At 72.3% G+C, this 57,026-nt stretch carries 49 protein-coding genes and 1 riboswitch (2 of these 50 cut by a window edge); of the genes, 15 read left to right on the top strand and 34 right to left on the bottom strand.

Features of this window, described 5'->3' with window-relative positions; genetic code table 11:
* The 4 genes from ACFVWW_RS23245 to ACFVWW_RS23230 form a co-directional block, all read right to left on the bottom strand.
* Positions 1-2,887, bottom strand: the 5' portion of a protein-coding gene (locus ACFVWW_RS23245) for a hypothetical protein (RefSeq protein WP_386878819.1). It extends 1,886 nt beyond the left edge of the window; the window shows 2,887 of its 4,773 coding nt (coding positions 1-2,887); it begins with the start codon at positions 2,885-2,887; the stop codon falls past the left edge of the window.
* An 89-nt stretch (positions 2,888-2,976) separates the two neighbouring features.
* The gene (locus ACFVWW_RS23240; protein WP_386878818.1) at positions 2,977-3,915 is read right to left on the bottom strand and encodes a hypothetical protein; all 939 of its coding nucleotides are present in this window, start codon (positions 3,913-3,915) and stop codon (positions 2,977-2,979) included.
* A gap of 238 nt (positions 3,916-4,153) precedes the next feature.
* On the bottom strand, positions 4,154-5,698 hold the full coding sequence (locus ACFVWW_RS23235; protein WP_386878817.1) for a hypothetical protein: 1,545 nt from the start codon (positions 5,696-5,698) through the stop codon (positions 4,154-4,156).
* Between the two features lie 55 nt (positions 5,699-5,753).
* Positions 5,754-6,458 carry a GntR family transcriptional regulator gene (locus ACFVWW_RS23230; protein ID WP_384188751.1) on the bottom strand — a complete coding sequence of 235 codons (705 nt, stop codon included), beginning with the start codon at positions 6,456-6,458 and terminating at the stop codon, positions 5,754-5,756.
* Between the two features lie 221 nt (positions 6,459-6,679).
* Here ACFVWW_RS23230 and ACFVWW_RS23225 point away from each other — a divergent pair, with 221 nt between their 5' ends.
* Genes ACFVWW_RS23225 through ACFVWW_RS23215 form a run of 3 tightly spaced genes read left to right on the top strand, consistent with a single transcriptional unit; the run spans position 6,680 to position 8,921 of the window.
* Positions 6,680-7,444 (top strand): LamB/YcsF family protein, encoded by a 765-nt coding sequence (locus ACFVWW_RS23225; protein ID WP_386878816.1) that lies wholly within the window; start codon positions 6,680-6,682, stop codon positions 7,442-7,444.
* Complete coding sequence (pxpB, locus tag ACFVWW_RS23220) at positions 7,441-8,058, top strand: 5-oxoprolinase subunit PxpB (protein WP_386878815.1); 618 nt, start codon at positions 7,441-7,443, stop codon at positions 8,056-8,058. Before ACFVWW_RS23225 ends, pxpB begins: the two co-directional genes overlap by 4 nt.
* Entirely contained in the window at positions 8,055-8,921 is an 867-nt protein-coding gene (locus ACFVWW_RS23215; RefSeq protein WP_386878814.1) for a biotin-dependent carboxyltransferase family protein, read from the top strand. Before pxpB ends, ACFVWW_RS23215 begins: the two co-directional genes overlap by 4 nt.
* Here ACFVWW_RS23215 and ACFVWW_RS23210 read toward each other — a convergent pair whose 3' ends face one another.
* The 6 genes from ACFVWW_RS23210 to ACFVWW_RS23185 all read right to left on the bottom strand — a co-directional run bounded on the left by ACFVWW_RS23210 (position 8,922) and on the right by ACFVWW_RS23185 (position 17,911).
* The gene (locus ACFVWW_RS23210) at positions 8,922-12,539 is read right to left on the bottom strand and encodes a hydantoinase B/oxoprolinase family protein (protein ID WP_386878813.1); all 3,618 of its coding nucleotides are present in this window, start codon (positions 12,537-12,539) and stop codon (positions 8,922-8,924) included. It lies immediately after the preceding gene.
* Positions 12,536-13,396 carry an SGNH/GDSL hydrolase family protein gene (locus tag ACFVWW_RS23205; protein WP_384188786.1) on the bottom strand — a complete coding sequence of 287 codons (861 nt, stop codon included), beginning with the start codon at positions 13,394-13,396 and terminating at the stop codon, positions 12,536-12,538. The genes ACFVWW_RS23210 and ACFVWW_RS23205 overlap by 4 nt, the downstream gene beginning before the upstream one ends.
* A 71-nt stretch (positions 13,397-13,467) precedes the next feature.
* Positions 13,468-14,634, bottom strand: a complete 1,167-nt coding sequence (locus ACFVWW_RS23200) for a glycosyltransferase (protein WP_384188742.1) — start codon at positions 14,632-14,634, stop codon at positions 13,468-13,470.
* Positions 14,631-15,749 carry a glycosyltransferase family 4 protein gene (locus ACFVWW_RS23195; protein ID WP_384330306.1) on the bottom strand — a complete coding sequence of 373 codons (1,119 nt, stop codon included), beginning with the start codon at positions 15,747-15,749 and terminating at the stop codon, positions 14,631-14,633. The genes ACFVWW_RS23200 and ACFVWW_RS23195 overlap by 4 nt, the downstream gene beginning before the upstream one ends.
* Positions 15,750-15,901: 152 nt before the next feature.
* Positions 15,902-17,320, bottom strand: coding sequence for a HEAT repeat domain-containing protein (locus tag ACFVWW_RS23190; RefSeq protein ID WP_386878812.1), 1,419 nt, complete (start codon positions 17,318-17,320; stop codon positions 15,902-15,904).
* A 198-nt stretch (positions 17,321-17,518) separates the two neighbouring features.
* Positions 17,519-17,911, bottom strand: coding sequence for an ankyrin repeat domain-containing protein (locus ACFVWW_RS23185; protein ID WP_386878811.1), 393 nt, complete (start codon positions 17,909-17,911; stop codon positions 17,519-17,521).
* A 292-nt stretch (positions 17,912-18,203) separates the two neighbouring features.
* Here ACFVWW_RS23185 and ACFVWW_RS23180 point away from each other — a divergent pair, with 292 nt between their 5' ends.
* Together ACFVWW_RS23180 and ACFVWW_RS23175 are read left to right on the top strand one after the other, a co-directional pair.
* Positions 18,204-18,398, top strand: a complete 195-nt coding sequence (locus ACFVWW_RS23180) for a hypothetical protein (protein ID WP_384188735.1) — start codon at positions 18,204-18,206, stop codon at positions 18,396-18,398.
* Positions 18,399-18,439: 41 nt separating this feature from the next.
* Entirely contained in the window at positions 18,440-20,101 is a 1,662-nt protein-coding gene (locus ACFVWW_RS23175) for a hypothetical protein (RefSeq protein WP_386878810.1), read from the top strand.
* 60 nt (positions 20,102-20,161) lie between these two features.
* On the opposite strand, the gene ACFVWW_RS23170 is transcribed toward ACFVWW_RS23175, so the two are convergent.
* Positions 20,162-21,661, bottom strand: a complete 1,500-nt coding sequence (locus ACFVWW_RS23170) for a PLP-dependent aminotransferase family protein (RefSeq protein WP_384188731.1) — start codon at positions 21,659-21,661, stop codon at positions 20,162-20,164.
* Between the two features lie 100 nt (positions 21,662-21,761).
* Between ACFVWW_RS23170 and ACFVWW_RS23165 the strand changes: the two genes are divergently transcribed.
* The 4 genes from ACFVWW_RS23165 to ACFVWW_RS23150 all read left to right on the top strand — a co-directional run bounded on the left by ACFVWW_RS23165 (position 21,762) and on the right by ACFVWW_RS23150 (position 25,208).
* A complete protein-coding gene (locus ACFVWW_RS23165) occupies positions 21,762-22,430 on the top strand; it encodes a YitT family protein (RefSeq protein WP_386878809.1) in 669 nt (222 codons plus the stop codon).
* Positions 22,427-23,191, top strand: coding sequence for a glycerophosphodiester phosphodiesterase (locus ACFVWW_RS23160; RefSeq protein ID WP_384188727.1), 765 nt, complete (start codon positions 22,427-22,429; stop codon positions 23,189-23,191). The genes ACFVWW_RS23165 and ACFVWW_RS23160 overlap by 4 nt, the downstream gene beginning before the upstream one ends.
* Positions 23,192-23,231: 40 nt before the next feature.
* Entirely contained in the window at positions 23,232-24,578 is a 1,347-nt protein-coding gene (locus ACFVWW_RS23155; protein WP_384188726.1) for an MFS transporter, read from the top strand.
* Positions 24,579-24,833: 255 nt separating this feature from the next.
* Entirely contained in the window at positions 24,834-25,208 is a 375-nt protein-coding gene (locus ACFVWW_RS23150; protein ID WP_003959706.1) for an RNA polymerase-binding protein RbpA, read from the top strand.
* A 154-nt stretch (positions 25,209-25,362) separates the two neighbouring features.
* Here the strand turns inward: ACFVWW_RS23150 and fxsA are convergent, their stop codons facing one another.
* From fxsA to ACFVWW_RS23130, 4 genes are all read right to left on the bottom strand, one after another.
* Positions 25,363-25,968, bottom strand: a complete 606-nt coding sequence (gene fxsA / locus ACFVWW_RS23145) for an FxsA family membrane protein (protein ID WP_386878808.1) — start codon at positions 25,966-25,968, stop codon at positions 25,363-25,365.
* Between the two features lie 74 nt (positions 25,969-26,042).
* Positions 26,043-26,810: a polyprenol monophosphomannose synthase gene (locus ACFVWW_RS23140; protein WP_384188722.1), complete on the bottom strand. Its 768-nt coding sequence runs from the start codon at positions 26,808-26,810 to the stop codon at positions 26,043-26,045.
* A gap of 559 nt (positions 26,811-27,369) precedes the next feature.
* Positions 27,370-29,034 carry an amidohydrolase gene (locus tag ACFVWW_RS23135; protein ID WP_384188720.1) on the bottom strand — a complete coding sequence of 555 codons (1,665 nt, stop codon included), beginning with the start codon at positions 29,032-29,034 and terminating at the stop codon, positions 27,370-27,372.
* A gap of 486 nt (positions 29,035-29,520) precedes the next feature.
* Positions 29,521-29,967 (bottom strand): Lrp/AsnC family transcriptional regulator, encoded by a 447-nt coding sequence (locus tag ACFVWW_RS23130; RefSeq protein ID WP_384188718.1) that lies wholly within the window; start codon positions 29,965-29,967, stop codon positions 29,521-29,523.
* A 204-nt stretch (positions 29,968-30,171) separates the two neighbouring features.
* On the opposite strand from ACFVWW_RS23130, the gene ACFVWW_RS23125 reads away from it, so the two are divergent.
* Positions 30,172-30,561: a hypothetical protein gene (locus ACFVWW_RS23125; RefSeq protein WP_384188716.1), complete on the top strand. Its 390-nt coding sequence runs from the start codon at positions 30,172-30,174 to the stop codon at positions 30,559-30,561.
* A gap of 71 nt (positions 30,562-30,632) precedes the next feature.
* Here the strand turns inward: ACFVWW_RS23125 and ACFVWW_RS23120 are convergent, their stop codons facing one another.
* Positions 30,633-31,805 (bottom strand): acyl-CoA dehydrogenase family protein, encoded by a 1,173-nt coding sequence (locus tag ACFVWW_RS23120; protein WP_386878807.1) that lies wholly within the window; start codon positions 31,803-31,805, stop codon positions 30,633-30,635.
* A 356-nt stretch (positions 31,806-32,161) separates the two neighbouring features.
* Here ACFVWW_RS23120 and ACFVWW_RS23115 point away from each other — a divergent pair, with 356 nt between their 5' ends.
* Positions 32,162-33,406 (top strand): glycoside hydrolase family 18 protein, encoded by a 1,245-nt coding sequence (locus tag ACFVWW_RS23115; RefSeq protein WP_384188712.1) that lies wholly within the window; start codon positions 32,162-32,164, stop codon positions 33,404-33,406.
* Between the two features lie 65 nt (positions 33,407-33,471).
* On the opposite strand, the gene ACFVWW_RS23110 is transcribed toward ACFVWW_RS23115, so the two are convergent.
* Both ACFVWW_RS23110 and ACFVWW_RS23105 read right to left on the bottom strand, forming a co-directional pair.
* On the bottom strand, positions 33,472-34,152 hold the full coding sequence (locus ACFVWW_RS23110) for a TetR/AcrR family transcriptional regulator (RefSeq protein ID WP_384188710.1): 681 nt from the start codon (positions 34,150-34,152) through the stop codon (positions 33,472-33,474).
* Between the two features lie 130 nt (positions 34,153-34,282).
* Positions 34,283-35,638 (bottom strand): peptidase C39 family protein, encoded by a 1,356-nt coding sequence (locus tag ACFVWW_RS23105; protein WP_386878806.1) that lies wholly within the window; start codon positions 35,636-35,638, stop codon positions 34,283-34,285.
* Positions 35,639-35,872: 234 nt separating this feature from the next.
* Here ACFVWW_RS23105 and ACFVWW_RS23100 point away from each other — a divergent pair, with 234 nt between their 5' ends.
* Complete coding sequence (locus ACFVWW_RS23100; RefSeq protein ID WP_386878837.1) at positions 35,873-36,496, top strand: uridine kinase; 624 nt, start codon at positions 35,873-35,875, stop codon at positions 36,494-36,496.
* Between the two features lie 362 nt (positions 36,497-36,858).
* Positions 36,859-38,763: an AAA family ATPase gene (locus ACFVWW_RS23095; RefSeq protein WP_386878805.1), complete on the top strand. Its 1,905-nt coding sequence runs from the start codon at positions 36,859-36,861 to the stop codon at positions 38,761-38,763.
* 39 nt (positions 38,764-38,802) lie between these two features.
* On the opposite strand, the gene ACFVWW_RS23090 is transcribed toward ACFVWW_RS23095, so the two are convergent.
* The 11 genes from ACFVWW_RS23090 to ACFVWW_RS23040 form a co-directional block, all read right to left on the bottom strand.
* Positions 38,803-39,903: a hemolysin family protein gene (locus ACFVWW_RS23090; protein ID WP_384188704.1), complete on the bottom strand. Its 1,101-nt coding sequence runs from the start codon at positions 39,901-39,903 to the stop codon at positions 38,803-38,805.
* Entirely contained in the window at positions 39,900-41,333 is a 1,434-nt protein-coding gene (locus ACFVWW_RS23085) for a hemolysin family protein (RefSeq protein WP_386878804.1), read from the bottom strand. Before ACFVWW_RS23085 ends, ACFVWW_RS23090 begins: the two co-directional genes overlap by 4 nt.
* 211 nt (positions 41,334-41,544) lie before the next feature.
* Entirely contained in the window at positions 41,545-42,009 is a 465-nt protein-coding gene (locus ACFVWW_RS23080) for a PH domain-containing protein (protein WP_384188701.1), read from the bottom strand.
* Between the two features lie 26 nt (positions 42,010-42,035).
* The gene (gene hisG, locus ACFVWW_RS23075; protein ID WP_384330273.1) at positions 42,036-42,884 is read right to left on the bottom strand and encodes an ATP phosphoribosyltransferase; all 849 of its coding nucleotides are present in this window, start codon (positions 42,882-42,884) and stop codon (positions 42,036-42,038) included.
* 65 nt (positions 42,885-42,949) lie between these two features.
* Entirely contained in the window at positions 42,950-43,222 is a 273-nt protein-coding gene (locus tag ACFVWW_RS23070; RefSeq protein WP_365649386.1) for a phosphoribosyl-ATP diphosphatase, read from the bottom strand.
* Positions 43,223-43,256: 34 nt separating this feature from the next.
* Positions 43,257-43,742 carry a 6,7-dimethyl-8-ribityllumazine synthase gene (ribH, locus tag ACFVWW_RS23065; RefSeq protein ID WP_384188697.1) on the bottom strand — a complete coding sequence of 162 codons (486 nt, stop codon included), beginning with the start codon at positions 43,740-43,742 and terminating at the stop codon, positions 43,257-43,259.
* 78 nt (positions 43,743-43,820) lie between these two features.
* Complete coding sequence (locus ACFVWW_RS23060) at positions 43,821-45,164, bottom strand: bifunctional 3,4-dihydroxy-2-butanone-4-phosphate synthase/GTP cyclohydrolase II (protein ID WP_386878803.1); 1,344 nt, start codon at positions 45,162-45,164, stop codon at positions 43,821-43,823.
* The gene (locus tag ACFVWW_RS23055) at positions 45,161-45,811 is read right to left on the bottom strand and encodes a nicotinamide riboside transporter PnuC (RefSeq protein WP_386878802.1); all 651 of its coding nucleotides are present in this window, start codon (positions 45,809-45,811) and stop codon (positions 45,161-45,163) included. The genes ACFVWW_RS23060 and ACFVWW_RS23055 overlap by 4 nt, the downstream gene beginning before the upstream one ends.
* Positions 45,808-46,416 (bottom strand): riboflavin synthase, encoded by a 609-nt coding sequence (locus tag ACFVWW_RS23050; protein ID WP_384188692.1) that lies wholly within the window; start codon positions 46,414-46,416, stop codon positions 45,808-45,810. Before ACFVWW_RS23050 ends, ACFVWW_RS23055 begins: the two co-directional genes overlap by 4 nt.
* The gene (ribD, locus tag ACFVWW_RS23045; RefSeq protein WP_386878836.1) at positions 46,417-47,541 is read right to left on the bottom strand and encodes a bifunctional diaminohydroxyphosphoribosylaminopyrimidine deaminase/5-amino-6-(5-phosphoribosylamino)uracil reductase RibD; all 1,125 of its coding nucleotides are present in this window, start codon (positions 47,539-47,541) and stop codon (positions 46,417-46,419) included. It lies immediately after the preceding gene.
* Positions 47,542-47,722: 181 nt separating this feature from the next.
* Positions 47,723-47,853: riboswitch (FMN riboswitch) on the bottom strand.
* A 127-nt stretch (positions 47,854-47,980) separates the two neighbouring features.
* Positions 47,981-49,195 (bottom strand): ROK family transcriptional regulator, encoded by a 1,215-nt coding sequence (locus tag ACFVWW_RS23040; protein WP_384188690.1) that lies wholly within the window; start codon positions 49,193-49,195, stop codon positions 47,981-47,983.
* Between the two features lie 137 nt (positions 49,196-49,332).
* Between ACFVWW_RS23040 and ACFVWW_RS23035 the strand changes: the two genes are divergently transcribed.
* Positions 49,333-50,547 (top strand): MFS transporter, encoded by a 1,215-nt coding sequence (locus ACFVWW_RS23035; RefSeq protein ID WP_386878801.1) that lies wholly within the window; start codon positions 49,333-49,335, stop codon positions 50,545-50,547.
* A 21-nt stretch (positions 50,548-50,568) separates the two neighbouring features.
* Here ACFVWW_RS23035 and ACFVWW_RS23030 read toward each other — a convergent pair whose 3' ends face one another.
* Entirely contained in the window at positions 50,569-51,867 is a 1,299-nt protein-coding gene (locus ACFVWW_RS23030) for an alginate lyase family protein (RefSeq protein WP_384188686.1), read from the bottom strand.
* A gap of 172 nt (positions 51,868-52,039) precedes the next feature.
* Here ACFVWW_RS23030 and ACFVWW_RS23025 point away from each other — a divergent pair, with 172 nt between their 5' ends.
* A complete protein-coding gene (locus ACFVWW_RS23025; protein ID WP_384188684.1) occupies positions 52,040-52,969 on the top strand; it encodes an LLM class F420-dependent oxidoreductase in 930 nt (309 codons plus the stop codon).
* 118 nt (positions 52,970-53,087) lie between these two features.
* Here the strand turns inward: ACFVWW_RS23025 and ACFVWW_RS23020 are convergent, their stop codons facing one another.
* From ACFVWW_RS23020 to ACFVWW_RS23005, 4 genes are all read right to left on the bottom strand, one after another.
* Complete coding sequence (locus tag ACFVWW_RS23020) at positions 53,088-54,794, bottom strand: flavin monoamine oxidase family protein (protein WP_384188682.1); 1,707 nt, start codon at positions 54,792-54,794, stop codon at positions 53,088-53,090.
* A 126-nt stretch (positions 54,795-54,920) separates the two neighbouring features.
* Positions 54,921-55,718: a carbon-nitrogen hydrolase family protein gene (locus ACFVWW_RS23015; RefSeq protein WP_386878800.1), complete on the bottom strand. Its 798-nt coding sequence runs from the start codon at positions 55,716-55,718 to the stop codon at positions 54,921-54,923.
* Between the two features lie 245 nt (positions 55,719-55,963).
* On the bottom strand, positions 55,964-56,572 hold the full coding sequence (locus ACFVWW_RS23010; protein WP_384330253.1) for a TetR/AcrR family transcriptional regulator: 609 nt from the start codon (positions 56,570-56,572) through the stop codon (positions 55,964-55,966).
* 117 nt (positions 56,573-56,689) lie between these two features.
* Positions 56,690-57,026, bottom strand: the 3' portion of a protein-coding gene (locus tag ACFVWW_RS23005) for an Lrp/AsnC family transcriptional regulator (protein ID WP_384188678.1). Its footprint extends 119 nt past the window's final position; 337 of the gene's 456 nt are visible here — the last part of the coding sequence; its start codon lies off the right edge, out of view; the stop codon is at positions 56,690-56,692.

Below are 57,026 nucleotides of genomic sequence, written 5' to 3'. Positions count from 1 at the left end.
TCGACTGCCAGCCGGCCCGCTCGCGCAGCCGGAACGCGAGGCCCGCCAGGGCGTCGGCGGCCCGGCGGGCGCGCTGGGCGGCTTCCTGGCGCTCGTCGCGGACGCGGGCGGTGTCGGCGGCGGCTTCGTCCGCCTCCGCCCGTACGGTACGGGCCTCGGCGAGCGTCGTCGCGGCGGTCTCCGCCGTGTCCCTGGCCGTCCTGGCCGTCCCCGCGAGCTCCGTGAGCATGCCGGGCGGGCAGTCCGTACGCCAGGAGCCGAGCCGGGCGGCGAGCGAGCGGTCACCGGCGAGCCGGGCCGCAAGCACGCGGATCTCCTCGTCGCGAGCGGCGGCGCGGGTACGCAGCGCCTGCCGCTCCTCGTCGGCGGCGTGTTCGTCGTGCATGGCGGGGTTCGGCGGTACGAGGAACACCCCGCTGTCGTCGGCGTCTTCCGAGCCGGGGCCGGGGACGGGCGCCAGCAGCGCGGCGGCGGTGCCCACGGCGACGGTGGAGCGCGGCAGCAGGGCGGCGCCGGCCAGAGCCGTACGGGCGCGGGCGTGCGAGGCGGGGTCGGTGATCACGACCCCGTCGACCAGCTCGGGCCGGGCGGCCAGGACGGCGGCGTGGTCGGCGGGGTCGACGGCCTGGGCCAGATAGCGCCAGCCGGGGAGGGCCGGGATGCCCTGCTCGCCCAGGTACTCGACGGTGGCGAGGACGTCGGGGCCCGGCGGCAGGAGCCCGCCGTCCCCGAGCGCGCCGAGGATGCGGGAGTCGTCCGCGGCGGCGGTGCGCAGATCGAAGAGCTGCCGTTCGGCGGAGGCGATGCCCTGGTCCAGCAGCTCGCGCAGCTCGTCGGCGTACCGGTCAAGATCCTCGGGGCTCAGCGGCCCGTCGGCGGAACGCCGCGGCGCGCGGGACGCCGCGCCGCCCGGCCGGCTGCGGGCCGGGTGCGGCACCGAGCCGTTCGGCGCGCTGTCGTGGCCCGCGGACGCGTCGCCCGTACGCTCCCGCGCCGCCGTGCCGCTGCGCGGCGCCGGGACTCCGGCCAGGGCGGCGGCCGTCGCGGGCAGGCTCAGCAGCTCGGCGAGCCGCTCGTCCTCGGCGATCGACTCCGCGGCGCGGCGCTCCGCGTCGTAGGCGTGTTCCGCGGCCAGCGCCGCGTCGGCGGCGCGGGCGGCGGCCAGTTCGGCGCGGGACTCGGCCGAGGCGCTCTCCCTGGCCCGCTCGGCGGCCGTACGCGCGGCCTCGCGCGCGGTGTCCCAGCCCGCGACGGCCGACTTCTCCGCGTCGCTCGCGGCGAGCGCGGCGCGGGCCGGGTCCGCGTCGGGCGCCGTGTCGTCGAGCCAGCCGGCCCGTACCGCCTCGGCCGTCTCCTGCCCGACCTCGGCAAGTCGCTGGCGCAGATGCCCGGCCTCGCTGCGGGCGCGCTGTGCCTCGGTGGCGGCGGAGGTCGCGTCGCGGTGGGCGGCCTCGCCCGTCTCCTGGAGGGCGGCGGAGCGCTCCTCCTGCTCGTTCGCCACGGTCTCGCCGTCCTCGGCGGCGGCGTGCAGCGCGCGGACGAGGTCGGCCGCCGCCGTGGCCCGCGCGGCCAGGGCGGGCGCGGCGTCGCGCTCGGCCTCCCGGATCGCGACGGCCACACGCGCCGAACGGTCGGCGGCGGCGCGATGGCGCAGTACGGCCTCGGCCGCCTGCCACGCGGAGTGCAGCGTACGGGCGTCGGTCAGCTCGCGGCGCTGGGCGGCGGCGCGCTTCTCGGCGACGGTGAGGGCCAGAGAGGCGTGCCGGTAGGACAGTTCCGCGGCGATCAGCGCACCGCGGCCGCGCGCCTGCTCGGCCCCGGTGACGGTGTGCGCGGCGGCGGTGACCTGCTGGGCGAGATCGGCGGCCCGGCCGCGCTCCTCGGTGGCGCGGGCCGTGAGGCGGCGTACGAGGGTACGGGCGCGGCGCTCGGCGCCTGCGTGGATGTCACGGGCCCGGGAGCGGACGCCCGCGGCCTCGACGATCCGGCCGAGCAGATCGGCGGAACCGGCCGTGAAGTCGCGCTCCGCGGTGAGTTCGGCGCGGCGGCCCAGTTTGTTGCCGAAGCCCCCGACGAGGTCGGCGAGTCCGTCCGTGTCCCGGGTGTCGGTGACGGCGCGCAGCAGCAGATCGGTGAAGTCGGAGTCCTTCTTGACCGCGAAGAGGCCCGCGGCCTCGCCCTCGTCTGCGTTCATCTCCCGCTGGTAGCGGAACAGTTCGGGATCGAGGCCCAGATCGCCGAGGTGTTCGTTCCAGCGGTCGTGGATCTCCTCCCAGTGGATGTCGAGATGCGGATACACCTTGCCCGCGTCGGTGATGGCGTCCCGGAACCCCTTCATGGTGCGGCGCCGGCCGCGCGCTCCGGAAACGCCCTCGACGGGCGGCCGGACGGCGGTGGCCTCGGCGACCGGCAGGGAGTCCAGGCTGAGCCCGGGGCCGGGCCGGAAGGAGTACCATGCCTCGGCGAACTTCCTGGGGTCGTTGGACACCTGGCGGCCGCGCCACTCGCTGGCCTTGCCGACCACGACGAGTTCGCCGGTGAGCGTGTGCTGCCACTCCAGGGCGACATGGCCGCAGTCGTCGGCGAGCAGGAACTTCCGCAGCACACCGGAGCTGGCGCCGCCGAGCGTGTTGCGGTGGCCCGGCAGCATCACCGAGAAGATCAGCTTGAGCAGTACGGACTTGCCGCCGCCGTTCTCCAGGAAGAGCACGCCCGCGGGGGCCGGGCGGCGCGGTGGCCCCACCGGCTCCTCCTCGAAGAACTCCGCCTGTGTGGGGGCGGGGTGGGGCACGGGCGCGCCCACTCCGCGCAGGTCGAGCACGGTGTCGGCGTAGCGCGCACCGGCAGGCCCGATGGAGTAGAGGCGGACCCGGGACAGCTCGTACATGGCGGGGGACTCTCGTCTGGTGAAAAGCGGTGGAGGCGGGGCGGGAACGGGGGCGGGAATGCTGGCGGGGGCGGCGGATGCGGGCGGGGTCAGGCGTGGAAGGGCAGGCCCGCGTCGGCGGCCAGCTCCAGGTCGTCGCCGTCGGGCGGCGGAAGCAGGGTGGCGGAGCCGTCGGTGACCGGTACGACGCCCAGCTCCAGCAGCTCGGCCATGGCCGCCTGGCCGGCCAGGTCCCGTACCTGGAGCTGAAAGCGGGCGGTGGTGCGGTAGGCGCCGCCGGCGTCGTCGCCGGTCCGCTGCAGAAAGCCGGAGTCGGTGAGGAAGGCGACGGCCTTGCCGACGATGCCGGTGGTGGAGCCGGCGAGCCTGCGGGCGTCCTTGGTGGCGCCGGTGGCGCTGCGCCGTGCGTAGATCCGCCAGGCGGCTTCGAGGCCGGGGGCGTCGGTCGACGGGTCGGTGTTCTCGCCCTGCTCCTCGGCGCGCTCTTCCAGCCTGCGGCAGGCCTGGCGTACGAACGTGTCGACGCCGTTGACCGTGATCCGGCCGATGTATCCGTCGTCGGCGAGGTCGGCGGGCCGGGGGAACGCCATGGCCGCGACGGCCAGATGGGCGAGGCCGTGCAGGAAGCGGTCGGCGGAGTCGGTGGAGGCGCGGCGGGCGTAGTCGCCCATCCGGACCGCGAAGACCGAGTCCTCACCCGCGGTCACGGCCATGCCGGCGCGCGGGGACACCTCCAGGACGACCAGACCGAATCCGGTGGCGATGGCGTCGGCGACGCGCGCGAAGGCGGGGTCATCGCGGTAGCGGCGGAGCAGTTCGGTGTACTCGGCGTCCCGGGCGGGCAGCAGCTTGGGCTGCAGGCCGAAGGAGACGAGGCGGGCGGCGTCGGCGGCGTCCGCGGGGGTGACGGCGGTGGCTCCGGCGGCGGTGGTGGCCACGCCGGGCGTGGCTTGCGTGGCGGGCTCGGCCGCCTCGCCGCGGCCGGGGTCGCTCCACGCGGCGGTGTGCTCGGCGTGGTGGTCACTCACGGGTGGTGCTCCTTGCTGGTGGGGCTGGTGGGGGGGGTCGGTGGTGCGGGGGTGGCGTCCGGCCGGGGGGTGCGGGGGCCGGGGGTTCCGGAGGTCCGTGTCCGGACTGCATGATTTACGGCGCCCTGCGGGTGCGTTGCCGGGTGCGGGTTGTAGAGCGCCACACATCACGCTTTACGTCCGGACACGCACCTCCTGCACCCCCTGCCCCCTCCCGTCGGTGGGCCGCCACCGCGTGTCACAGGCCCTCCGCGCGGTCCGCCGTCATGCCCGCCGCGTCCAGGAGCGCGGTGCCCACTATGAGGTCCGCTCCGCCGAACTCCTCGTCGTCGAGCGTGGTGCCGTCGTCGACCGCGAACAACAGGCGTCCCTCGCCCTGGCGGTAGGCCGTGCCCACCGGAGGGCTGGCCGCGTGGATGGCCAGGAGGGCGACCAGGTAGGGCAGTTCCGGATCGCGGCGGCGGGCCTCCGCGAGGAGGCCGGAGAGGCGGCGCGGGGCGTCGTGTTCCAGGTCGAGCAGTTCCTTGGCGCTCGCCAGTTGCTCCTCGCTGAAGCGGCTGTCGTCCGGTGTCGCGATCAGATCCGGCTCGGGCATCTCCGCGCCCAGGTGGTCCCGCTCCACCGGCGGCGTCAGCAGCAGGCCGATCAGGTCGCCGACCCGGACGGACGTGGGCGTACGCAGCCCGGTGCCACGGGCGAAGTACGCGTCCGTCACCCGGGTCGCCTGCTCGACGGGGAGCGGCAACAGCGGGGCGAGCAGTTGTCCGTACAGGTCGAGACCGGCGTGGGCGGTGGGTCTGGCGAAGGCCTGCCGGTCCTGCTCCGCGCGGAACAGCGGACCCGCCTCCAGCAGCCGGGACTGGAGCTGGGTGTGGCGGCGGATGCAGTCCTTGACGATGTCGACCAGTTCCGCCGCGCGCCGCTTGCGCTCGGCCGTCTTGGGGTCGGCGCCGGTCTCGGCCTCGTCGCGCGCCTTGCGGATGTTCGTCAGGATCGCGTTCTCGTGGCGGTAGCGGTCGGCGACATGGTCGAGCGCCTCGTCGATCATGTCCGGTACCGCGCTCAGCCAGTCGACCGCGCGTACGTTGCGCCGGGTCGCCTCCAGCGTCCTGCGGAGCGTTTCCGCGTACTGGACGGTGCGGTAGCGCGCCTGCTCGGCGGCGAGCTGGGCGTCGGCGAGCCTGCCCCGGTTGATCAGGACCTCCAGCTTGACCTCGGCGGCGATCTGGGCGCTGGTGACGTCCGTGTCGAGCGCGCCGACGAGCACGTTGACCGCTTCGTCGGTCGTACGGAGATAGACGCTGCCGCCGTGCCCCGGCACCTCTTCGATGAGCTTGAAGTCGTAGTCCCTGCGGGTGTACACGCCGTCGGTGCCGAACGTGCCGTAGACGGCGCGGAATCCGCGGTCCACACTGCCGACGTTGATCAGGTTCTCCAGCACCCAGCGGGCGACGCGCTCATGCTCGGCGACCGGGCGGCCCGGGGCCTGGGCGGCGACGCGGGGCAGGAGTCTGGCCACTATCTGTTCGTGGTCGGCGCCGGTGTCGAAGTCCATGTTGAGCGTGACCAGATCGATGGCGGAGAGCGCGACCTCGGCCATCGCGTAGATGGAGTACTCCCCCGCGAGATTGGCCTTACGGGTGTCCAGGTCGTGCAGCGGCGCGGTGCAGGCGAGCGCGCGCAGCCGCCGCGCCAGCCCTTCGTCGGCGGCCGGGCCCTGTGCGGGCCGCGGCCCCGCGCTGAGCTGGGGCGGAACGAATTCCGTCGAGGCAGGCGAAGTCACGCTGCACAGATTATGTCCTCACACCGACATCGGCCGAAACGGCGCAGAAGGGCCTTCAGCCGCTGTCCGCGACGAGCGCCGCGTACACCTCGACGAGTTGCTCGCGCGAGTCGTCCAGATACGCGGCGAGCATGCGTTCCGTGCCGTCCCGGTCCCCGGACTTGAGGGATTCCAGGAGCTGCCGGTTCCGTACGAGATACGGCTCGTGCAGCCGGCGCGGATCGTCCACCACATGAAAGGCGAGCCGTAGTTCGGCCAGCACCCCGCGCATCAGTTCGTCGGTGCGCGCGCTGCCGGCCAGGGCGACCAGTTCTCGGTGGAAATGGATGTTCGCCGTCGAGACACCCGTCCAGACCCGCTCCATCGCGGCCCGCTCGCCCTCAGAGACCGCCTCCTCCAGACCGCTCACCGCGAAGGGCGGCCCGTCGAGCCCCCGGACGACGGCGCATTCGATCAGCCGGCGGGTGCGGTAGATGTCCTTGACGTCCTCGACCGCGAGCACCCGTACGAAGACGCCCCGGTTGAGCTCATGGACGAGCAGCCGCTCGTGCGTGAGCAGCCGGAACGCCTCGCGCAGCGTATTGCGCGAGACACCGAGGGCCTTGCCGATGGTGTCCTCGGAGAGCCGTTCCCCCGGCTGGAAGTACCCCTCGGCGATACGGGTGCGCAGGATGTCGGCGACCCGCTCCGCCGTACTCGTACGGCCCAGCAGGGGTCGGTCGTCCGCCAGTTCGCCGAGTCCGGCCCCGCTCGTCCCCACAGCGTCTCCTCCGTCGGCCTGGGCGACCCATCGTAGAACAATACGACTCTTGTCGGATCGTTGAACGATCCTCTACGTTGTTCTCAGCTCACGGTCCCAGCCCGGCAGCTGAGGCGTGGGCGGCGCCCTGGTCTTCGCTACGGTCTCGCGGTACTCGCGCTGATCGGTCTGCCCGAGACGCGCGGCCGCGAACTGATCCGATCCGATCGGAAGGTGACTCCATGACCTGGGCGTCCATCGATCTCAACGCCGACCTCGGCGAGGGCTTCGGCCGCTGGCGGCTGACCGACGACGAGCAGCTGCTCTCCGTCGTCACCAGTGCCAATGTGGCCTGCGGCTTCCACGCCGGGGACGCGGCCACCATGCGGCGGGTCTGCGCGTGGGCCGCCGAGCGCGGGGTACGGATCGGCGCCCAGGTCTCGTACCGCGATCTGGCGGGCTTCGGCCGCCGCTCGATGGATGTGCCGCCGGACGAACTCGCCGCCGAGATCGCCTACCAGATCGGCGCGCTGGCGGTGTTCGCCAAGGCGGCCGGCGCCCGGGTCGCCTATGTCAAACCCCATGGCGCGCTCTACAACCGTGTCGTCCACGACGCGGCGCAGGCCGAGGCCGTGGCCGAGGGCGTCAAGCTCACCGGCGAACGGCTGCCGCTGCTCGGGCTGCCAGGATCCACGCTGCACAAGATGGCGGAGAAGGCCGGACTGCCGGTCGTCACGGAGGCGTTCGCCGACCGTGCGTACACCGCGGAGGGCACGCTCGTGCCGCGCGGGCAGGAAGGCGCTGTGATCACCGACGCGTCGGCCGTCGTGGAACGGTCCGTCTCCATGGCCAGGTTCGGGGTGGTGACCTCCCGGTGCGGGCAGTCCGTCGGCATCCGCGCCCGCTCGCTCTGTCTGCACGGGGACACCCCGGGCGCCGTCGATCTCGCCCGCCGCGTCCGCAGCCAGCTGGAGGCCGCCGGCGTCCGCGTGGAGGCCTTCGTATGAGGGCGCTGCCCGTCGGCGACCGGGCGCTCCTCGTGGAGCTGGCCGACGGCGAGGAGACCGCGGCGCTCCATGGAGAACTGCTGCGCCGCCGCGCCGCCGGCACCCTGCCGCCGGTGCGGGAGATCGTGCCCGCGGCCCGCACCGTACTGCTGGAGGGACTGGACGATCCGGCGGGCTTCGCCGCGCGGCTGGACGGCTGGGCGGCCCCCGCGCCGCACGCGCGCGCCACGGACACGGTCGAGCTGCCGGTCCGCTACGACGGTCCCGATCTGGCGGAGGTCGCGGCGCTGTGGGGGGTGCCGGCCGAGGAGGTGGTACGGATCCACTCGGCGGCGGAATTCCGGGTCGCCTTCTGCGGGTTCGCGCCCGGCTTCGGCTACCTCACCGGGCTCCCCCGGCGGTACGCCGTACCCCGCAGGTCCACGCCCCGTACGGCCGTACCGGCAGGATCCGTCGGTCTCGCCGGCCCGTACACCGGGGTGTACCCGCGCTCCTCACCCGGCGGCTGGCAGCTGATCGGGACGACGGACAGCGTGCTGTGGGATCCGGCCCGTGAACCCGCCGCGCTGCTGGCGCCCGGGACGCGGGTGCGGTTCGTGGCGGCGGGCCGATGACGGACCGGGCTCTCTCGGTCATCCGGGCCGGTGCGCTGACCACGGTGCAGGATCTGGGCCGGTACGGGCACGCCCACCTGGGAGTGCCGCGTTCCGGCGCGCTCGACCTGCCGGCCCTGCGGCTCGTCAACCGGCTGGTGGGCAATCCGGAGGGCGCCGCGGCCCTGGAGACGACGCTCAGCGGATGCGCGGTACGGCCGCGTTGCGCGGTCACCGTGGCGGTCGCCGGGGCGCCGTGCCCGGTCACGGTCGACGGGCGTCCGGCGGCCTGGGGCGCCCCGGTACGGGTTCCGGCGGGCGCGGTGCTCGATGTCGGGGCGGCGGTCTCCGGGGTCCGCGGCTATGTGGCGTTCGGCGGCGGGATCGCGGTGGAACCGGTGCTGGGCAGCCGGTCCACCGATCTGCTGTCCGGCCTCGGACCCGGGCCACTGCGCGACGGGGCCGTGCTGCCGCTGGGCCGTACGGTGGGCCGGGCGGCGCCGGTCGACGGGGCTCCGACGCAGGCCCCGCCCGCCGAACTGGTCCTGCGTGTACGGCTCGGGCCGCGCGACGACTGGTTCACCGCCGGGGCGCTGCGGACGCTGGTCACCCGCGCCTACCGGGTGTCGCCCGCGAGCAACCGCATCGGGCTGCGCACGGAAGGTCCGCCCCTGGAGCGCGCCGTACACACCGAACTGCCCAGCGAGGGCTTGGTGACCGGGGCCGTGCAGGTGCCGCCGGACGGCCGTCCGCTGGTGTTTCTCGCCGACCATCCGACGACCGGCGGCTATCCGGTGGTCGCGGTGGTCGCGGAGCGGGACCTCCCGGCGGCGGCGCAGGCGGCGCCGGGCACGCCGGTGCGTTTCGTGCCGGCCGGGCGCTGATCAGCGGCGGCCGTCCGGTGCCCCGTAGCCGCCCCCGCCCGGCGTCCTGATGACCAGCACATGGTCCGGTCCCACCTCCGCCGAGTCGACGCCCCGCAGCGGCGTGACCGTACCGTCCGCGCGCTCCACCTCGTTGCTGCCGAGCGCTCCGGGTCCGCCGCCCGCCATGCCGTACGGCGGGACGGTGCGGTGGCCGGTGAGCAGCGTCACCGTCATCGGCTCCAGGAAGCGCAGCCGCCGTACCACCCCCTCGCCGCCGTGCCATCGCCCGGTTCCGCCGCTGCCGTCCCTGATGGCGAAGGCGTCGACCCGTACCGGGTAACGCCACTCCAGCACTTCGGGGTCGGTGAGCCGGGAGTTGGTCATATGGGTCTGTACGGCGTCGGCGCCGTCGAAGCCGTCCCCTGCGCCCGAGCCGCTCGCGATGGTCTCGTAGTACTGCACCCGGGCGTTGCCGAAGGTCAGGTTGTTCATGGTGCCCGAGCCCTCCGCCTGGGCGCCGAGCGCCGCGTACAGCGCCCCGGTGACGGCCTGGGAGGTCTCCACATTGCCCGCGACGGTCGCCGCCGGGTAGCGGGGCGCCAGCATCGAGCCGTCCGGTACGCGCACCTCCAGCGGCTCCAGACAGCCGCTGTTGAGAGGGATGTCGTCGGCGACGAGCGTCCTGAAGACGTACAGCACGGCGGCCATCACCACGGAGGTGGGCGCGTTGAAGTTGCCGGGCAGCTGGGGTGAGCTGCCGGTGAAGTCCAGGACGGCGCCGCGCGCCGCCCGGTCGACCCGCAGCGCGACCTCGATCACGGCGCCGCCGTCGGTCTCGTAGCGGTACGAGCCGTCGTGCAGCCCTGCGACGATCCGGCGTACGGACTCCTCGGCGTTGCGCCGTACGTGCCCCATATAGGCCTGGACGACGTCGAGGCCGAACTCCTCGACCGTGCGGCGCAGTTCGGCGATGCCCTTCTCGTTGGCCGCGATCTGGGCCCGCAGGTCGGCGAGGTTGGTGTCCGGGTCGCGGGACGGATACCGCGCGGTGGTGAGCAGGTCCCGGGTCTCGGCCTCGCGGAGCCGGCCGTCCCTGACGAGCAACCAGTTGTCGAAAAGCACGCCCTCCTCGTGCACGGTCGTGCTGAAGGCGGGCATGGAGCCCGGGGTGATGCCGCCGATCTCCGCGTGGTGGCCGCGCGAGGCCACCAGGAAGCGCGGCCGCCCGCCCTGTTCGTCGTCCTCGTCGAAGACGGGCGTCACCACGGTCACGTCGGGCAGATGGGTGCCGCCGTGGTACGGGTCGTTGATGGCGTACACATCACCGGGGCGCAGTGTGCCCCGGTTGCGCCGGAGCACCTCCTTGATGGATTCACCCATCGAGCCGAGATGGACGGGGATATGGGGCGCGTTGGCGATCAGATTGCCTTCGGCGTCGAAGAGCGCGCAGGAGAAGTCGAGCCGTTCCTTGATGTTGACGGAGTGGGCGGTGTTCTCCAGCCGCACGCCCATCTGCTCGGCGATGGCCATGAAGAGGCTGTTGAAGACCTCCAGGAGCACGGGGTCGACGTCCGTGCCGACCGCGACCCGTGAGGGGCGGGGCCGTACGCGCGTGAGCAGCAGGTGGCCCAGCTCGCCGGCGGCCGCCTGCCAGCCCGGTTCGACGACGGTCGTGGCGTCGGCCTCGGCGATCACCGCGGGTCCGGTCACGGTGTCGGACGGCCGCAGGTCCTCGCGGCGGTGCAGCGAGGTGTCCCGCGTGCGGCCGTCGGTGAACATCCTGACGGTCGCGTACGGCTCCGTCCCGCCCGGCCCGCCGGAGCGCCGCGGCGTGTGCGGGCCGTGCGCGCCCGCCGTCCCGACGGCTTCGACGGAGACCGCCTCGACGACCAGGGGCTTGTCCATGGTGAAGGCGTAGCGGGCTCGGTGTTCGCCGGCGAAGGCCCCGGTCATGGCGGAGCGGGTGTCCAGGGCGACCGGCAGGCTCGCGTCCGTACCGGCGTAGCGCAGGAGCACGCGCGCGTGCGTGGTGATGGCGCTGTCCGGGACGGAGTCGGCGCGCAGTTCGGCGCGGGTGCGCTCCGCGAGGGAGTCGCACAGCTCGCGCACCCGGCGCACGGTGTCGTCGGTCAGCTCGGCCTCGACGGACTGTTCCCGCATGGCGGTGGCGTCGGCGAGTCCGATGCCGTACGCGGAGAGAACCCCGGCGAGCGGCGGGACGATCACGGTGTCGACCCCGAGGGAGTCGGCGACCGCGCAGGCGTGCTGGCCGCCCGCGCCGCCGAAGCTGGTGAGCGCGTAGCGGGTGATGTCGTGTCCGCGCTGTACGGAGATCTTCTTGACGGCGTTGGCCATGTTGAGGACGGCGATCTCCAGATAACCGGCCGCGACCTCCTCCGGGGTGCGCCGTACGCCGGTTGCCCACCGTACCTCCTCGGCGAGTTCGGTGAACCGTTCCCGCACCACCTCGGCGTCCAGGGGCTGGTCGCCGCCGGGCCCGAACAGCGCGGGGAAGTGGGCGGGCTGGACGCGGCCGAGCATCACATTGGCGTCGGTCACGGTGAGCGGGCCGCCGCGCCGGTAGCAGGCGGGGCCCGGCTCGGCGCCCGCCGAGTCGGGGCCGACGCGGTAGCGCTGTCCGTCGAAGTGCAGGACGGAGCCGCCGCCCGCCGCGACGGTGTGGATGTTCATCATGGGGGCGCGCATCCGGACCCCGGCGACCTGGGTGCCGAGCTCGCGCTCGAACGCGCCCGCGTAGTGCGAGACATCGGTGGAGGTGCCGCCCATGTCGAAGCCGATGACGCGGGTGAAGCCCGCCTGCTGCGACGTACGGGCCATCCCGACGACACCGCCGGCCGGTCCCGACAGCACGGCGTCCTTGCCGCGGAAGTGAGCGGCTTCCCGCAGCCCGCCGTTGGACTGCATGAACATCAGCCGGATGCCCTGGAGCTCCCCGGCGACCTCGTCGACATAGCGCCGCAGGATCGGTGACAGATAGGCGTCCACGACGGTGGTGTCGCCGCGCGGCACCAGTTTGATCAGGGGGCTGACCTCGTGGGAGCAGCTGACCTGGGTAAAGCCGGCGGCGCGGGCCGCCTCGGCGACGGCGCTCTCGTGCGCGGGGTGACGGTAGCCGTGCATCAGTACGACGGCGGCGCTGCGGAAGCCGTCACCGTGGGCCGCGCGCAGCTGCTCGGTGACGGTGTCCGGTTCGAGCGGCCGTACGGTGACGCCGTGCGCGTCGACGCGCTCCGGAACCTCGATGACACGCTCGTACACCGCCTCGGGCAGCACGATATGGCGGTCGAACAGCCGGGGCCGGTTCTGGTAGGCGATGCGCAGGGCGTCCCGGAAGCCCTCGGTGATGAGCAGGACGGTCGGCTCGCCGCGCCGCTCCAGGAGGGCGTTGGTGGCAACCGTCGTCCCCATCTTGACGACATCGATCCGGTCGGCCGGGATCGGGTCGTGCGGCCCGATCCCGAGCAGCAGCCGGATGCCGGCCACCGCCGCGTCCTTGTACCGCTCCGGATGGTGCGAGAGCAGTTTCCGGGTGACGAGCTCCCCGTCGGGGCGCCTGCCCACCACATCGGTGAAGGTGCCGCCCCGGTCGATCCAGAATTCCCAGCGCCCGGTCATTCCCCCATTCTCGCAACGGGAGCGCCCGGGGAGAGGGCGGCGAGCGCGCAGGAGAGCGTGTGATCGGCGTGGAGATCGAGCCGGGCGCTGCTGCCGCGCGCCCGGTGCCGTACCTCGTCGCCCGCCAGCCGCAGCAGTTCCGGGAGGAGATCCTTGCAGCGGCGTGCGACCCATCCGGTGCCCGAGGTGGCGAGCCAGCGCAGTGCGGCCGTACGGGTGGGCGGGGGCTGGTCGGCTTCGAGGGCGGGCGGCGGGCCGAGGGTGAGTCCCCGTGCGGTGAGCAGCTCGTGGAAGCGCGCGGCGATCATCCGGTGGCCGCGCTCCCCGGGGTGCAGCCGGTCGGCGCTCCACAGGGACCGCTCCGCCACCCAGGAGGCGTCCGCCATATGGAGGTGGATGGCGTCGTACCGCGCCGACAGGGCGTGGACGACGGCGTTGACGGCGCGCTGGCGGCGGGCGAGCGGCCGGGCAAGGGGCGCGGGCAGGCCGAGCATGCTGCCGGGGTCCGGCAGACAGGCGGTGAGCAGGACGGTGCCGCGCGCGGCGAGGGCGCCGCAGGCCCGGTCGAGCCGTGGGGCGAGGTCCTGGATGTCGAAGGCGCGGCGCAGGGTGTCGTTGACGCCGACGAGGACGGAGGCGATAGAGGGTTCGAAATCGAGGGCGGCCGGGACCTGCCGCTCCTCGACATCCCGGGTCAGCGCGCCGCTGATGGCGAAGTTGTGGAACAGGACGCCCGCCTGGGGCTCGGCGGAGCCCCCGCCGAGCAGCGCGGCCCATCCGCGCCATCCGCCGGGCACGGGATCGCCGACCCCGGCGGTGAGGGAGTCACCGAGCGCGGCGAACCGCAGGACCCGCAGCGGGGCGGCGGCCTCCGTCTGGGTCTGCTCCGTCTCCGTCTGGGCCTGTGTCTCCGTCTCCGTACGGATCGTCATCTCGGCGCTCCGTCCGGGCGTCGTGGGGCCGGGATCTTCGCCAACGGGGCGTCGTGGGCCGACAGGAACGCGGCCACCGAGTTCTCCCAGCTGAAGAGTTCCGCGCGGGCGCGGGCCGCGGCGCGGCGGTCCTGTTCCGGGCGGGCCAGCAGGGTCTGGACCGCGTCGGCGAAGGACGTCGCGTGGTCCGCGGCGGCCGCGCCCGCGTCACCGATCACCTCGGGCAGCGCCGAGGACGCGCTCGCGACGACCGGGGTGCCGCAGGCGAGCGCCTCCAGGGCCGAGAGTCCGAAGGTCTCGGCGGGGCCGGGCGCCAGACAGATGTCCGCGGCGGCCTGCAGATCGGCCATCGCCTCCCGGTCGGCGACGTGTCCGAGGAACAGCGCGGGCAGCCGCTGCGCGCGGGCCCTGCGGACCAGGCTACTCCGCAGCGGTCCCTCGCCGGCGACGACCAGCACCGCCCGTACGCCCCGGTTCCGCAGCTCGGCGAGCGCGTCGAGCGCCGTACCGGGCCGCTTCTCCACCGACAGCCGCGAGCCGAGCACCAGCAGCACGTCCGCCCCGCGCGTGTACCGCTCGCGCAGGGCCGTGTCACGCCGTCCCGGCCTGCACCGGCTCAGATCGACCCCGAGCGGTGCGCGCACCACGTTGCGCGCACCCACACGCAGGAATTCACGCTCCGCCCACTCGGTGGTGCACACGATCCGCGAATACGCCCACGCGCTGCGCAGGTTGATCCGGTCGGCCGCCCGCCCCGCGGCGACCGCGGGCACGCCCCAGGTACGCAGGACCCCGTCCGCCGTCTCGTGGGAGACCATCACGGAGGGGATCCGGTGGCGCCGTGCCCACTCCCCCGTCCAGCGCAGGGTGGTCCGGTCGGACACTTCGAGCCGGTCGGTCCCGATCCCTTCGAGGACCTCCCTGAGCCGGCGCCGGGCGGTCAGCACCCGGTAGCCGCCGGTGCCGGGCAGCACGGGCCCCGGAAGGGTGATCACCCGGCCCTGCGCGGTCTCCTCGTCGGTCTCCCGCTCCCCGGGCACGATCAGCACGGGGTGATGCCCCGCGGCCAGATAGCCGCTGCCCAGCTCCCGCAGCGCGGTACGCAGGCCGCCGGAGGACGGGGTGACGAAGTTCGCCAGCCGTACGATCCGCAGGGCGCTCACGCGACCACCGCCGTACGCGCGCCGAGCACCTCGTCGTAGTGGCCGAGCAGCTGGTCCCCCACCACGGCCCAGGTCCTGTCCTCCACCATGGCCCGTCCCGCGCGCCCGTAGGCGGCGCGGAGCGCGGGGGCGCAGATGAGGTCCGTCACCGCCGCGGTGACGGCGCCGGCGTCGTGCGGCGTCACCAGCAGTCCGGTACGCCCGTGGTCGACGAGGTCGAGCGGGCCGCCGGCGGCGGGCGCGATCACCGGCACCCCGCTCGCCATGGCCTCCTGCACGGTCTGGCAGAAGGTCTCGTACGGGCCGGTGTGCGCGAACACGTCGAACGAGGCGAAGGTCCGTGCCAGTTCGTCCCCGGTCGTACGGCCGAGGAAGACCGCGCCGGGGAGCGCCCCGCGCAGCGACGTCTCGCTGGGGCCGTCTCCGACGATCACCACCCGGACGCCCGGCAGCGCGCAGACACCGGCGAGGAGCTCGACATGCTTCTCGGGCGCCAGCCGGCCGACGTATCCGACGATCAGCTCCCCGTTGGGCGCGAGGCGCCGACGCAGCGCCTCGTCCCGCAGTGCGGGCCGGAACCGTACGGTGTCCACGCCCCGCGGCCAGAGCCGTACCCGCGGTACGCCGTGCTCGGCGAGATCCCGGACGGCGGCGCTGGACGGTGCGAGGGTGCGGTCGGCGGCGGTGTGCACGGCGCGGATCCGCCGCCAGGCCGCGGCCTCGCCCGCGCCGACGTAGGTACGGGCGTAGCCGGCCAGGTCGGTCTGGTAGACGGCGACGGCGGGCACCCGGAGCCGCGCGGCGGCGGTCATGCCGCGCACGCCGAGCACGAAGGGCCCGGCGAGATGGACGAGCTCGGCCCGGTGCGCGGCGATCGTCGCCGCCACCCGCCGGCTGGGGAGCGCCACCCGCACCTGCGGATAGCCGGGAAGGGGAAGCGAGGGCACACGTACCACGGGGCACGGTGCGTCGGTCTCGGAATCGCCGGCGACCGCCGGGGCGATGACGAGCGGATCATGACCACGGGCGGCGAGATGCCGCGCGGTCTGCAAGGCGCAATGAGCTACGCCGTTGACGTCGGGCGGGAAGGATTCGGTGACGATGACGACACGCATACCCGTGTTGTCGTCGCACCGAGCGTGTCCCCGCCAACGTGGATCTTTCCGCGCGGGGAACGTCCCGTGAGCATTGGACGCGGGGACGTTCCCCGGGGACGGCAGGGTGCACAGGCCGTGCGCGCGCTCTTACGGAGCGAGAGATTCCGGCCTCAGAGCGCGGCGGCGTCCGGGCCCATCCGGCTGCGTACGGCGGTCTGCACCTCGGCTTCCTCGGCCGGATCCGCGGCCAGTCGCCGCAGCCGGTCCACCACCCGTACGTCACCGGTCTCCGCGTGCAGCGCGGCGACCTCTCTGGTGGTCTCCTCGCAGTCCCACAGGCATTCGACGGCGAACCCGGTGGCGTAGGAGGGATCGGTGGCCGCGAGCGCGCGGGCCGCGCGGCCGCGCAGCTGCGAGGAGGCGGTCTCGCGGTAGACATGGCGCAGTACGGGAGCGGCGCAGACGATGCCGAGGCGTCCCGCGCCGTCGACGAGGGTCCACAGCGGCGGGGCGTCGGGTCCTTCGGCCCGTACGGTCTCGCGCAGGGCGCCGAGCACCAGCTGGGTGTCCTGGGTGCCACCCCGGCAGGCGAGCACGCCCGCGGCGGACGCCCCGAGGGCGTCGGGCCGGTGCACCCAGCCACGGGCCCGGTCGACGGCTTCCTCGCCGCACATCCGCTCGAACGCGGAGACCGCGGCGTCGGCGACGGTGCGGTCGGCGCTGAGCGCCGCCGCCTCGATCAGATCGAGCACGACGGGGTCGCGGACCTCGGCGAGATAGTGGAGCGCCGCGCAGCGCGCCCCGTCGGGACCGTTGCGGGCGGCCTCGACGATCAGCGGGCGGTCGTCGGGCCCCGCGACGGCGGAGAGGCAGCGGGCCGCGGGCACGTGCAGCACGCTACCGCGTTCGAGGGCCTGCTGCGCCCAGTCGAAGACGGCCTGCACGCTCCAGCCGGGGCGGGGGCCGCTCGGCCGCATCTGTCGCTGCCAGCGGTCGAACGAGCCCTGTTCACCGGCCGCCCTGATCCGCGCGCCGACCGCTTGCCGCGGGTCCTCGGCCCAGAGCCGCCAGGGCCGGGGCTCGAAGGCGTCCCGTACGGCGGCCGCCAGCTCGGCGTCGCCCTCCGGGGTGGCGGGGAATCTGGCGAGGACCGGCACGGCCAGCGAGCGCAGGCCCGCGTCGTCGTCGCGCAGCGCGAGCTCGTCCAGCGCCCAGGCCCAGTTGGTGCCCGCCGCGGCGTAGCGCCGGAGCAGGTCGAGGGCGTCGCGCCTGCCGTACGAGGCGAGATGGCCGAGCACGGCGAGCGAGAGCCCGGTCCTCGACTCCTCGGTGTCGAAGTGGTCCTCGGACCGGAAGAGATGGTGGTCGATGGCGTCGAGACCGCCGTGCAGATCCAGATACAGGCGTGCGTAGTACAGCGAGCGGTTCTCGACCTGCCAGTCGTGGCGTGGGTCGTTCATGACGCAGTGGTTGAGGGCGGCGAGCGCCTCCGCCCTGGGCGCGGCGAGCGCGTGCAGCGTGCCGTCGCCACGGCCCCTCTGCAACAGGCCGAGCAGAGTGCCGCTCGGCGCTATGACTGGATCAAACATCGGAAAAGCCTCACATCAAGCTGTCGACGCAACCGGGGGGTGTGGATGCCTAGGCCGCGCGGCAACATGGTTGGCCGATCGTCGTCGTGCGCTTGGTGCAGACCATCTTCCCTGCCTCTCGTCGGTGGCCCCTTGCGGGCCCGACGTCATGATGACCCAGCCATTTCGCCACCGCGACCACATTTACGACGTCTCTGTTCACTGGGCTCCGAAGAGCTCCAGGAGATCCGTCTTCCCAAACATCCGCGCGGTATCCACGGCGGAGGGGGTGCCTCCGGTCGGATCGGCCCCGCCGGCGAGCAGCGCCCGGATCACCGCGTCCTCCCCCTTGAAGACCGCGCCGGCGAGCGGGGTCTGACCGCGGTCGTTGGCCCGGTCCGCGTCGGCGCCGCGCACGAGCAGCGCCTCCACCGCCGGGGCGTGGCCGTGATAGGCGGCGAGCATCACCAGGGAGTCACCCCTGTCGTTGGTGAGGTTCGCGGGCACACCGGCGTCGACATACGCGGCGAGCGCCTCGGCCTCTCCGCGCCGGGCCAGATCGAAGATCTTCGTCGCCAGCCCGACCACTTCGGGATCCGGTGCTTCGCTCATCGGTGGACCGCCTTTCACGCCGTTGACCTGGTACGTACGGCAGCGGCGCCGTACGAGTGAACCGACAGGGTACTGCCCGTACGCCGCCCCGCCCCGCGCCCCCGCGGCAAGGATGATCGCGAGCGACATTCACCGGGTGAGGCGGGGCGGTCCGCCTCCCGGCGGTGCTCCGACCTGAGCCAATGCAGTGAAATGCACAACATTTCACTCATATGCACCTTTTATCGCATAGATACTTTAGGTGATCCTGGAAGAACTCATGGTGACTGTCCCCTCGACCAGGAGAAATCTCATGATTCTGTCCATGTCAGGCGTCGTGCTGCTCGGAATCATCGTCTTCCTCTTCTTCAGGAAGGACGGACTCAAGGCGTCGCACGCGATGGTGTGCGCCCTCTTCGGCTTCTATCTCGCGGGCACCGCCATCGCCCCGAGCATCACGGCCGGGAGCGCCAGCCTCGCCGGCCTCCTGGGCGGGATCAAGTTCTGACGCCCGACCGTCCCTTCCGCACGCACCGTCAGGAGACCGACGTGGCCCGGCGACCACTCCCCCGCATTCTGCGCAGCGGCACCGGCAGCAGCGGCAGCGACCGGATCGCACGCAGTCGCGATCTGGCCCGCACGGCCGCCGGCAGCGCCACCGACGTCCTCCAGCCGCTGATCACCGTCGGCCGTGGTCTGCGGCTGCTGAGCGCCGCGGGGCGCCAGCGGTGGGCGGCCACGCCCAGGGACCGGCGCGGCCCCGCGCTGTTCCTGGTCGCGGTCTGCGTGATGGTGGCCGCGCTCTTGCCGTACGGGCCGCTGCTGGCCCTGATCTCGGTGATGGCCGCGGCCGCCTGGAAGGGGCGTGCCCCCACGACCGCGCGGACCGGGCCCGCCGACGCGCAGGCGCGGCGGCTCCAGTCCCTCTACGAGGCGCTGGTGCCGTACTTCTCCGTGCCGGAGGACCCACGTCCGCTCTTCGCCCACGGCGGCTCGTGGGACGCGGCGTTCAGCGAGCAGGAATTCGACGGTGAAGGGCGGCTCACCCGGCTGCGGCTGGCCTACCCCCCGTACTTCCCGGACGGTGAGCCCGGCGCGCGCGGCCGGATCGAGCATCTGCTGCACGCCAAGTCCGGCCGCGGCCGCGAATATCTCTTCGACTGGGACGAGGAGATCAACCAGCTCGTGCTGAGCGTGCTGCCGGCGCTGGCCACCTCGATCGCCGCCCAGCGCTTCGTCACCGTCCCGGGCGAGACCGTCCTCGGCTTCACCGACGACGGCGCGGTGCAGCGCACCGTGCCGGTCAGGGCGGGCGACGAGAGCCGCGACGCGCCCCCGGTGGTCTGGCGGACAGGCCCCCGCTCCACCGAGCCGCATCTGCTGGTCGTCGGCCTGCCGGGAAGCGGCTCGACGAGCCTGCTGCGCTCCCTCGCCCTCCAGGCCCTCCAGCACGGCGAGGTACTGATCGTGGAGGGCAGCGGGACCGGCGAATTCACCTGTATGACCGGGCGCACGGGCGTGCTCGCCGTGGAAAGCGCACTGGACGGCGCGCTGGCCGGCCTCGAATGGGCCGCGCAGGAGACGGAACGGCGGCTGATCGCCGCCAACGGCGCCCGGCAGTCGGGCCGTCCCGCGCCCGAGGACACCCGGCGGCCGCTCTGGATCCTGGTGGACCGGCCGAGCGTCTTCGCGCATCTGGCGGCGGCCGACGGGCGGCCCGATCCGCAGGAGCTGCTGCGGGTGCCGCTGCGCCACGGCAGGGCCGCCCATGTGACGGTCGTCGTGGCCGACCAGCTCGACAGCCTGGAGGCGCTCGGCGAGACCGTACGGACCCACACCCGCGCCCGGGTCGTCCTGGGGTCCGCCACGCCCTCGCAGGTGGAGTCGGTGCTCGGGGCGCCACCGCGCACCACGCCCGCCAGGGACGTCCCGCCCGGCCGGGGCTACGCGCGGCTCGGCACGGGCCCGGTGCTCCGCCTGCAGGTTCCGGCGACGCCCGATCCGTACGACGACATGGCGAGTGAGGCGCACCGCCGGGCCGTCCTGGAGCTCCTTCCGGCGCGTCATCCCTCGTTCGACGAGGTGGCGGCGCCCGCTCCCGGTCCTGCGTCGGCTCAGGACCGGGTACCGGGACAGGAATCGGACCGTGCCATCGGGCAGGCAGCCGCCCCGGCGCCGATCGCGGCTGGTCCGGTCCCGGCCGAGGGCTGACCACCGGCGGGCGCGCGGCCGCCCGCCGGCTTCCCGGCGCCCCGCCCGACGCCCCGCCCCTCAGGCGACGAAGGTGCGCGGCGCGTCCGTGCCGGTGCTCGCCCCGGTCTCCACGAGGCGCGCGGCCGCCGCCAGCCGGGCCGCCGCCTCGACGGCGACCGGGCCGCCGACGGTGAACGGCAGCCGTACGTACCCCTCGAACGCCCCGTCGACCCCGAAGCGGGGCCCCGAGGGCACCCGTACACCGACCCGTTCGCCGACCTCGGCGAGGCGTGAACCGGACAGTCCGCCGGTCCGCACCCAGAGCGTCAGCCCGCCGCGCGGTACCTCGAACTCCCAGCTGGGCAGCTGCTCGCGCACCGCCGCCACCAGCGCGTCCCGGTTCTCACGCGCCTGGGCGCGCCGCAGGGCCACCGCCTCCTCCCAGCCGCCGGTCCGCATCAGCCAGTTGACGGCGAGCTGTTCCAGCACCGGGGTGCCGAGATCGGCGTACGCGCGAGCGGCGACCAGCGACCTGATCACGTCCGGCGCCGCGCGCACCCATCCGATCCGCATCCCCGCCCAGAAGGCCTTGCTGGCCGAGCCGACCGTGAGCACCGTGCTGCCCGCCGGGTCGAAGGCGCAGACCCGCCGCGGCATGTCGATGTCCGCTTCCAGATGCAGTTCGGACATGGTCTCGTCGACGACGAGCACCGTCCCCGCCGAGCGGGCGGCGTCGACCAGCTGCCGCCGCTGGTCCTCGTCGGCCAGCGCGCCCGTCGGGTTGTGGAAGTCGGCGACGACATAGGCGAGCCGGGGGGCGGCGTCCCTGAGCACCTGGCGCCAGCGCCCCAGATCCCAGCCGGTCAGTCCCTCCGCCATGGCGACCGGCACCAGCCGGGCGCCCGCTTCCCGCATCAGCTGGAGGATGTTCGCGTACGAGGGCGACTCCACCGCGATCCGCTCGCCCCGGCCCGCGAAGAGATGGCAGATCGCGTCCATCGCGCCCATCGCGCCGGTGGTGACCATGATCTGTTCCGGCATGGTCGGAATGCCGCGCTCGGTGTAGCGGTCGGCGAGCATCTGCCGCAGCGCGGGAACTCCGGCCGGGTAGTCGCCGTGGGTGTGCGCGTACGGCGTCAGCTCCTCCAGCGCCCCTCGCACCCCCCGGGTCAGCCAGGGCTCGGGGGCGGGCAGGGCGGCGGTGCCGAGGTCGATCATCGAGCCGAGCGACTCCGGCGGCAGCGGCTCCAGACCGCGCGCCGGCAGCGGATTCCCCGCCGGTACGGCGGTCCAGCTGCCCGCTCCCCGGCGCGACTCGAGGAACCCCTCGGCGCGCAGCGCCTCGTACGCGGCCGCCACGGTCGTCCGGCTCACGGACAGCGAGAGCGCCAGTTCGCGTTCTGCGGGGAGCCGGGCGGCAACGGGGACGCGGCCCTCCAGGACGAGCAGCCGGATGCCGTCGGCGAGCGCCCGGTAGGCCGGCGGCCTGCGGGTGCCGGGCCCGGCGGGCCGGGGCTGCTGGGCGTTGAGCTGCCGGGCGAGCTGAGCCGCCCCGACCGCCGAGGTCCACTGCGCCACTGAAATCAGTCCACCTTCCCCGAATTGGCCATGGTTGGCATCTTCCGGCCCGCCACAGAGTGTCGTGTATCAGTCCACCATCGCACCAGGGGGCAGCATCGTGTCCATCACCTCAGGCCGCCGGGGAAAGCGGCTCACCCGCCGGCTGTCGCAGCTCTATCTCGGGCTGGCGCTGTACGGGGCGAGTTCGGCGCTGCTGGTCCGCGGCGGCCTGGGGCTGGAGCCGTGGGGCGTCCTGCACCAGGGGATGGCCGAGCTGACCGGGCTGACCATGGGGGTCGTCTCCATCATCGTGGGCGCCGTCGTACTGCTGCTCTGGATACCGCTCGGGCAGCGGCCGGGGCTGGGCACCGTCTCCAATGTGTTCGTGGTCGGCATCGCCATGGACGCCACGCTCGCCCTCGTCCCCGACGGCCATGGGTGGGCTGTCCGGATCACGCTGCTGACCTGCGGCATCGTCCTCAACGGCATGGCCACAGGGCTGTACATAGCCGCCCGCTTCGGCCCGGGGCCACGGGACGGTCTGATGACAGGACTGCACCGGCGGACCGGCCGCTCGGTCCGGCTGGTCCGTACGGCGATCGAGGTCGCCGTCGTCGCCACCGGCTTCGCACTCGGCGGCTCGGTGGGGATCGGCACGGTGGCCTACGCCCTCGCCATCGGACCGCTCGCCCAGCTCTTCCTGCGCGTCTTCGACATCCCGCCGGCGACCACCGGCAGCACGGCCGTCGCCGCCGGGTCACCGGAGCACGCCATACTGCGGCGGTGACTCGCGTACCCCACCCCTACCTGGACCGGCCGGCCCCGATCCCGTTCGCCCATCGCGGCGGCGCGGCGGACGGCCTCGAGAACACCGCGGCGGCGTTCCGCCGCGCGGCCGGACTCGGATACCGCTACTTCGAGACCGATGTGCACACCACCGCGGACGGCCGGCTCGTCGCCTTCCACGACGCGACCCTGGACCGGGTGACCGACGCACGGGGCCGGATCCACGACCTCCCGTGGGACGAGGTGCGCCGGGCCAGGGTGGCGGGGAGCGAGCCGCTGCCGCTCTTCGAGGACCTGCTCGAAGAGTTCCCCGAGGCCCGCTGGAACGTGGACGTGAAGGCCGCGCCCGCCGTGGTCCCGTTGATCGATCTGATCCGCAGGACCGACAGCTGGGACCGGGTGTGTGTCGGCTCCTTCTCCGAGGCCAGGCTGACGCGCGCGGTACGTCTCGCGGGCCCCCGGCTCGCCACCTCGTACGGGGTGCGGGGAGTGCTGGGCCTGCGGCTGCGCTCGTACGGCATACCGGCCCCGGTCCGGCCGGGCGCCGTGTGCGCGCAGGTGCCCGAGACGCGGAGCGGCATCCGGGTGGTGGACGAGCGCTTCGTACGGATGGCGCACGCGCGCGGCCTTCAGGTCCATGTCTGGACGGTCAATGAGGCGGACCGGATGGAGGCGCTGCTCGATCTGGGCGTGGATGGCATCATGACCGATCAACTGGAGACGCTGCGCACGGTGTTCACCGCGCGGGGAGTCTGGCGATGACCGGGCAGGGTGCCCGCACAGGAGAGCGAGGGAGCGCGAGGTGACCGCCGGGACGGTGGACCGGGCCGATGAGGCGACGGACCGCAGACGCGAGCAGCGTGGCTGGTACTTCTACGATTTCGCGTGCTCCGTCTATTCGACGAGTGTGCTCACGGTCTTCCTCGGCCCGTATCTGACCTCGGTGGCGAAGGCGGCCGCCGACGCCGAGGGCTTCGTCCATCCGCTGGGCATCCCCGTGCGCGCGGGCTCGGTCTTCGCGTACGCGGTGTCCGTGTCGGTCGTGGTGGCGGTGCTGGTGATGCCGCTGGCGGGCGCGGCGGCGGACCGTACGGGACGCAAGAAGCCGCTGCTGGCCGCCGCCGCGTATCTGGGGGCGGCCGCCACGACGGCCATGTTCTTCCTGGACGGCGACCGCTATCTGCTGGGCGCGCTGCTGCTGATCGTGGCGAACGCCTCACTGTCCGTCTCGATGGTGCTCTACAACGCGTATCTGCCGCAGATCGCCGGGCCCGAGGAGCGGGACGCCGTCTCCTCCCGGGGCTGGGCCTTCGGCTACACCTCGGGCGCCTTCGTGCTGGTCCTCAATCTCGTGCTCTACACCGGCCATGAGTCGTTCGGTGTCTCCGAGTCGACGGCGGTACGGATCTGTCTGGCGTCGGCCGGCGTCTGGTGGGGGGCCTTCACGCTCGTCCCGCTGCGGCGGCTGCGCGACCGGAAGGTCCCGCGGAACGGCGAGGGGGCGGTGGGCACCGGATGGCGGCAGCTGATGAACACCCTGCGGGACATGCGGCGCCATCCGCTGACGCTGTCCTTCCTGCTCGCCTACCTCGTGTACAACGACGGGGTACAGACGGTGATCTCGCAGGCCTCGATCTACGGCTCCGAGGAACTGGACCTGGACCAGACGACGCTGATCACCGCCGTCCTGCTGGTGCAGATCCTGGCGGTCGCGGGCGCGCTGGGCATGGGCAGGATGGCCAGGTCGTACGGCGCCAAGCGCACCATTCTGGGCTCGTTGGCCGTCTGGACGCTGATCCTCGCGGCGGGCTATTTCCTGCCGTCCGGCGCACCGGGCGCGTTCTTCGCGCTGGCCGCGGCGATCGGTCTGGTGCTGGGCGGCAGCCAGGCGCTGTCCCGCTCGCTCTTCTCGCATCTGGTGCCGAGCGGGAAGGAGGCCGAGTACTTCTCGGCGTACGAGATGAGCGACCGGGGGCTCAGCTGGCTGGGGCCACTGGTGTTCGGGCTCGCTTATCAGGTCACGGGGAGCTACCGGGATGCGATCATCTCGCTGGTGGTCTTCTTCGCGCTCGGGTTCGGCCTGCTGGCACGGGTGCCGATCAGACAGGCCATCGCGGCCGCGGGCAACCCCGTTCCCGAGCGGATTTAGACGTGGCAGTCAAAGGGCGGTAGTGTACGCGTTTGGCCTGCCAGGCGGACCGTTACTGCGAACCGCGGAAATGGAATCGCCGGGTGACATCTCCTGATAGATGTGACAAACCGGGCGCCGGTGGGTACAACAAGGGGCGGCACGACGGGCGACGCACGACCCGGAACGGGAATCTTTACCGCCGACCGGACGTTGACCGGATGACGACGACAGCGACACCTGTCCTGTGGGCGACAAGCCCGGGAGGCACGATTCATGAGTGAGCGAGCTCTCCGCGGCACGCGACTCGTGGTTACCAGCTACGAGACGGACCGCGGCATCGATCTGGCCCCGCGCCAGGCGGTGGAGTACGCATGCCAGAACGGACATCGATTTGAGATGCCGTTCTCGGTAGAGGCGGAAATTCCGCCGGAGTGGGAGTGCAAGGCGTGTGGCGCCCAGGCACTCCTGGTGGACGGGGATGGCCCCGAAGAGAAGAAGGGCAAGCCTGCGCGTACGCACTGGGACATGCTCATGGAGCGGCGCACACGCGAGGAGCTGGAGGAGGTGCTGGCCGAGAGGCTGGCCGTCCTGCGCTCCGGCGCCATGAACATCGCCGTGCATCCGCGGGACAGCCGGAAGTCCGCCTGACCGCGTAACCACCGCACACAACAAGCGATAACCGAACAAAGCCGCGGGCTGTGGCACACCGAGTGTGTGCCACAGCCCGCGGCTTTCTGTGCTCTCCGGCTTTCTGTGCTCTCCGGCTTTCTGTGCCCTGCGGCTTTCTGTGCTGGGCGCCCCGTCAGGGGGTCAGCGGCGGGCGCGGGCCCTTGTCCTCGGGATGGTTCGGGCGCCCGGGGCCGTCCTCCTTGATGACCTCGCCCTGGACCACCTTGCCGTCCGGCTGACGCATCCGGGCCTGCTGGAAGGCGTCACCCAGGCTGCCGGGAGGGGCCGCCGCACTCATCCGCCGCTCCAGGGACCGTTCCGTGTACCGGCCGAGCGCCATCCGGAGGGGCGGTACGAGCAGCAGCAGGCCCAGCACATCGGTGATCAGTCCCGGCAGCATGATCAGCAGGCCGCCCAGCATGAGGAAGCCGTTGCCGGTGCTCCCGGTGCCGGCCTCCGGCGCGACGGCCTCCCCGGGGTGCTGCTCTTGCTGCCGCTGCTGGCGTTGCAGAGTCTCGGTCAGATTGCGGAAGGCCCGGCGGCCGGCCCTCTTGATGACCACCGCTCCGAGCACGGCCGCGCCGACCAGCAGCAACAGGATGGTGAACCCGCCCGCCACATCGGCCACCAGGACCAGCAGCCAGATCTCCAGCACCAGCCAGACGGCGATGCCCAGGGGAATGAAGCTGCGGGCGCGTGAGCGCTTGGGAACGGGCCGGGGCGATTGCGCGGTCGTCATACCCCCAGTGTGCCTGGGCACGGGCCAGGACGGCGTCCGGGGGGCGATCAAGGCGAGCGGGGCGACCCGTCCGGTCAGGGGGACTTCCGGCCGAGCAGCCGGTTCGCCCGGGACTCGACGCCCCAGGCGGTGACCCTCCAGAGCGCCTCGACGACGATGTCCCGGCTCATCTTCGAGTCGCCGCGCTCGCGCTCGACGAAGGTGATGGGCACCTCGACCACATGAAAGCCCCCCTCGACCGCGCGCCGGGCGAGGTCGACCTGGAAGCAGTAGCCCTGGGAGGCGACGGCGTCCAGGCCGAGCCCCTCCAGGGTCTCCGCGCGAAAGGCCCGGAAGCCGCCGGTGATGTCGCGGAGCGGGACGCCGAGCAGGACCCGTGAGTAGGTGCTGCCGCCGCGTGAGAGCAGCTTGCGGGTCGTGGGCCAGTTGACGACCCGTCCGCCCGGCATCCAGCGCGAGCCGAGGACGAGATCGGCGCCCTTGAGCGCGGTCAGCAGGCGGGGCAGCTCCTCGGGCTGATGGGAGCCGTCGGCGTCCATCTCGACGAGGACGCCGTAGCCGTGCTCGATGCCCCAGCGGAAGCCGGCCAGGTAGGCGGCGCCGAGCCCTTCCTTGCCCTTCCGGTGCAACACCTTGACCTGGCTGTCCTGGACGGCCAGTTCGTCGGCGATCTTGCCGGTGCCGTCGGGGCTGTTGTCGTCGGCGATGAGGATGTCGGCCGCCGGCACCGCGGCGCGCACCCGGGAGACGATCGGCTTGATGTTCTCGGCCTCGTTGAAGGTCGGGATGATCACCAACGTTGTGCCCAGCGGGCCGTACCGCCTCTGACCGCCGTCGTTCACTGCTGCCCCTTAGTCGCCGTACGCGGATGCCCACCTTAGCGAGCACGCGACACCCCACGACCACGGTGGTCGTGGGGTGTCGGTGGGAGACGAGAGGCGATGTCCGGAGATGGCGGACAGAACCGGAGATGTTGCACCCCGTACGCACTCATGAACTGCGGATCGGGGCCCGGCGTCCTTCGGGCCGACCTGGAACCCGCTGGCTGCGGGTCGACCGAAAGCCGTTGTCTACTGAACGCCGGGCCCCACCCGGGTCGCACCTGCCGGCCGGCTCGATCCTTCCCTCGCCCCCGAGACGTGGGTGCTGGACCTGGCTCCCAGTGGTGGTGCGCCGGTGCGGCACACCGCCCCATGGCCCAGCGGGCGTTCGACGACTGCGTGGAGGTTGCCGGACGGACGTCCTGTGGTGGACTCGGCCGAACCTACCCGGCGGTGGCTGCTTACTGTCAATAGCCGTTTGACCTGCGGCGTTTGCCTAAATCAGCAGGTCAGTGGGGAAGATCCGCAGGTCGCGGCAGAGGGTGGCGGGCATCGGTCGGCGGTACGAAATGTCCGCACGTCACTCGTTCGGGCGCACGAATACCGTTTGTCCCGCGACGACGGTCCGCAGGCACTCGGGCAGCGGCCGGCCCGGCGTGAGATCCGGCAGTCCGGGCGTCCCGGAGCGCGGATCGGTGGACCAGCGCGACACCCGGTCGTCGGGGGCCTGGACGACCAGTTCGCCGGTGCGCCAGACGGCGTAGTCGGCGGGGGCGCCCGGCACGAGCGTACCGGCGTCGTCGCGGCCGACGGCCCGCCGGCCGCCGCGGGTATGGGCGGTGAACGCGGCCCTGACCGAGATCCTGTGTTCGGGGGTGCGGTGGAAGGCGGCGGCCCTGACGGTGCCCCACGGGTCCAGCGGGGTGACGGGGCTGTCGGACCCGAAGGCCAGCGGGACGCCGGCGCGCAGCAGCGCCGCGTACGGATTGAGCGTGCGGGCGCGCTCGGCGCCGAGCCGGCGCGCGTACATCCCGTCCTCGCCGCCCCAGAACGCGTCGAAGGCGGGCTGGACGGAGGCGGTGAGTCCCAGCTCCGCGAAGGCGGCGATCGTCTCGGGGGTGAGCATCTCGGCATGCTCGACGCGGTGCCTGGCGGCCCGGATACGCGCCAGGCCGAGGCGCTCGGCCGCGGCCCGTACCCCCGCGACGACCGTGCTGATAGCGGCGTCACCGATGGCGTGGAAGCCGGCCTGGAGCCCGGCCTCGGTGCAGGTGACGACATGGACCGCGACGGCCGCGGCGTCGAGATGGGCGGTGCCGGTGTGCGGGGCATCGGCGTACGGGGCGTGCAGGGCGGCGGTGTGGGAACCGAGGGATCCGTCGACGAAGAGATCGCCGGCGGCGCCGACGGCGCCCAGCTCGCGGACGCGGCGGGCGCCCTTCTCGTCGGTGATGTGTTCGGCCCAGTAGCCGTGGACCCGCGGTCCCGGCTCCTCGTCTGCGAGCGCCAGCAGGGAGGTGAAGTCCTCCTCGTCGGAGATCTCCGGCCCCGCGCACTCGTGGAGCGCGCCGATACCGAGCGAGGCGGCCCGGTGGCGGGCGGCCCGCTGCGCCTCGGTGCGCTGGCGCGGGGTGATGGCCGCGTGGGCCGCGGCGCGCACGGCGTGGTGGGCGGCGCCGGTCAGCGGGGCGTCCGGGTGGTAGCCGGTGAGCGAGGTGACGCCGGGGACGAGGTCGAGCAGCGCGGTGGTGACCACGGCCGAGTGAACGTCGACGCGCGGCAGATAGAGCGGCCGGGCGCCGGCGGCGTCGTCCAGTTCGGCGCGGGAGGGTGGGCGCTGTTCTGGCCAGCGGGTGGAGTCCCAGCCGTGGCCCAGGAGCACGTCTGGGTCTGCGGCGCGGTGGCCGTGGTCGGCGTTGTGGTCGGCGCGGTGGGCGCGGATCAGGGCTAGCGCCTCCGTCAGGCTCCGGGCGCCGGACAGGTCGAGTCCGGTGAGGGCGAGGCCGGTCGCTGTGGTGTGGACGTGGGCGTCGGTGAACGCCGGGGTGACGAGCGCGCCTTCGAGGTCGATGACCTCGTCCACGCCGGAGGCGAAGGCGTCGGCCGCGCCTTCGGAGCCGACCCAGGCGACATGGCCGCGTTCGACGACCATGGCGGTGGCGAAGGGGTCAGCGGGGCTGTGGACTTCTCCACCGCGCAGGAGGACGGTGCGGTGGTGGTTCTGGGGGGCGGTGCGGTCGGTCATGGTGACCAGTCTGGCGGGTGTGTTCCGGCGTGCGGGGGTGGGGGCCGGTCCGGTGGGGGTGCGGTGCGCCTCCGGCGGGGGTGGGGGCCGGTCCGGCTGGGGTGCGGGGGTCGCGGGCTCCGGAGGTGCGTGTCCGGACTGCATGATTTACGGCGCCGTGCGGCTCGTTTGTCGGGTGCGGCTTGTGTGCGCCGACAAATCACGCTTTACGTCCGGACACACATCTCCTGCGCCCCCACCCCCCTCCCGCCGGTGGGCCACCAATCCGCTCGGCCCCGCTGGGGAAGGTGGGGACACGCGCGCCCGTGGCACGAGGGCCGCTGCCTCCGTGTAACGACCGCCCGTCTCCACGACCGCCGGCGAGTGAGCCGAAGGGGCGCGCCGCTGTCGAAAGGGAGAGCGCGCGGAGGTTCGCGAGGAACGAGCGAATCGAGCACGGTCGACTGTCGACAGGGGCATAGAGCGCCCCGGAGGCGAACCGAGCCCTTAAAAGAGGAGGGCTGGCGCTCGGGATTCATAGGGGGTGGAGAGGACCACCGTGGTTCGGGTGGAGACGCCGGCCAGGGAGCGGATGCGGGTGAGCAGGTGTTCCAGTTCCAGTGGGGTGGAGACCCGTACCTTCAGGATGTAGTTCTCGTCGCCCGCCACGCTGTGACACGCCTCGATCTCGGCGATTTCCGCGAGGCGTTCCGCGATGTCGTCGGGGGCGCTGGGGTCGAACGGTTTCACCGAGATGAACGCGGTGAGTGGCAGGCCGACGGCCTCCGGGTCGACGACCGCGGCGTAGCCGCGGATGACGCCGCGCTGTTCCAGGCGGCGTACCCGCTGATGCACCGCCGAGGTGGACAGGCCGGTGGCCTTGCCCAGGTCGGTGTAGCTCATCCGGCCGTCCTTGACGAGCAACTCCACGATCTGACGATCCAGCTCCTCCATACGGATCAACCTATTGCCCCGGGTCGCTTCCGGCACAGTCGGAGGCGGCTCCGGGAGGTACCTGCGGGGGGCATGTGACGAAGACCACAGATTTGTGGGACGGTCGTTCGAGACGTCACGGTTACGCGGCTCGCGCGAAGGGAATTGCTTGGTGTGGTCGAGACCACAAGTGCCTGGTCGGCCCACCCGAGGGGGAATGTCTCCATGCAGAACCTGAAGCGCACCGGACGCACAGAACCGGAGCCCGTTGATCTTGTCGAGGCCGACGAGTTCGACTTCTACGACACCTTCGAGATGTACCGGGTCGTCTGCCCGGACTGTGTGCAGCCGATCGCGCTGCTGGCGGACGAGGACGTCCTGCCGGAGCACGCGCTGTGCCCCACGCCGTGGAACCCGTTCGTGCTCTCGGTGTGTGCCGGTACGGGCCGTTCGGCGGCGGACGCGCGGCCCGCTGACGCGTCGCCCGAGGCTCAGGAGCAGGTCACCGCACTGCTGCTGACGCTGCCTCAGGGCCTTGACTGGAGGACGCAGCCCTTCTCGCACATGGGCGGTCCGGGCTCGCGTCCGTTCAAGCAGATGCGCGACGCCGCGTAGGACCCGCAAGACCCCGGCGCGACCGCTGACCGCAGGTCAGAAAGCGTGCCGGGGAACCTGCCGACTGTCCGTCAGCGCGTCTCGGGGCCCGCGAGATGCCGCGCGATCACCAAGCGCTGGATCTGGTTGGTGCCTTCCACGATCTGCAGGACCTTCGCCTCGCGCAGGTAGCGCTCCGCCGGGAAGTCCGTGGTGTAGCCGTAGCCGCCCAGCACCTGAACGGCGTCGACGGTGACCGCCATCGCCGCGTCCGTGCAGAACAGCTTGGCCATGGCGGCCTGTTGGGAGAACGGGCGGCCCGCGTCCCGCAGCCGCGCGGCGGCGAGATAGAGCGACCGTCCGGCCTCGATCCGGGTTGCCATGTCGGCGAGCAGGAAGCGCAGCCCCTGGAAGTCCGCGATGGGCCTGCCGAACTGCCGTCGTCCCGTGGCGTATCCGACGGCCTCGTCCAGGGCCGCCTGGGCCAGACCGATGGCGCAGGCGGCGATGCCGAGCCGGCCCGAGTCGAGCGCCGACAGCGCGATGGCGAAGCCCTGTCCCTCGTCGCCGAGCCGGCGGTCACCGGCCACCCGTACGCCGTCGAAGTGGAGTTGGGCGGTGGGCGAGCCCTTCATGCCCATCTTCTTCTCGGGGGCGGCCGCGTGCAGGCCGGGCGCGTCGCCGGGCACCAGGAACGCCGTGATGCCCCGTGCGCCCTCGCCGCCCGTGCGGGCCAGCACGGTGTAGAAGTCCGCGATACCGCCATGGGTGATCCAGGCCTTGGTGCCGGTGATGACCCAGTCGTCGCCGTCCCGTACGGCCTTCGTACGCAGCGAGGCGGCGTCCGAGCCCGAGGCGGGCTCGGAGAGGCAGTAGGCGCCGAGGAGGCCGCCGCTCAGCATGGCGGGGAGATGCTCCGCCTGCTGCTCCTTGCTGCCGTAGCCGGCGAGGGCGTGGCAGGCGAGGGTGTGCACGCTGGCGCCGAGACCGACGGTGAGCCGGGCGGCGGCCAGCTCTTCGAGTACCTGGAGATAGACCTCGTACGGCTGGTCCCCGCCGCCGAGGGCGGCGTCGTAGGGAAGGCCGAGCAGGCCCGAGGCGGAGAGAAGTCTGAAGAGTTCGCGCGGGAAGTGGCTCGCCTCTTCCTCCTCGGCCGCCCTGGGGGCGATCTCCCGCTGGATGATGTCGCGTACGAGGGCGACGAGGTGCGTGGACTCCTCGGTGGGCAGTTGACGTTCCACCGGCTGCGGGGCGCGGTCGGGCATGGCGGCGCTCTCCTCCCTGTCGGGGCGCTACGGCGGTCGCGCGCGCAGGGTGTGGCGGCGCCGCCGGCTGGGGTCCGGGGGTATCCCCGGACGGCAATTCTGCCCAGCCGATGCTGCCCTCCCGGATCACGGAAGCGGCTGACCAGCGGCTGTGGCGCGTTGAGTATGCCCGATCGGCGGGCTTCCGTCACGGGTGCAAAGTGTCCCTCCGGCGCGGCGGAACTTGGTCCGAACCATTGACCCCAGTGGTCTAGTCCTTCTAACGTCCCCCTGAACGTATTTCGCGTTCATGCCAAGTCGACGTCATCGCCGACCGATTTCCCCCACTCACTCTTCCTCCCCCACGAGGAGACACCATGCTCGGACTTCACCGCCCCCGCTTGCGGGCGCTGGTCGCCGCCGCCTGTACCGCCGCTCTCGGTGTGACCCTGCTCGCCGGAGCGGGCAGCGCCTCGGCCGGGGGGACCACCGCCCCCGCCGCCGCTGCCGCGCCTGCCGCCGCGGGCGACAAGGTGGTCGGATACTTCACCAACTGGGGTGTGTACGACCGGAATTACCACGTCAAGAACATCGAGACCTCGGGCTCCGCCGACAAGCTCACGCACATCAACTACGCCTTCGGCAATGTCACCGGCGGAAAGTGCGTGATCGGCGACTCGTACGCGGACTACGAGAAGGCATACACCGCCGACCAGAGCGTGGACGGCGCCGCCGACACCTGGGACCAGCCGCTGCGCGGCAACTTCAACCAGCTGCGCAAGCTCAAGGCACTCCACCCCGGTCTCAAGGTCATCTGGTCGTTCGGCGGCTGGTCCTGGTCCGGCGGCTTCACCGAGGCGGCGAAGAACCCGGCCGCCTTCGCGGAGTCCTGCCGCGCCCTGGTCGAGGACCCGCGCTGGGCCGATGTCTTCGACGGCATCGACATCGACTGGGAGTACCCCAACGCCTGCGGTCTGACCTGCGACACCAGCGGGCCCGACGCGTTCAGGAACGTCGCGTCCGCGCTGCGCGGCCAGTTCGGTTCCGACCTGGTGACGGCGGCCATCACGGCCGACGGCTCGGACGGCGGGAAGATCGACGCCACCGACTACGCCGGCGCGGCGCAGTACCTCGACTGGTACAACCCGATGACGTACGACTTCTTCGGTGCCTTCGCGGCGCAGGGCCCCACCGCCCCGCACTCGCCGCTCACCTCCTACGAGGGCATTCCGACGGAGGGCTTCAACTCCGACGCGGCCATCAGCAAGCTCAAGGGCCTCGGCATCCCGTCCGAGAAGCTGCTGCTCGGCATCGGCTTCTACGGACGCGGCTGGACCGGCGTCACCCAGGCGGAGCCGGGCGGCACCGCGACGGGCGCCGCTCCGGGTACGTACGAGGCGGGCATCGAGGACTACAAGGTCCTCAAGAACAGCTGCCCGGCCAACGGGACGGTCGCGGGCACCGCGTACGCCTTCTGCGGCAACCAGTGGTGGAGCTACGACACCCCCGCCACCATCGCCGGGAAGATGGCGTACAAGAACCAGCAGGGCCTGGGCGGCACGTTCTTCTGGGAGCTGAGCGGGGACACCGCCAACGGTGAACTGATCAAGTCCATCAGCTAGTCGCGCTATTGCCGCGTGCGAGACTCGTCGGGGGCGGGGTGCCTGTTCGGCCCCCGCCCCCGGCGTCATGTCTCCGGCGAGTCCTGGGGCGGGGCGATGCCCGTGAACGGGCGCCAGTCGGGATCACGCGGCGGCGCCGGGCACTCCGGGGCGAACTCCTCGATGGTGTCCAGCGTATGACGCAGCATCCGTACCAGCAGATCGCGCGGGATCTCCAGCGTCAGTTCCTGGTGGCCCAGCCATTCCAGCGTGAGCCACTCGACGCTGCTGAGCCAGCCGAGCAGCGCGAGCCGGGCGATCGGCGGGATGTCCTGGCGGCCGTAGGCGCCTTCGGCGATCGTGGCGACCAGCCCGGTGCGTACGGCGTCGCGGATCGCCTGCACCTCTGTGTCGAAGCCGACGCCGCCCGTGACGATGGTGCGGTACGCCGCCTCGTTGTGCTGGGCGAACGAGAGATAGGCCTCGACCGTGCGCTGCACGCGTTGGGTGCGCGGCAGATCGGCGCCGGTGGCGGCGAGCGTGACCAGCTCCGCGACCGAGTCCTCGACGATGGCGAGGTAGTAGCCGCGCTTGTTGTTGAAGTAGTAGTAGATCAGCCCCTTCGCCACCCCCGCGTGCTGCGCGATGTCATCCATCGACAGTGCGTCGTACGAGGTGTTGGCGAACAACTTCCGCCCGGTGGTGATGAGTTCGGAGCGCCGTATCTCCGACCGTTCGGTCGCGCCACGCTGCTGCCTACGGTTCACGTTCGGGTCCTGCTCTCCGGCCGGCACAGATTCCGCAGTATGGCAGAGCCGTGTGTGACGCCCGCAGGGCGGTGAGCCGCGGCCGGCCCGGGAGATGATCTCTCAACTCCCGGGGCCTGCCGCGGGCCCGTCAGAGCAGGCCCACCGACGTGAGGGCGCGGCGCTGGGCCGAGGTCGGCTGCGCCGGCCAGTAGACGTAACAGACACCGCCGGTGCCGGAGACCACCGTGCCGGCCGCGTTGTGCCGCTTGGTCCGCAGCCAGATCGTCTCCCACTCGGAGCGACGGTAGACCCGGCGCACCGCTGGGTTGTCGGGCGAGGCCGGGTCGTTGGCGATCACGTCGCCGCCGGCGGTGAAGCCGATCACGGTCATCAGATGGCCGGAGGTCCCGTAGCCGGCCCCCGTCAGCTCCTCCTTGAGGAAGGACTGCGAGGTGATGACGGGGATGCCCGCGCGGATGAGGGTCTCCACGTCGGTGAGCGAGCCGAGCCGGGTGACGGCGGCGCTCATGTCCCGGTAGGTGGCGGCGTACGCGGCGTTGAAGGGCCAGTTGCCGCAGCCGTCGTACTGGTAGTCGAAGGTGAACCGGGCGGCGTGGCAGACCTGGGGGTCGGCGAAGGCCGGATTCACCCAGGCGAGATCCGCGGCGGTGGGCTTGCGCCCCCAGTATTCGATGATCATCTGCGAGGAGGTGGGGCTGCACCAGGCCTCGCCGCCGTTGTCGTACTCCGGGTACTGCCCGGCGTGGACGTTCTGCGAGTAGCGCGGCACGGTCAGCTCGCGGGCGAGCCCCGGCGTGGAGGCCGGGACGGTGAACCGGTCGGGGATGTCCGAGGCCATCGCGCCGGCCCGGTGGACCACCGGTGTGAGCCGGGTGCCCGGCTTGCGGTAGAGGGTCAGCCGCAGCTGGTACGAGGCGAGGCGGAGCCCGCTGGCCGCGTCGTCCACCGAGAAGGTGTCGGTCCAGATGCTGCTGCGCCCGTCGGTCTGGTCGTCGACGGAGGTGCGCCTGATGTCACCGTCGCCGTCCCCCGAGGTCCAGCGGCCCATGACGTACCACGGCGTGGCGGTGTTGTCCGAGTAGCGGCCGCTCAGTTCGATCTGGAGCCAGGTGCCGGCCGGGGTCTCGGCGTTCCAGGAGGCGATCACCTCGGTGGCGGGGACGGCCGAGCGGTGGAGCGGCGAGGTCCAGGTCGCGTACTCCCAGGTGGCGCTCTTGCCGGTGTGCGGATCTGCGTAGTCGGTACGGCCCGCCGGGGTGCCGATGACCAGCGCGGGCCGGGCGCCGGACACGGCCAGGGTGCCCCGGGCCGTACCGGAGCGCCAGTCGGCGTACGAGGCCCAGAAGGCGTTGTCCACGAGAGGCGTGGCGCGGGCGGGCGCCGACGGGGCGGCGGCTGCCGGAGCGGCGGACACCGCGCCGGCTCCCGCCGCGGCCGCGAGAGCGGCGGCGAGCACGGTTCTGCGCGAAGTGGGACTGGTCATGGGGACCTCCGGTCGAAGGCGGAGAGACGACAGCTGCTCGGCAGTCGCCCACTATTGCGGTTCGTGGCGGGCTTCTGCCAGCGATTCGCGTCGCGTCGGCCGAACAATATTGGTCTCTACCAGTGGCGTGACCTGCGGTGGTACGGCGGACCGCGGCCGACACGCGCGCGGGCGACTCGTAGGGTGGGCCGGGTGGAAGAGCCGACCGAAGCCGTGGGGCCCCCTGACCGCGCCATCGATGACGCCGTGGTGGCGCGGCTGCGCGCCCTGCCGCCCTCCTGCGGCCCCGTCCGGCTGATCGCCGTCGACGGCCACGCGGGCTCCGGCAAGAGCACCTTCGCGGCGCGGCTCGCGGCGGCGCTGGACGGCGCGCCCGTGCTGCGTCTCGACGACATGGCGACGCACGAGGAGCTCTTCGCGTGGACGGAGCGGCTGGCCGCGCAGGTGCTCGAACCGCTCTCGCGGGGCCGTACCGCGCACTACGCGCCGTACGACTGGACACTGCGGCGCTTCACCGCGCCGCGCTCCCTGGACCCGGCGCCCGCCGTGATCATCGAAGGCGTGGGGGCCGGGCGGCGGGCGCTGCGGCCGTCTCTCGCCCGGCTGCTCTGGATGGACCGGGGCGCGGCGGAGTCCTGGGAGCGGGGACGCCGGCGGGACGGCCCCGCGCAGTCCGCTTTCTGGGACGGCTGGACACCGGCGGAGATCCGCCATTTCGCGGCGGACCCGTCCCGCCCCTTCGCCGATGCTCTGGTACGTGAGGGACGGGAGGGGTACGTGGTGCGCCCGGGGCCCCGTGCGACAGCACGGCCGAACCGCACCCTCACCCACGGTGATCGAATTCCGCCACCATACTGAACAGTCGGAAATCGGCACCGTGAGTGCTCCGGCTCGGCTTGACCGGGGAGCGGGACAGGTCTTACGTTCTCATTGTGCGGCTTTTCGGAGCCGCCGCGGACGCGAAGCCCCCGGTTGTTCCCCCGTGATCGGGGGCTTCGTTCTGCCCTCTTCGCCCCCTCCCGCGCCCCCGCGACCCCCTCCTCCGCTCACCGTGGGTCACCGCCGCGGCCGCTGTGCGGTGCCCTTAGTCGCGCACTCTCCGCGCAGGTACGATGCCCCTCGGTGCGGTCAATTCCCGTCCGCGACAAGGTGGTTCAGCACACTGCCGACGGGCGCCCGCCCGGCGGGACATCACGGGGGCACGGTTTGTGGGGGACCTCATGGACACCGGCACGCAGGGCACACAAGCCCCGGCCGATCTCGCCTGGGTGCGCGGCGTGGACGCCTACACGATGGGCGCCTATCCCCAGGCGGAGGAGGAGTTCAAGGCTGCCGTACGGCTCGATCCCGGGATGGCCGACGGCTGGCTCGGGCTGCACGCGCTGCGCGTCGACACCACCACCGCCCTGCTGCACATGTACCGCCACCGCGACCGGTTCGGCGAACAGCGCTCCCGCCACCGCCGCACGCTGAACTCCTGGTACTGGCTCGGCTGGTGGGTCCAGCCGGTGCTGGAGAGCGGGCGGGACCTGCTGCTCGCCCACGCCTCGCACTGGCTCGACGGCCGGCATGTGCCCGAGCTGGACCGGGCGCTCGCGGGCCTGCCGCCCGTGGACGCCGATCCGCAGGTGCGCTTCCTGCACGCCTGCCGCGCCTATCTGGTCAAGGACTGGGACCAGTTGGTCCGGCACACCGAGCCGCTCGTGGACGATCCGCTGCTGGGCATCGAGGCGGGACTCTTCGGCGGCATGGGCCGCGTCAGGCTGGAGATGTACGGACAGGCGGAGCCGCTGCTGTCCACCGCTCTGATGCGCTGCCGCAGCGAGCAGCCGCAGCGCAAGGAGCTGCGGTACTGGCTGGCGCGCGCCCATGAGGGCAAGGGCCGCAGCGCGGCCGCCTTACCGCTCTACCGGGCCGTGCACCGGCTCGATCCGGCGTTCATGGACACCGCGGCCCGGCTCGCCGCGATCACCGACTCCGACGGGTACGAGGGACCGGACGATCCGGTGGGCCTCGCCTCGGTCGCGCTGGCCGGCTTCGGCCAGGACGCGGTGGACACCGTGGAGACACGGGGTGAGGTGGAGGGCCCGCCCGCGTCCGACCGACTGCTCGGCGGTGAGACGGGGCCCCAGCCGGCCGGCGGTGTCCCGGCCGCCGCGCGCGACGACGTGCGCGAGAAGGTCCCGGCTCCCGCCCAGCCCGCACCGCCGCGCTTCCCCGAGGGCCCGACCGATCCCGCCCTGCTCGCGCAGGCCCTGGCCGAGCTGGAGCGGATGGTCGGCCTGGAGCCGGTGAAACGGCAGGTCAGGGCGGTCTCCGCGCAGCTGAACATGGCCCGGCTGCGGGCCGGCGAGGGCCTGCCCGTCCAGCCGCCGAAACGTCACTTTGTCTTCTCGGGCCCCTCCGGCACCGGCAAGACGACCGTCGCCCGTATTCTCGGCCGGATCTTCTACGCCCTCGGACTGCTCGGCGGCGACCATCTGGTGGAGGCCCAGCGGGCCGATCTGGTGGGCGAGTTCCTCGGCCAGACCGCCGTCAAGGCGAATGAGCTGATCGACTCGGCGATCGGCGGGGTGCTCTTCGTCGACGAGGCGTACAGCCTCTCCAACTCCGGATACAGCAAGGGCGACGCCTACGGCGACGAGGCCCTTCAGGTGCTGCTCAAGCGCGCCGAGGACAACCGCGACCATCTCGTGGTCATCCTGGCCGGCTACCCGGAAGGCATGGACCGGCTGCTCGCCACCAATCCCGGCCTCTCCTCCCGCTTCACCAGCCGCGTCGACTTCCCCAGCTACCGGCCGCTCGAACTGACCGCCATCGGCGGCGTACTCGCCGCGGAGAACGGCGATGTCTGGGACGAGGAAGCGGTGGACGAGCTGCGCTCGATCAGCGGGCATGTCGTCGATCAGGGGTGGCTCGACGAGCTGGGCAACGGACGCTTCGTCCGCACGCTGTACGAGAAGAGCTGCGCGTACCGCGATCTGCGGCTCTCCGGGTACATCGGTACGCCCACCCGCGACGATCTGGCCACGCTGCGGCTGCCCGACCTGATGCAGGCGTACGGCGAGGTGCTCTCGGGACGCGGTCCGGTGAACCGCGGCCCCCAGGACCCGACGGGGCAGTGAACCCCGCCGGGTCCTGGGTGCTTCACCGCACGGCAGGACTCAGCGCGCCAGGACCTGACCGGCCTGGTCGGCGCGCTGCTCACCGACGAGGGCCGCCTTCGGCGCACTGGTCCTGTGGGACGGATCCCGTACCTCACCGACCAGCATTTCCAGTACGTCCTCCAGCGCCACCAGGCCGAGCACCCGCCCGGACGCGTCCGCGACCTGGGCGAGATGCGTGGCGGCGCGGCGCATCACGGTGAGCGCGTCGTCGAGCGGCAGTTCCGCCCGCAGGGTCGCCATCGGCCGCCAGACGTGCTGCGGGACGGCCCGCTCCCCGGCCTCCAGATCGAGGACGTCCTTGACATGGAGAAAGCCCATGAAGGCGCCGCCGCCCTCCGCGCACACCGGGAAGCGGGAGTAGCCGGTGCGTACCGTCAGCTCCTCGATCTCGCGCGGGGTGACGGCCGGGGTCACCGTGATGAGGGAGGCGCGGGTGAGCAGCACGTCGGTGACCGGGCGGCTGCCCAGTTCCAACGCGTCCTCCAGCCGTTCCTGCGCTTCCGGTTCGAGCAGTCCGGCCTGGCCCGAGTCCTCGACGAGCCGGTTGAGCTGCTCGCTGGTGAAGACCGCCTCCACCTCGTCCTTGGGCTCGACGCGGAAGGCCCGCAGCACCAGCCGGGCGCAGGCGCCGAGCGCGGCGGTCACCGGACGGCACAGCCGGGCGAAGCCGACCAGGCCGGGGCTGAGCCAGAGCGCGGTCTTCTCCGGGGCGGCCATGGCGAGGTTCTTGGGGACCATCTCGCCGATGACCAGATGCAGGAAGACGACCAGTGCCAGGGCGATGACATAGCCCAGCGGATGGATCAGGCCCTCGGGCATATGGGCCGCGTGGAAGACGGGCTCCAGCAGATGCGCCACCGTCGGCTCGGCGACCGCGCCGAGCGTCAGGGAGCAGATGGTGATGCCGAACTGCGCCGCCGCCATCATCTGCGGCAGATTCTCCAGCCCGTGCAGCGCCTGCCGGGCCCGCGCCGAGCCGCGTGCGGCGTGCGGCTCGATCTGGCTGCGGCGTACGGAGACGAGGGCGAACTCGGCCCCGACGAAGAAGCCGTTGGCCAGGACCAGGAGGAGAGCGAAGACGAGTTGCAGGGCGCTCATCGGGTGCCCTCCGCCATCGCCGGGGCGCCGGCCGGAGCGCCTGCCAGGGCATCGGCCGGGGCGCCTGCCAGGGCGTCGGCCGGTACGCAGGCCGGTATGTCGGCGTGCTGACCCGCGACCTCGGCGATACGCACCAGCCGGACCCGTTCGGCCCGGTAGCGGTCCACCTGGCGCACGGAGAGCCGCCAGCCGGGCAGCTCGGCCTTGTCGCCGGGGGCCGGGATACGTCCCAGCAGATCGGCGACCAGGCCCGCCAGGGTCTCGTAAGGCCCGTCGGGCACTTCGAGGCCGATCCGCCGCAGGGTGAGGACCCGGCAGCTGCCCTCGGCCTCCCAGGCCGGCCTGCCGTCCTCGGGTGCGACGGGGGCCAGCTCCGGCCGCGCGTCGCCCTCGGCGTCGTGCTCGTCGAGGACCTCGCCGACCAGCTCCTCGATGATGTCCTCCAGGGTGACGACCCCGGCCGTACCGCCGTACTCGTCGACCACGACGGCTATGGGCTGCTCACTGCGGAGCCGCTCCAGCAGCTGCTGCACGGGCAGGGTCTCGGGCACCAGCAGCGCCGGGACGGCGATCCGTCCGGCCGGGGTGCGCAGCCGTTCCCGTACGGGCACCGCGAGCGCGTCCTTGAGGTGCACCATGCCCACGACCTCGTCGATGCGCTCCCGGTAGACCGGGAAGCGGGACAGTCCGGTGGCCCGGGTGAGGTTGAGGACGTCCGCCGCGGTCGCGTCGGACTGCAGGGCGCTCACCTTCACGCGGGGGGTCATGACGTGCTGCGCGGTGAGCCGGCCGAGGGAGAGGGTCCGGACGAACAGATCGGCGGTGTCCTGTTCGAGGGTGCCCGCCTGGGCCGAGTGACGGGCCAGGGAGACGAGTTCGCCGGGGGTGCGGGCCGAGGCGAGTTCGTCCGTCGGCTCCACGCCCAGCATCCGGACGAGACGGTTGGCGACGGTGTTGAGCAGGGAGATCACCGGCCGGAACACGGTGGAGAAGAGATGCTGCGGGCCCGCGACGAACCGTGCCACCTGGAGCGGCCGCGAGACCGCCCAGTTCTTGGGGACGAGTTCGCCGATCACCATCTGGACGGCGGCGGCGAGCAGCATTCCGATCACCACCGCGACCCCGGACACGGCCCCTTCGGGCAGCCCGGTCGCGGAGATCGGCCCGTCCAGCAGCTGGGCGAGCGCGGGCTCGGCGAGCATGCCCACGACGAGCGAGGTGATGGTGATGCCCAGCTGGGTGCCGGAGAGCTGGAAGGAGAGTTCCCGCAGTGACCTGACGACGGTGCGGGCGCGGCGGTCACCCGCGGCGGCGGCGCGCTCGGCGTCAGGACGGTCCACGGTGACAAGGCCGAACTCGGCCGCCACGAAGAAGCCGTTGGCGAGGATCAGAAGGAACGCTGCGGCGAGCAGCAGAAGGGGGATGGTCATGCCGCCGCCTCTTCGAAGGGGGCGGCGCAGGTACTACCGGACGATCCGTCCATTGCTGGAGGGAGTCACTCCTCGGGTCGCAGGTGCCCCACGGGCCGGTCGCGGCCGTCGGATGCGGGGCGGGGGCGCACTCGGCGCCTCCGCCACCAGAGTAATCAAGACGGGGCGCGAGAGGGCAGTGGCGTACGGGCCGAGGCTGAGAGCCCGGCTCTCAGCCGTTGTCCGCGCCGGTGCCCCGGGCCTCGGTCAGCGCGCGCAGCGCGCGGGCGTCCCGGATGGCGTGTTCCTTGGCGATACCGGGCTGAATGCCCAGCACGGGCAGGCTGCTTCCGTCGCTGAGGTCGAGGAAGACCCAGGGGTCGCCGGGACGCAGATTGACCCGCAGGATCTCGGCCCATTCCAGTCGGCGCGTACGGGTGAGGTTGATGATTGTCACACCGGCATCGTCGGCGACGACCTTGGGCCGGCTGAGCAGGGCCAGGACGCCGAAGAACAGCAGGGCCGTGACGATGAAGCTCATCCGCTCCCCCGCGCTCAGCTGTTCCAGCAGCAGGCCGATGGCCGTGATGACGGCGAACATGACCGTGCCGACGCTCAGCAGGACGGCCCGGGTACGGGTCGGCCGGAAGGTGACAGGAAGCACGGGCGGTCCGGGCGGGGGCGGGGGGACGGACATGAGTTCTCGGTCTTCCAGGGGTCGTGTCAGAGCCGGCAGGCGTGAATGGCCGTGGTGAGGATGGCGCGGGCGCCCAGCTCGTAGAGATCGTCCATGATCCGCTGCGCTTCCCTGGCCGGGACCATCGCGCGGACGGCGACCCAGCCCTCGTTGTGCAGCGGGGAGATGGTCGGCGACTCCAGGCCGGGGGTGAGGCCGACGGCCCGCTCCAGGTGCTCGGCGCGGCAGTCGTAGTCCATCATCACGTACGCACGGGCGACAAGGACGCCCTGGAGCCGGCGCAGGAACTGCTGCACCTTCGGCTCGTCGGCCGCGGCGCCCGTGCGGCGGATGACGACCGCCTCGGAGGTCATGATCGGCTCGCCGATCACTTCGAGGCCCGCGTTGCGCAGCGAGGTCCCGGTCTCCACCACATCGGCGATGACCTGGGCGACGCCCAGTTCGATGGCGGTCTCGACCGCGCCGTCCAGGTGGACCACGGAGGCGTCGACCCCGTGGTCCGCGAGGTGCTTGGCGACGATGCCCTCGTACGAGGTGGCGACGGTCATGCCGGTGAAGTCCGCGACACCGCCGGCGGTGCCCGGCTTGGTGGCGTAGCGGAAGGTGGAGCGGGCGAAGCCGAGCGGCAGGATCTCCTCCGCGCTGGCGCCGGAGTCCTGGAGCAGATCGCGACCGGTGATGCCGATGTCGAGCCGGCCCGAGCTCACATAGATCGCGATGTCGCGGGGGCGGAGGTAGAAGAACTCGACCTCGTTGTCCGGGTCGACCAGGACGAGTTCCTTGGACTCCTTGCGCTGCTGGTAGCCGGCCTCATGGAGCATCGCCGACGCAGGTCCTGAGAGTGAACCCTTGTTGGGGACGGCGATGCGCAGCATGAGGTCGGATTCCTTTGTGCGTAGGGGTGGTGGTGCGTGCCGATGGCGGTGCGGAGCGGTGGGGCTCAGAGATGGGCGTACACGTCGTCGAGGGAGATTCCGCGCGCGACCATCATCACCTGGACGTGGTAGAGGAGCTGGGAGATCTCCTCGGCGGCGGCTTCCTTGCCTTCGTACTCGGCGGCCATCCACACCTCGGCCGCCTCTTCGACGACCTTCTTGCCGATGGCATGGACGCCCTTGTCCACCAGCTCGGCGGTGCGGGAGGTGGCGGGGTCGCCGTGGGCGGCCTTCTGCTGGAGCTCGGCGAAGAGCTCCTCGAACGTCTTCTTGGACATGGTGAGGCTCACTTTACGCGGCGGGGCGGGGCGGTCAGCGCCAGGGTTCGGCGATGGTGCGCAGGGTGGCCGCGGTGGCGACGGCGGCGGTGACCGCCTCGTGGCCCTTGTCCTCGTACGAGCCTTCCAGACCGGCCCGGTCCAGGGCCTGCTGCTCGGTGTCGCAGGTCAGCACGCCGAAGCCGATCGGCACTCCGGTGTCGACCGAGACCTTGGTGAGGCCCTGGGTGACGCCCTGGCACACGTACTCGAAGTGCGGGGTACCGCCCCGGATGACGACGCCGAGGGCGACGACCGCGTCATAGCCGCGGCCTGCCAGCACCTTGGCGACCACCGGGAGCTCGAAGCTGCCGGGGACGCGCAGCAGGGTCGGCTCGTCGATGCCGAGGTCGTGCAGGGCGCGCAGGGCGCCGTCGACGAGGCCGTCCATGATTTTCTCGTGCCACTGCGCCGCGATCACGGCGACCCGGAGGTCTCCGCAGTTCTTCACACTCAGTTCGGGTGCGCCCTTGCCGCTCACGTCTCTCCTCGAAGCTGGTTCTTGTCGGCCGTACGGATGATGCTTACGGATGGTGCTGACGGCTCTTACTGGTTGCTCTTACTGGTTGCCGCAGGCGGACGGGGCGACGGCGGGGTCGAGCCAGGGCAGGTCGTGTCCCATCCGGTCCCGCTTGGTGCGCAGATAGCCGAGGTTGTGCTCGCCCGCCTCGACCGGCATCGGCTCGCGTTCGGTGACCCGTAGCCCGTGCCGGACGAGCGCGGTGACCTTGTCGGGGTTGTTGGTCATCAGCCGCAGACCGTGTACGCCGAGGTCGTGCAGGATCTGCGCGCCCGCCGCGTAGTCGCGGGCGTCGGCGGGCAGGCCGAGTTCCAGATTGGCGTCGAGGGTGTCGCGGCCGCGCTCCTGGAGCTCGTACGCCCGCAGCTTGGACAGCAGTCCGATGCCGCGGCCCTCGTGGCCGCGCAGATAGACGACGATGCCGCGGCCCTCCTCGATGATGCGCTCCAGGGATGCCTGGAGCTGGGGGCCGCAGTCGCAGCGCAGCGAGTTGAAGATGTCGCCGGTGAGGCATTCGGAGTGGATCCGGACCAGCAGGTCCTCGCCGTCACCGATGTCGCCGTGGACGAAGGCGACATGTTCGACGCCGTCGACCGTGGAGCGGTAGCCGTACGCCGTGAACTCGCCGAAGGTGGTGGGGAGCCGTACCTCCGCCTCGCGGCGGACCGTCGGCTCCGAGCGGCGGCGGTAGGCGATCAGATCCTCGATGGAGATGATCGTCAGGCCGTGCTTGCGGGCGAACGGGATCAGCTCGGGCAGCCGCAGCATCACGCCGTCCTCGCCGGCGATCTCCACGATCGCGCCGGCCGGGCGCAGTCCGGCCAGCCGCGCCAGGTCGACGGCGGCCTCGGTGTGCCCGTTGCGTACGAGCACCCCGCCGGGCTGGGCGCGCAGCGGGAAGACATGGCCCGGCCTGACGAAGTCGCCGGGCTGCGCGACGCCGCCGGCGAGCAGCTGGAGCGTGGTGGCCCGGTCCGCGGCGGAGATACCGGTGGTGACGCCATGGGCGGGGGACGCGTCGACGGAGACCGTGAAGGCGGTGCGCATCGACTCGGTGTTGTGGTCGACCATCTGCGGGAGTTCGAGCCGCTCCAGCTCCGCGCTCTCCATCGGGGCGCAGATCAGCCCGCGGCATTCGCTCATCATGAAGGCGACGATCTCGGGGGTGGCCTTCTCGGCCGCGACGACGAGATCGCCCTCGTTCTCACGGTCCTCGTCGTCGACGACCACGACCGGCCGGCCGGCGGCGATGTCACGGATGGCCTGCTCGACGGGGTCGAGGCCGAGTCCCTCGACCCGGTCGGCGGAGTACCAGGTGAAGGTCGAGGGGTCGGCGCGGAGCGCCTCGTTCAGGGCGGTGGTGGGCGCGGGGCGGGAGGTCATGCTGCTGCTCCTTCCAAAGGCATGGCGGCGGCGCGGGTACGCAGCCACCAGTCGCGCAGCCCCCACAGAACGAGGACGAGGTAGATCACGTACACGAAGCCGGAGAAGGCGAGCCCACTGCTGAACGCGAGCGGTACGCCGACGATGTCGACGAGCAGCCAGGCGAACCAGAACTCGACGAGACCGCGGGCCTGGGCGACCATCGCGGCGAGCGTGCCGACGAAGATGTACGCGTCGGGCCAGGGGTTCCAGGACAGTTCGGGGACGGCGACGAACAGAGAGCCGACGGCGAGGGTGCCCAGGGCGGTACCGCCGAGGAGCACTCCGCGCTCGCGCCAGGTGGCGAAGCGTACGGCGATCGAGCCGTCCTGGGCCCGCTGCCTGCCGCGCTGCCACTGGCGCCAGCCCCACAGCGCCACTCCTATGACCAGCAGCTGCTTGCCGACTCCGCCGCTGAGCTGGGCGGAGGCGTAGGCACCGACCAGGATGACCCCGGACAGGAACTGGGCGGGCCAGGTCAGGATCGAGCGCCGCCAGCCGAGCGCGAGGGCGACCAGACCGATGGTGTTGCCGATCATGTCGGACCACAGGATGTGCTGACCGAAGGCCGTGAAGGCCTCGCCGTTCAGCCAGGACAGGGCGCTCACCGGGCGGGCTCCTCGGATCGGGCGCCGAGCAGCCGCTCGACGTACTTGGCGATGACGTCGACTTCCAGGTTGACCGGGTCGCCGGGGCCCTTGATGCCGAGGGTGGTCAGCGCGAGGGTGGTGGGGATGAGGCTGATGGTGAAGTAGTCGGGCCCCGCGTCGACGACCGTGAGGCTGACGCCGTCCACGGTGATCGAACCCTTCTCGACGACATAGCGGGTCAGCGCGGCGGGCAGGGAGATCTTGACGATCTCCCAGTGCTCGGAGGGCGTGCGCTCGACGATGGCGCCGGTGCCGTCCACATGTCCCTGGACGATGTGTCCGCCGAGGCGGCCGCCGACGGCCATGGGCCGCTCCAGGTTGACCCGGGAGCCGGTCTCCAGCGCGCCGAGGCTGGAGCGGTTGAGCGTTTCCGCCATCACATCGGCGGTGAACTCGCCGTCCCCGAAGTCCACGACCGTGAGACAGACCCCGTTGACGGCGATCGAGTCGCCGTGCTTGGCGTTCTCGGTGACGACGGGTCCGCGCAGACGGAAGCGGGAGGAGTCGCCGAGGTTTTCGACGGCGGTGACCTCACCCAGTTCTTCGACGATTCCGGTGAACACTCAGTGCTCCTTTGTGGCGGTGACGGGACGGACGGTGCCGTGGTCGGCGGTGGCGGGGTCGGCGGCGGGATCGGCGGCGGCGGGGAGGGGGACGGCGGTGATCCGCAGATCGGTGCCGATCCGGACGCTCTCCGTCATCCGCAGGCGCAACGCCTCGGCGATGGTGGTGATTCCGGCGTCGGCGAGGGCCGTGGGTCCTGCGCCGAGCAGGACCGGCGCGAGATAGCCGACGACCAGGTCGACGGCGCCCGCGGCGACGAAGGAGCCGGCCAGCGCCGGACCGCCTTCCAGCAGGACGGAGCGGACACCGCGCTCGTGCAGGGCGGCCAGTAGGGCGGGGATGTCCAGCCCGTGAGCGGCGCGGGGCAGCCGTACGACCTCGGGCAGATGACTCGCGTCGGCGTCCTCGGCGACCGCGATCAGAGTGGGCGCGGCGTCGTCCAGGATCCGGGCGCCGGGCCGTACGGCGGTGGCCTCGGTGTCCACGACGACGCGCAGCGGCTGGACGGCGCCCTTGATGCCGCGCACCGCGAGATGCGGATCGTCGCTGCGGGCGGTCCCCGAGCCGACCACGACCGCGTCGGCCTCGGCGCGCAGCCGGTGGACATCGGCGCGGGCCTCGGGCGAGGTGATCCAGCGGCTGGTGGAGTCGGCGGCGGCGATCCGGCCGTCGAGGGTGGCCGCGTACTTCCACACGACATGGGGGCGGCCGCGCCGTACGGAGGTGAGCCAGGCGATATTGCCCGCCTCGGCCTCCTCCGCGAGAAGTCCCTGCTCGACCGTGACGCCGGCCGCGCGCAGGGTGCCGGCGCCGCCGGTGGCCTGCGGGGTCGGGTCGGCGACGGCGTAACTGACCCGCGCGACACCGGCGTCGACGAGCGCCTGGGAGCAGGGGCCTGTGCGGCCGGTGTGATCGCAGGGTTCGAGGGTGACGTACGCCGTGCCGCCGCGGGCCCGCGCGCCGGCGGCGCGCAGGGCGTGGATCTCGGCGTGCGGGCCGCCGGCCCGCTGGTGGAATCCCTCACCGGCGAGCTGTCCCGAGGCGTCGAGGATCACGCATCCGACGACCGGATTGGGGCGGGTGGAGCCGAGCCCGCGAGCGGCGAGCACAACGGCCCGGCGCATGGCGTCGGTGTCAGCCACGGCTTCGGCTTCGGTGGCCACCGGGTCCTCCTGCCTCTTCGGGCACGGACTCCGGGGCCTGTCGATGACGACAGAGAAGCGGAACGCACATCAGGACGCCGAGGCCGAGGAACTGGCTCGTCCGAAAACGACCCATCGACGGCGGCGTACCCATGACGGCCCGCCGCGCACTGCCTCCCATCCGGACTTTCACCGTCGGTCCAGGAATTTCACCTGGTCAACCGGCCGCTGGCTGCGGACGGGTCGCGGACTGTAACCGCCGGTTCGGAATTACACCGACCCCGGAGTGCGCTGCTACTGGTACTCGACCAGTGTGCCACGCCTGATCGTCGGCCATATGGGTGGCTACTGTGGCCTGGCTCACAGGCGGCGTCGCGGGGGCGGCCGGCACTTCACGCGGTACGGCGCGTGCCCCGGCCGGTCATATTCCGGGGGCGAACAGCTCGTCCTGGGCGGCGTCGCGCGCGGTCAGCAGGGCGCCCCGCAGGACGCCCGCGCCGCCGAGGGCTCCGGCTCTGACCTCCGTACGCAGCGGAGACATCGCGGCCAGCCGCTCCTCGACGCGGGCGGCCAGCGTCTCGCCGCCCGCGTGGCCCACCTCGCCGGCCAGCACGACCCGGCCGGGGTCGAGAACCGCGCTGACCGCCGCCGCGGCGATGGTGAGCCGGTCGGCGAGGGCGTCGAGAAAGGCATCGCTGTCCTTGTCGTCGTCGCCTTTCGCACCCGCCTCGCCCTTCGTCACCGCTTCGACGGCGGCGCGCACGAGCGCGGCGGACGGCGGTTCCTGCGGCGCCGCGACGGCCGAGACGCCGTACTGCTCGGCGAGTTCGCAGATGGCGGCCGAGCCCGCGAGGCTGTGGAAGCCCCCGTCGCAGGCGAGCGCCGAGGGCAGCCGCGAGGTGCCCGGCACGGGCAGGAAACCGATCTCGCCCGCGCCGCCGGAGGCGCCCCGGCGGAGCTTGCCGTCGAGCACGACGGCCGCGCCCACGCCGTGGCCGAGCCAGAGCAGGACGAAGGTGTCCTGGCCGCGGGCCGCGCCGAGGCGCTGTTCCGCGAGGGCCGCGAGGTTGGTCTCGTTCTCCACCAGGACGGTGGCGGGCAGCCGTTCCTGGAGCGCGGCGACGAGCCGCCGGTGCCAGGCGGGCAGTCCGCTGGTGTCGCGGAGTTCGCCGGTGACCGGGTCCACCAGGCCGGGGGCGCCGATGCCCACGCTGTGCAGCCGCACCGCGCCGGCCTCACGGGCCGTCCGTTCCAGCAGGGCCGCCGCGCGTTCCACGGCGGCTTCCGTGGCGGTGTCGCTGCCGATGGGCAGGACGGCCTCGGCGAGCGTGGCGCCCAGCAGATCCGCGACGACGACGGAGACGCTGTGGGTCCGTACGTCGAGGGCCGCCAGATGGGCCCGGTCCGCGATGATCCCGTACAGCCGGGCGTTGGGGCCGCGTCGCCGGTCGCCGGTCTCTCCGACGACCTGCACCAGCCCTGAGTCCTGCAGCCGTTCCACCAGATCGGCGACGGTGGGGCGGGAGAGTCCGGTCAGCGTCTTCAGCTGTCCTGCCGTCAACGGGCCTTCCTGCTGGAGCAGTCGCAGGGCGAGCCGGTCGTTGATGGCCCGGGCGGTGCTCGGGGATGCGGCCATGCCGGGATCCTTCCAGATCGCGTCGGGAAACTCTCTATTTATCAGGCAGGGTTCCTGATAATTTACTCCAGCGCCGTGGACCGGCGTGTCCACGGTGTGCCGGGGTACGGCCACCTCTCAGGGGAGGAAGAGGCGGGATGTCGGCTGAAGCGGTCTTCGACAAACAGAGGTTGCGGCGTGCGAGGTTCGCCGTGGCCACCGTCTTCTGTGTGCACGGCGCGGTCACCGGCAGCTTCGCCACCCGTATCCCCTGGATCCAGGACCACACCGGGATCAGCGCGGGACAGCTCGGGCTGGCGCTCGCCTTCCCCGCGATCGGCGCCTCGGTCGCGATGCCGCTGGCCGGCGCGGTCAGTCATCGCTTCGGCGCCCGCAACGCGCTGCGCGGACTGCTCGCCCTGTGGACCCTCTCGCTGACCCTGCCGGCCCTGGCGCCGAATCTCGTCACCCTGTGCGTCACCCTGTTCGTGTACGGCGCGACCTCGGGCATGTCGGATGTGGCGATGAACGCCCTCGGGGTCGAGGTCGAGAACCGTCTCAACAAGTCGATCATGTCCAGCCTGCACGGCATGTGGAGCACGGGCGCGCTGATCGGATCCGCCGCCGGCACTCTAGCCGCGCATCTGGGCACTGACGCGCGGCTGCACCATCTGCTGGCGGCCGCCGTCCTCACCGTGCTGGGCCTGCTCGCCTGCCAGGGCGTACTGGACCTGCGCAGCGCCCCCGACGAGGACCCGCCGCCGCGGTTCGCGCTGCCGCCGAAGTCCGCGCTGCTCATCGGGGCCGTCGGGTTCTGCGCGGTCTTCGCGGAGGGCGCCAGCCTCGACTGGTCCGCGGTCTACCTCAGGGACATCCTGGACACCTCGCCCGGTGTCGCCGCGGCGTCGACCACGGCCTTCGCGCTCACCATGGCCGTCGCCCGGCTCGCGGGCGACAAGGTGGTCGACCGGTTCGGCGCCGTACGGACCGTACGGACGGGCGGTGTGCTGGCGGCGGCGGGCGGCGTGCTCGTGGTGACGGCGCCTCACCCGGTGATCGCCATGGGCGGGTTCGCGCTGCTCGGGCTCGGCGTGGCCGTGGTCGTACCGCTCGCCTTCGCGGCGGCGGGCCGCAGCGGGCCGAACCCCAGCCAGGCCATCGCGGGCGTGGCGACCATCACCTACACCTCGGGCCTGATCGCCCCCTCGGCGATCGGCGCGGTCGCCGACGCGACCTCACTGGTGGTGTCCTTCGGCCTGGTGACACTGCTCGCCTGCGGTCTGGTGGTGGGGGCCGGGGTGCTGCGCACCGGCGACCGGCGGCCGGCCGAGGCCGTCGTCCCGGACGCGACAGCCCCCGGTCCACGGATCTGAACCGGCCGGCCCCCGGCGGCCTCAGCCCGCTATCGAGTCGAGCTGTTCGGCGGCGGGCCGCAGGGCCCAGAGGTCACCGCCGGGCGGTGCCTGGAGGCGCGGGACGGCCGCGCGGGCGTTCGGATCACCGGCGTCGGCCGCCGCGTGCACGATGTCGCTCGCGGCGTAGCGGTAGAACTCCAGCTCCGGATGCGGCCAGGGGGCAGCCCCGGTCGCGGCGGGCAGCAGATAGCCGACCGCCTTGAACAGGCTCTGGCCCTGCGGCCCTCGATGCGCCCAGAGGTCCACGCCGACCTGCTCGCCGATCGCGGCGAGGCGGGTGTAGGCGACCAGGTCGAAGGTCGAGTAGTGCCAGCTGCGGGTGCGGGCCAGCTCCTGCGGCTGGGTGCCGTCGGCCGCGATCTGGGCGTCGATCCGCTTCGTACGCGCGGCGCGGACCACCGTGCGCGCGAGGTCCTTGTCCCCGGTGGCCAGCGCGAGTCCCGCGACCTGCATGTCCATGAAGGTGCCGTGGTTGTTCTGAGCCGCCGACTCCTCCTTGCCGAAGGGGGAAGTGACCAGCCAGTCCAGGAAGTCCTCGTTCCACGCCCGCATTCCGGCACGGTCGCTCGCGGTCCAGCCCGGCGCTCCGGTGTCCAGGACCGCGAGGGCGTCGAGGACGCTGGTGTACTGCTGCGAGAAGTCGATGATGCCGATGGCCCGGCCGTCGTACTTGCAGGGAATGAACTGCCCGTGGTTCAGGTTCGGGTTCATCCGGGTCGCGGGGTCGACGAACCAGGTGCGCAGAATCTCCGCGGCGTGTTCGGCGTACTCCTTCTTGCCCGTGTAGTACCAGGCCAGGCTGAGGGTGGTGGTGGAGTTGAAGACCTTGCCGATGTCGGGGCGGTCGGTGCCGGTGTCGACCTCGGGATTGCGCTCCCCGTCGCGCTGGACGTACGGACAGCCCCACGGGTTCTCGGTGGTCTTCGGCTGGGAGGGCCACCAGTACGGAGCCTGGCTCAGATAGTCGTGCGGATCCCCGCTGGGTGCCGGCCGGGGCTTGTCGGTGACGGTCCAGGGGCCCTGGCCGAGCCAGGAGTCCGCCTTCGCGGTCAGGGAATCGACCGCCGCGCGGAGGGCGGGGTCGCCCTCGTCGAGGGCGGTACGGGCCTCCCGCATCCGGTCGCCGTCGATCACCGGGGTCGCGGGAGCCACGGGCGCTCCATGAGGGTGGCCGCGGTGCGGCCCCGCGGCGGAGGACACGGTCGGGACGAGGACGGCGGCGACGGTGACAGCGGCGGCGATCAGGGCGCCCAGACGCCGTCGGGGGCTTCCGTTCATCAAGCACTCCCATCATGTATATGAACGAAGTTCATGAACGAGACCGTGCGAGCGTAGGGGCGGCGGATAACACTGACAATGGGTCAGGCGCGGCCGGGATGTCAGTTCGAGGAATCAATAACCTTCTGCCATACGGTGATTACCTTCAGCGTCCGCACGAAGGAGTACACGTATGCCGGTCAAGCTCGGTCTCGGTCTTCCGCAGACGAAGCAGTACGACATCGGCCGCGATGTGGCGACCGTGGCGCGGGCCGCGGAGGAGGCCGGCTACGAGAGTCTGTGGGTTTTCGAGCGCGTTCTCTTCCCCGAGCCCGCCACCCAGGGGCTGTACAACATCCCGGGGCTGCCCTGGCCCGACCACTACCGCTCGGTCGCCGAACCGCTGGTGACGCTCGCGCTGGCGGCCGCGGCCACCGAGCGGCCACGGCTCGGCACGAGCGTCCTGGTCGCACCGCTGCATATGCCGTTCCAGCTGGCCCGTTCGCTCGCCTCGCTGGATGTCGCGAGCGGCGGCCGGGTGGTCGCGGGGATCGGTACGGGGTGGTCGCTGGACGAGTTCGCAGCCGCCTCCGTCGCGCCGTTCGAGAAGCGCGGCGCGGTCCTGGACGAGCTGCTGGACGTGTGCGCGGCCGTCTGGGGCCCCGACCCCGTCTCGTACGAGGGTGAACTGACCACCATCGCGCCGTCCGAGGTCGGGCCGAAGCCGGTCCGGCCCATCCCGGTCTATCTGCCCGCGAACAGCCCGCGCGCCACCCGCCGGCTGGTGGACCGTGCGGACGGCTGGATGCCCGTGGCCATGGGCGTCGCGCAGCTGGCAGAACAGTGGCAGCGGGTACGGGACGTGGCCGCCGAGCGCGGCCGGGAGCGGCCGATCGACGCCTGCGCCCGCGCCAACGCGCAGTACAGCGCGAAGCCGTTCGAGGGCAAGGACCGCCACCCCTTCCAGGGCAGCGTGGCGCAGATCGTGGAGGATCTGGCGGCGCACGCCGAGGTGGGCGTACCGGAAATCCTGCTGGACCTCCAGAACTCGACGCGGGACGCCGCGGAGCTGAGCGATGTGGCGGCGGAGGTGTACGCGGCGGCGCGCGCGGCCGGCGTCTGACCGGGGATCCGGCCGGCGTCTGACCGGGGTCCGGCCGCCCGCCGGCCACTGACCGTACGGTGATCGCGCCGGAGCTCGCCGCCCGACGGCGGCCGGCCCGGCCGATCCCGGATCCCCGTCAGTCCTCGGGCAGTTCGACGGGCGCGATGTCGTCGTACAGGTCACCCGGCCCGGGGTTCGTGGCGTCCGTGGCGCCGCCGAAGTGGTGCATCACACCCCACACCGCGTTGAGCGCGGTCTGAACGGCGCCCTCGGCCCAGCCCGCCGTCCAGGAGATGTCGTCCCCCGCCAGGAAGATCCCCCGCTTGTCCGCGGGCAGCCGGTCCTGCATGAAGTGCGTGAACAGCCGCCGCTGGTAGCGGTAGTGACCCGGCAGATTGGCCTTGAACGCGCCCATGAAGTACGGCTCGTTCTCCCAGGAGACGGTCACGGGGCTGCCGATGATGTGACGGCGGATGTCGACCTTGGGATAGATCTCGCGCAGCGAGTTGAGCATGACCTCCATCCTCTCCTCGGCGGACAGCGGCAGCCATTTGAGGCTGTCGTCGCACCAGGTGTACGAGAGGCAGATGACGGCCGGCTTGTCGGGGCCGTTGTCCAGCAGATACGTGCCGCGCGTCATCCGGTCGGTGAGCGTCATCGACATCACGTCACGCCCGGTGGGGCGCCCGGTGTCGTCGACGGCCTCGTCCAGCCAGAACGGCCGGTCGACCGGGACGAACAGCTTGGAGGACTCCATGTAGTGGGTGCGCTCCATCGCAGTCCAGTGGTCGATCGGAAAGAGCGAGTCGTCGCAGGCGATCTTGGCGAGCAGCAGCCAGGACTGGGCGGTGAAGATCGCCGCGCGGTAGGTACGGATATGGCCCGAGGAGTCCGTGACGGTGATCCGGTTGCCCGCCGTGCGGTGCAGTCTGGTCACCGCGGGCCGCGGCTCGCCGCCGTGCAGCGAGGACAGCGAGGTCCCGGCGGGCCAGTGTGTGATCTTCCGCGGCTCGCGCTGCCACAGCCGCAGCGGCAGTTGCTGGCTGCCCCCGTCGATGGAGCGGTGGTGGTCGTCGGCCTCGGTGTAGACGACCCGCAGGATCTCCAGGATGGAGTTGGGGAAGTCGGTGTCCCAGCCACCGGTGCCGAAGCCGACCTGGCCGAAGATCTCCCGGTGCCGGAAGGACTTGAAGGCCGGGGAGTCGCAGAGGAAACCGTAGAAGGTCTGGTTGTCGAGCTTCTCGACCAGCCGCGCCCAGATCTCCCGGATCCGCGGGACATCGCGCTCGCGCAGGGCCTGGTTCATGTCGGAGAAGTCCGCGCCCTCCTCCAGACAGGTGTTCCAGGCGTCCATCACGTCGCGGTAGACCTGCGGCAGATCGCCGATGGTCTCGGCGTAGTGGGACCGGCCCTTGAGGTCGACCACGGTCGACGGGGTTCCGGCGGCCAGCGGATTGGGGAACGGGCGGGTCCGCAGGCCCACCAGATCGATGTAGTGCTGGAGCGCGGTCGACGAGGGCGGGAAGCGCATCGCGCCCATCTCGGCGGTCAGCTCGGGGTCGCAGCCCTGGAACCCGACGGTGCGGAGCCGTCCGCCGATCTTGTCGGCCTCGTACACGACAGGCTTCAGGCCCATCTTCATCAGCTCGTACGCCGCGATGATGCCGGAGAGCCCGCCACCGATGACGGCGACCTCGGCGCCGTGCTCGGTCGCGGGGATCTGGCCGAGCCCGGCGGGGTGCGCGAGGAAGTCGTCGTACGCGTAGGGGAAGTCCGGCCCGAACATGGTGATCGGCGGCTGCGCGTCGGTGTGCTGGACGGCGGTGGGCAGCGTGGACGTCATGGGGTACGGGACTCCTTGCACGGAGGCGGAGAAGGACACGGGCAGGCGCTGGGACGGCTGGGCGGGCTCGGGCGGCTCGGCTCGGGCGGTGCGGGCGGTACGGGCAGTGCGGGCGGTGCGGGCGGCTCAGACGAGGGAGGTGTACAGGCCGGGGCGGCGGTCCCGCAGATACGGATTGGCCGCCCGGGAAGCGTTCAGGAGTTCGCGGTCGACCTCGCCGAGGAGCAGTTCCTCACCGCGTCCGGCCCGTGCCCGGGTGGCGCCGTCGGGGCCGGCGAGACAGCTCAGCCCGACGAACTCGAAGTCGCCCTCCTGGCCGGTCCTGTTCACGTACGCGACGTACATCTGGCTCTCGAAGGCCCGCACCGGCACCAGCGACTCGGCGACGAACTGGAACGGATGCATCTGGGCGGTGGGCACCAGCAGCAGATCGGTGCCGGCCAGGGCATGGCCCCGGACGTTCTCCGGGAATTCGACGTCGTAACAGATCATGATGCCCAGCCGCAGCCCGGCCAGTTCGGCCTGGACGACGGGCTGCTCCCCCGACGTGAACCACTCACGCTCGAAGCCGCCGAAGAGATGGGTCTTGCGGTAGTTCGCCAGCCGCGCGCCCCCGGGACCGATGAGCTGTGCGGCGTTGAAGATCCGCTCGCCGTCGCGCTCGGGGTAGCCGTACAGCACCGCGAGTCCATGGCGTACGGCGATCTCGGCGACGGCCCCGGCCGAGGGGCCGTCGGCGGGCTCGGCCAGCCGGGGCATGTCGTCGCCGATGGCGTACCCGGTCAGGAACATCTCGGGGCAGACCAGCAGCCCGGCGCCGGCGGCCGCCGCGTCGCCCGCCGCCTCGTCGAGCACCTTGAGATTCCCGGCGACCGAACCGGGTCGGCCGGAGCTCTGGAGCAGGGCGGTGCGCAACGGCGGCATGGCTGACCTCGGACGGTGCGAAGGGGGTTCCGGGGGGACGCAATGACGGTACGGTCCGGCCGTCGGCCCGGGCAAGACGCGACCGTTGCGTTCCGACCATCGATCCGTTGCGCGATCGGCCGCGCGACCGGCGATTTATTGCGCGGGGGCGTCTCCCCTGGTCAGGAGGGTGTTTTCGACCCCCTGGCGGAGGGCTGGTACGGCCCGGCGGGGCCGATACCGGTGGCGGCGGCCGGCGGCGCTTCTCACCCGGCCGCTGACTCCGCGGCCTCCTCGAGCCGCGCGATCCCCCAGTCGAGAGCGGCTTCCAGATGTGTGGTGCTCCCCGTCGAGAGCAGGATCGCCACCCCGCCCTGCACACCGGCCAGCAACGCGGCGGCCGTCCTGTCCACATCGAACGAATGAGGCAGCCGCCCATTGCTCTGCAGAGCCCGGATTCCGCCGGCGAGATGGTCCTGCCACTCCCGCATCAGCGCGCTGACGATGGCCCGGGTTCCCGGGGAGGTACGGCCGACCTGCTGGAGCAGCGACCCGAGCGGACAGGTGTCTCCCTGTTCCGTGTACCGCCGGACAACCACGTCCCGCCATCGGTGCCACGCCTCCCACGTGTCCAGACACCCCAGATACGGCTGCTGATCGTCCAGGACCCGGTCCGCCTCGTACTGGGCGACCGCCAGCAACAGCTGATCCTTGCCCTCCGGGAAGTAGTGGAACAGCTGGCTCTTGCTCGTACCCGTCCGCTCCCGGATGTCGTCCAGCGTGGCGGTGAGCCCCGCCTCCCGCAGGACCTGGGCGGCCCCGACGACGATCCGCTCCCGCGTGGCCTGCCCCTTGGGCGTCAGAGCACGTGACACGACCCGCTCCCCTCACTGGACTGTTCGGTCCACTCTAGGTCCCGTGCGGGCGCCGGGGCGGCGGGGCATCCCGTACCCAGGACGCGCCCCCCGGGCTGGTCCTAGGTCGGACAGGGCCTAGCCGGGCGAGCCCGAGGAGTAGCGCCTGAACAGGGGCGACAGCACGAGCACCGACTTCGTGCGCTCCACGTAGGGCTCGCCCGCGATCCGTTCCAGTACCTGCTCGAAGTGGCGCATGTCCGCGGCGAAGACCTGGACGAGCGCGTCCGCGTCTCCGGTGACGGTGGACGCGGACACGACCTCCGGATAGCGCTCCAGACCGCGCTGAATGGCCTCGGGCGAGGTTCTGCGGCTGCAGTAGATCTCGATGAATCCCTCGGTCTCCCAGCCGAGCGCCGCCGGGTCCACCCGTACCGTGAAGCCGGTGATCGCTCCCTCGGCGCGCAGCCGGTCG

It is taken from the genome of Streptomyces sp. NPDC058198, assembly GCF_042882605.1.
Lineage (GTDB): Bacteria > Actinomycetota > Actinomycetes > Streptomycetales > Streptomycetaceae > Streptomyces.
This window is presented reverse-complemented; position numbering and strand designations above follow the sequence as displayed.

Excerpts from the sequence above, each read along its gene's own strand:
- ACFVWW_RS23210 (WP_386878813.1), bottom strand. The coding sequence starts at position 12,539 with ATGACCGGGCGCTGGGAATTCTGGATCGACCGGGGCGGCACCTTCACC.
- ACFVWW_RS23025 (WP_384188684.1), top strand. The coding sequence starts at position 52,040 with ATGCCGGTCAAGCTCGGTCTCGGTCTTCCGCAGACGAAGCAGTACGAC.
- ACFVWW_RS23035 (WP_386878801.1), top strand. The coding sequence starts at position 49,333 with ATGTCGGCTGAAGCGGTCTTCGACAAACAGAGGTTGCGGCGTGCGAGG.
- ACFVWW_RS23020 (WP_384188682.1), bottom strand. The coding sequence starts at position 54,794 with ATGACGTCCACGCTGCCCACCGCCGTCCAGCACACCGACGCGCAGCCG.
- ACFVWW_RS23195 (WP_384330306.1), bottom strand. The coding sequence starts at position 15,749 with ATGCGTGTCGTCATCGTCACCGAATCCTTCCCGCCCGACGTCAACGGC.
- hisG (WP_384330273.1), bottom strand. The coding sequence starts at position 42,884 with ATGCTGCGCATCGCCGTCCCCAACAAGGGTTCACTCTCAGGACCTGCG.
- ACFVWW_RS23105 (WP_386878806.1), bottom strand. The coding sequence starts at position 35,638 with ATGACCAGTCCCACTTCGCGCAGAACCGTGCTCGCCGCCGCTCTCGCG.
- ACFVWW_RS23225 (WP_386878816.1), top strand. The coding sequence starts at position 6,680 with ATGACCTGGGCGTCCATCGATCTCAACGCCGACCTCGGCGAGGGCTTC.
- ACFVWW_RS23095 (WP_386878805.1), top strand. The coding sequence starts at position 36,859 with ATGGACACCGGCACGCAGGGCACACAAGCCCCGGCCGATCTCGCCTGG.
- pxpB (WP_386878815.1), top strand. The coding sequence starts at position 7,441 with ATGAGGGCGCTGCCCGTCGGCGACCGGGCGCTCCTCGTGGAGCTGGCC.
- ACFVWW_RS23030 (WP_384188686.1), bottom strand. The coding sequence starts at position 51,867 with ATGAACGGAAGCCCCCGACGGCGTCTGGGCGCCCTGATCGCCGCCGCT.
- ACFVWW_RS23185 (WP_386878811.1), bottom strand. The coding sequence starts at position 17,911 with ATGAGCGAAGCACCGGATCCCGAAGTGGTCGGGCTGGCGACGAAGATC.
- ACFVWW_RS23125 (WP_384188716.1), top strand. The coding sequence starts at position 30,172 with ATGCAGAACCTGAAGCGCACCGGACGCACAGAACCGGAGCCCGTTGAT.
- ACFVWW_RS23080 (WP_384188701.1), bottom strand. The coding sequence starts at position 42,009 with ATGTCCGTCCCCCCGCCCCCGCCCGGACCGCCCGTGCTTCCTGTCACC.
- fxsA (WP_386878808.1), bottom strand. The coding sequence starts at position 25,968 with ATGACGACCGCGCAATCGCCCCGGCCCGTTCCCAAGCGCTCACGCGCC.
- ACFVWW_RS23085 (WP_386878804.1), bottom strand. The coding sequence starts at position 41,333 with ATGACCATCCCCCTTCTGCTGCTCGCCGCAGCGTTCCTTCTGATCCTC.
- ACFVWW_RS23135 (WP_384188720.1), bottom strand. The coding sequence starts at position 29,034 with ATGACCGACCGCACCGCCCCCCAGAACCACCACCGCACCGTCCTCCTG.
- ACFVWW_RS23090 (WP_384188704.1), bottom strand. The coding sequence starts at position 39,903 with ATGAGCGCCCTGCAACTCGTCTTCGCTCTCCTCCTGGTCCTGGCCAAC.
- ACFVWW_RS23150 (WP_003959706.1), top strand. The coding sequence starts at position 24,834 with ATGAGTGAGCGAGCTCTCCGCGGCACGCGACTCGTGGTTACCAGCTAC.
- ACFVWW_RS23060 (WP_386878803.1), bottom strand. The coding sequence starts at position 45,164 with ATGACCTCCCGCCCCGCGCCCACCACCGCCCTGAACGAGGCGCTCCGC.
- ACFVWW_RS23040 (WP_384188690.1), bottom strand. The coding sequence starts at position 49,195 with ATGGCCGCATCCCCGAGCACCGCCCGGGCCATCAACGACCGGCTCGCC.
- ACFVWW_RS23215 (WP_386878814.1), top strand. The coding sequence starts at position 8,055 with ATGACGGACCGGGCTCTCTCGGTCATCCGGGCCGGTGCGCTGACCACG.
- ACFVWW_RS23190 (WP_386878812.1), bottom strand. The coding sequence starts at position 17,320 with ATGTTTGATCCAGTCATAGCGCCGAGCGGCACTCTGCTCGGCCTGTTG.
- ACFVWW_RS23070 (WP_365649386.1), bottom strand. The coding sequence starts at position 43,222 with ATGTCCAAGAAGACGTTCGAGGAGCTCTTCGCCGAGCTCCAGCAGAAG.
- ACFVWW_RS23015 (WP_386878800.1), bottom strand. The coding sequence starts at position 55,718 with ATGCCGCCGTTGCGCACCGCCCTGCTCCAGAGCTCCGGCCGACCCGGT.
- ACFVWW_RS23115 (WP_384188712.1), top strand. The coding sequence starts at position 32,162 with ATGCTCGGACTTCACCGCCCCCGCTTGCGGGCGCTGGTCGCCGCCGCC.
- ACFVWW_RS23130 (WP_384188718.1), bottom strand. The coding sequence starts at position 29,967 with ATGGAGGAGCTGGATCGTCAGATCGTGGAGTTGCTCGTCAAGGACGGC.
- ribD (WP_386878836.1), bottom strand. The coding sequence starts at position 47,541 with ATGCGCCGGGCCGTTGTGCTCGCCGCTCGCGGGCTCGGCTCCACCCGC.
- ACFVWW_RS23180 (WP_384188735.1), top strand. The coding sequence starts at position 18,204 with ATGATTCTGTCCATGTCAGGCGTCGTGCTGCTCGGAATCATCGTCTTC.
- ACFVWW_RS23120 (WP_386878807.1), bottom strand. The coding sequence starts at position 31,805 with ATGCCCGACCGCGCCCCGCAGCCGGTGGAACGTCAACTGCCCACCGAG.